The 57,671-nt window shown below is 63.4% G+C and carries 55 protein-coding genes and 1 tRNA gene (1 of these 56 running past the window's edge); 16 read left to right on the top strand and 40 right to left on the bottom strand.

All coding sequences use genetic code 11. The features are described 5' to 3' along the window. Together casA and ACFVAV_RS30955 are read right to left on the bottom strand one after the other, a co-directional pair. Positions 1–198, bottom strand: partial view of a type I-E CRISPR-associated protein Cse1/CasA gene (gene casA, locus ACFVAV_RS30960; protein WP_379039120.1) — the 5' end (the start) only. Its footprint begins 2,088 nt before the window's first position; 198 of the gene's 2,286 nt are visible here — the first part of the coding sequence; it begins with the start codon at positions 196–198; the stop codon falls past the left edge of the window. Between the two features lie 562 nt (positions 199–760). Further along, complete coding sequence (locus ACFVAV_RS30955; protein ID WP_379039119.1) at positions 761–910, bottom strand: hypothetical protein; 150 nt, start codon at positions 908–910, stop codon at positions 761–763. 1,563 nt (positions 911–2,473) lie between these two features. Here ACFVAV_RS30955 and ACFVAV_RS30950 point away from each other — a divergent pair. From ACFVAV_RS30950 to ACFVAV_RS30940, 3 genes are all read left to right on the top strand, one after another. Further along, positions 2,474–3,337 (top strand): SMP-30/gluconolactonase/LRE family protein, encoded by an 864-nt coding sequence (locus ACFVAV_RS30950; protein ID WP_379039118.1) that lies wholly within the window; start codon positions 2,474–2,476, stop codon positions 3,335–3,337. Between the two features lie 71 nt (positions 3,338–3,408). Continuing rightward, positions 3,409–3,654 carry a hypothetical protein gene (locus ACFVAV_RS30945; RefSeq protein ID WP_379039117.1) on the top strand — a complete coding sequence of 82 codons (246 nt, stop codon included), beginning with the start codon at positions 3,409–3,411 and terminating at the stop codon, positions 3,652–3,654. A 213-nt stretch (positions 3,655–3,867) separates the two neighbouring features. Beyond that, positions 3,868–4,053, top strand: coding sequence for a YegP family protein (locus ACFVAV_RS30940; RefSeq protein WP_379039151.1), 186 nt, complete (start codon positions 3,868–3,870; stop codon positions 4,051–4,053). A gap of 434 nt (positions 4,054–4,487) precedes the next feature. Here the strand turns inward: ACFVAV_RS30940 and ACFVAV_RS30935 are convergent, their stop codons facing one another. Next, positions 4,488–5,213, bottom strand: a complete 726-nt coding sequence (locus tag ACFVAV_RS30935) for a hypothetical protein (protein ID WP_379039116.1) — start codon at positions 5,211–5,213, stop codon at positions 4,488–4,490. 95 nt (positions 5,214–5,308) lie between these two features. Then, the gene (locus ACFVAV_RS30930) at positions 5,309–6,118 is read right to left on the bottom strand and encodes an Asp/Glu racemase (RefSeq protein WP_379039115.1); all 810 of its coding nucleotides are present in this window, start codon (positions 6,116–6,118) and stop codon (positions 5,309–5,311) included. Between the two features lie 325 nt (positions 6,119–6,443). On the opposite strand from ACFVAV_RS30930, the gene ACFVAV_RS30925 reads away from it, so the two are divergent. Genes ACFVAV_RS30925 through ACFVAV_RS30910 form a run of 4 tightly spaced genes read left to right on the top strand, consistent with a single transcriptional unit; the run spans position 6,444 to position 9,823 of the window. Next, complete coding sequence (locus tag ACFVAV_RS30925) at positions 6,444–7,619, top strand: alpha/beta hydrolase (protein WP_379039114.1); 1,176 nt, start codon at positions 6,444–6,446, stop codon at positions 7,617–7,619. 22 nt (positions 7,620–7,641) lie between these two features. Beyond that, on the top strand, positions 7,642–8,841 hold the full coding sequence (locus ACFVAV_RS30920) for a homogentisate 1,2-dioxygenase (RefSeq protein ID WP_379039113.1): 1,200 nt from the start codon (positions 7,642–7,644) through the stop codon (positions 8,839–8,841). Next, the gene (locus tag ACFVAV_RS30915) at positions 8,838–9,587 is read left to right on the top strand and encodes an acetoacetate decarboxylase (protein WP_379039112.1); all 750 of its coding nucleotides are present in this window, start codon (positions 8,838–8,840) and stop codon (positions 9,585–9,587) included. Before ACFVAV_RS30920 ends, ACFVAV_RS30915 begins: the two co-directional genes overlap by 4 nt. 14 nt (positions 9,588–9,601) lie before the next feature. Beyond that, positions 9,602–9,823, top strand: coding sequence for a hypothetical protein (locus ACFVAV_RS30910; protein ID WP_379039111.1), 222 nt, complete (start codon positions 9,602–9,604; stop codon positions 9,821–9,823). 112 nt (positions 9,824–9,935) lie between these two features. On the opposite strand, the gene ACFVAV_RS30905 is transcribed toward ACFVAV_RS30910, so the two are convergent. The 5 genes from ACFVAV_RS30905 to ACFVAV_RS30885 form a co-directional block, all read right to left on the bottom strand. Continuing rightward, entirely contained in the window at positions 9,936–10,703 is a 768-nt protein-coding gene (locus ACFVAV_RS30905) for a GntR family transcriptional regulator (RefSeq protein WP_379039110.1), read from the bottom strand. Between the two features lie 354 nt (positions 10,704–11,057). Next, positions 11,058–12,047 (bottom strand): hypothetical protein, encoded by a 990-nt coding sequence (locus ACFVAV_RS30900; protein ID WP_379039109.1) that lies wholly within the window; start codon positions 12,045–12,047, stop codon positions 11,058–11,060. Positions 12,048–12,092: 45 nt separating this feature from the next. After that, positions 12,093–13,010 (bottom strand): hypothetical protein, encoded by a 918-nt coding sequence (locus ACFVAV_RS30895; RefSeq protein ID WP_379039108.1) that lies wholly within the window; start codon positions 13,008–13,010, stop codon positions 12,093–12,095. Positions 13,011–13,186: 176 nt separating this feature from the next. Next, positions 13,187–16,636, bottom strand: a complete 3,450-nt coding sequence (locus tag ACFVAV_RS30890) for a protein kinase (RefSeq protein WP_379039107.1) — start codon at positions 16,634–16,636, stop codon at positions 13,187–13,189. A gap of 247 nt (positions 16,637–16,883) precedes the next feature. Beyond that, positions 16,884–17,735 carry a lysophospholipid acyltransferase family protein gene (locus tag ACFVAV_RS30885; protein WP_379039106.1) on the bottom strand — a complete coding sequence of 284 codons (852 nt, stop codon included), beginning with the start codon at positions 17,733–17,735 and terminating at the stop codon, positions 16,884–16,886. Between the two features lie 203 nt (positions 17,736–17,938). On the opposite strand from ACFVAV_RS30885, the gene ACFVAV_RS30880 reads away from it, so the two are divergent. Then, positions 17,939–18,166 (top strand): hypothetical protein, encoded by a 228-nt coding sequence (locus ACFVAV_RS30880; protein WP_379039105.1) that lies wholly within the window; start codon positions 17,939–17,941, stop codon positions 18,164–18,166. A gap of 795 nt (positions 18,167–18,961) precedes the next feature. Here the strand turns inward: ACFVAV_RS30880 and ACFVAV_RS30875 are convergent. From ACFVAV_RS30875 to ACFVAV_RS30795, 17 genes are all read right to left on the bottom strand, one after another. Continuing rightward, positions 18,962–19,123 carry a hypothetical protein gene (locus tag ACFVAV_RS30875; protein WP_379039104.1) on the bottom strand — a complete coding sequence of 54 codons (162 nt, stop codon included), beginning with the start codon at positions 19,121–19,123 and terminating at the stop codon, positions 18,962–18,964. Positions 19,124–19,720: 597 nt separating this feature from the next. Beyond that, a complete protein-coding gene (locus ACFVAV_RS30870; protein ID WP_379039103.1) occupies positions 19,721–20,341 on the bottom strand; it encodes a hypothetical protein in 621 nt (206 codons plus the stop codon). Positions 20,342–20,370: 29 nt separating this feature from the next. Next, positions 20,371–21,210, bottom strand: a complete 840-nt coding sequence (locus ACFVAV_RS30865) for an MlaD family protein (RefSeq protein WP_379039102.1) — start codon at positions 21,208–21,210, stop codon at positions 20,371–20,373. 116 nt (positions 21,211–21,326) lie between these two features. Next, positions 21,327–22,523, bottom strand: coding sequence for an MlaD family protein (locus tag ACFVAV_RS30860; protein ID WP_379039101.1), 1,197 nt, complete (start codon positions 22,521–22,523; stop codon positions 21,327–21,329). After that, on the bottom strand, positions 22,415–23,521 hold the full coding sequence (locus ACFVAV_RS30855; protein WP_379039100.1) for an MlaD family protein: 1,107 nt from the start codon (positions 23,519–23,521) through the stop codon (positions 22,415–22,417). The genes ACFVAV_RS30860 and ACFVAV_RS30855 overlap by 109 nt, the downstream gene beginning before the upstream one ends. Next, positions 23,521–24,555: an MlaD family protein gene (locus ACFVAV_RS30850; RefSeq protein WP_379039099.1), complete on the bottom strand. Its 1,035-nt coding sequence runs from the start codon at positions 24,553–24,555 to the stop codon at positions 23,521–23,523. The genes ACFVAV_RS30855 and ACFVAV_RS30850 overlap by 1 nt, the downstream gene beginning before the upstream one ends. After that, positions 24,543–25,553: an MlaD family protein gene (locus tag ACFVAV_RS30845; RefSeq protein WP_379039098.1), complete on the bottom strand. Its 1,011-nt coding sequence runs from the start codon at positions 25,551–25,553 to the stop codon at positions 24,543–24,545. Before ACFVAV_RS30845 ends, ACFVAV_RS30850 begins: the two co-directional genes overlap by 13 nt. Continuing rightward, positions 25,550–26,596, bottom strand: a complete 1,047-nt coding sequence (locus ACFVAV_RS30840) for an MlaD family protein (protein WP_379039097.1) — start codon at positions 26,594–26,596, stop codon at positions 25,550–25,552. Before ACFVAV_RS30840 ends, ACFVAV_RS30845 begins: the two co-directional genes overlap by 4 nt. Before the next feature lie 3 nt (positions 26,597–26,599). After that, on the bottom strand, positions 26,600–27,466 hold the full coding sequence (locus ACFVAV_RS30835; protein ID WP_379039150.1) for an MlaE family ABC transporter permease: 867 nt from the start codon (positions 27,464–27,466) through the stop codon (positions 26,600–26,602). After that, complete coding sequence (locus tag ACFVAV_RS30830; protein WP_379039096.1) at positions 27,466–28,317, bottom strand: MlaE family ABC transporter permease; 852 nt, start codon at positions 28,315–28,317, stop codon at positions 27,466–27,468. Before ACFVAV_RS30830 ends, ACFVAV_RS30835 begins: the two co-directional genes overlap by 1 nt. 116 nt (positions 28,318–28,433) lie before the next feature. Beyond that, a complete protein-coding gene (locus tag ACFVAV_RS30825) occupies positions 28,434–29,483 on the bottom strand; it encodes a fumarylacetoacetate hydrolase family protein (protein ID WP_379039095.1) in 1,050 nt (349 codons plus the stop codon). Next, positions 29,416–29,925, bottom strand: coding sequence for a DUF2505 domain-containing protein (locus ACFVAV_RS30820; protein WP_379039094.1), 510 nt, complete (start codon positions 29,923–29,925; stop codon positions 29,416–29,418). Before ACFVAV_RS30820 ends, ACFVAV_RS30825 begins: the two co-directional genes overlap by 68 nt. Before the next feature lie 76 nt (positions 29,926–30,001). Next, positions 30,002–31,507 carry a hypothetical protein gene (locus ACFVAV_RS30815; RefSeq protein WP_379039093.1) on the bottom strand — a complete coding sequence of 502 codons (1,506 nt, stop codon included), beginning with the start codon at positions 31,505–31,507 and terminating at the stop codon, positions 30,002–30,004. Between the two features lie 60 nt (positions 31,508–31,567). Further along, the gene (locus ACFVAV_RS30810) at positions 31,568–31,921 is read right to left on the bottom strand and encodes a DoxX family protein (RefSeq protein WP_379039092.1); all 354 of its coding nucleotides are present in this window, start codon (positions 31,919–31,921) and stop codon (positions 31,568–31,570) included. A 55-nt stretch (positions 31,922–31,976) separates the two neighbouring features. Continuing rightward, positions 31,977–33,782, bottom strand: a complete 1,806-nt coding sequence (locus ACFVAV_RS30805; protein WP_379039091.1) for an AMP-dependent synthetase/ligase — start codon at positions 33,780–33,782, stop codon at positions 31,977–31,979. Next, positions 33,779–35,440: an FAD-dependent monooxygenase gene (locus ACFVAV_RS30800; protein ID WP_379039090.1), complete on the bottom strand. Its 1,662-nt coding sequence runs from the start codon at positions 35,438–35,440 to the stop codon at positions 33,779–33,781. The genes ACFVAV_RS30805 and ACFVAV_RS30800 overlap by 4 nt, the downstream gene beginning before the upstream one ends. Positions 35,441–35,504: 64 nt before the next feature. Next, complete coding sequence (locus ACFVAV_RS30795) at positions 35,505–36,155, bottom strand: TetR/AcrR family transcriptional regulator (protein ID WP_379039089.1); 651 nt, start codon at positions 36,153–36,155, stop codon at positions 35,505–35,507. A gap of 159 nt (positions 36,156–36,314) precedes the next feature. On the opposite strand from ACFVAV_RS30795, the gene ACFVAV_RS30790 reads away from it, so the two are divergent. Beyond that, a complete protein-coding gene (locus tag ACFVAV_RS30790) occupies positions 36,315–37,436 on the top strand; it encodes a VOC family protein (protein ID WP_379039088.1) in 1,122 nt (373 codons plus the stop codon). 338 nt (positions 37,437–37,774) lie between these two features. Then, positions 37,775–39,142: an MFS transporter gene (locus tag ACFVAV_RS30785; RefSeq protein ID WP_379039087.1), complete on the top strand. Its 1,368-nt coding sequence runs from the start codon at positions 37,775–37,777 to the stop codon at positions 39,140–39,142. Positions 39,143–39,271: 129 nt separating this feature from the next. Here ACFVAV_RS30785 and ACFVAV_RS30780 read toward each other — a convergent pair whose 3' ends face one another. After that, entirely contained in the window at positions 39,272–40,120 is an 849-nt protein-coding gene (locus ACFVAV_RS30780) for an IS3 family transposase (protein WP_379039149.1), read from the bottom strand. Between the two features lie 5 nt (positions 40,121–40,125). Next, complete coding sequence (locus ACFVAV_RS30775) at positions 40,126–40,437, bottom strand: transposase (protein WP_379039086.1); 312 nt, start codon at positions 40,435–40,437, stop codon at positions 40,126–40,128. Positions 40,438–40,590: 153 nt separating this feature from the next. On the opposite strand from ACFVAV_RS30775, the gene ACFVAV_RS30770 reads away from it, so the two are divergent. Then, positions 40,591–40,899, top strand: coding sequence for a hypothetical protein (locus ACFVAV_RS30770; RefSeq protein ID WP_379039085.1), 309 nt, complete (start codon positions 40,591–40,593; stop codon positions 40,897–40,899). 186 nt (positions 40,900–41,085) lie between these two features. Here ACFVAV_RS30770 and ACFVAV_RS30765 read toward each other — a convergent pair whose 3' ends face one another. The 3 genes from ACFVAV_RS30765 to ACFVAV_RS30755 form a co-directional block, all read right to left on the bottom strand. Then, positions 41,086–42,792, bottom strand: coding sequence for a M12 family metallopeptidase (locus ACFVAV_RS30765; RefSeq protein WP_379039084.1), 1,707 nt, complete (start codon positions 42,790–42,792; stop codon positions 41,086–41,088). Positions 42,793–43,481: 689 nt separating this feature from the next. Continuing rightward, positions 43,482–44,180 (bottom strand): hypothetical protein, encoded by a 699-nt coding sequence (locus tag ACFVAV_RS30760; protein ID WP_379039083.1) that lies wholly within the window; start codon positions 44,178–44,180, stop codon positions 43,482–43,484. Positions 44,181–44,685: 505 nt separating this feature from the next. Continuing rightward, on the bottom strand, positions 44,686–44,958 hold the full coding sequence (locus ACFVAV_RS30755) for a hypothetical protein (RefSeq protein ID WP_379039082.1): 273 nt from the start codon (positions 44,956–44,958) through the stop codon (positions 44,686–44,688). A gap of 240 nt (positions 44,959–45,198) precedes the next feature. Between ACFVAV_RS30755 and ACFVAV_RS30750 the strand changes: the two genes are divergently transcribed. The 5 genes from ACFVAV_RS30750 to ACFVAV_RS30730 all read left to right on the top strand — a co-directional run bounded on the left by ACFVAV_RS30750 (position 45,199) and on the right by ACFVAV_RS30730 (position 51,243). After that, positions 45,199–45,897 (top strand): hypothetical protein, encoded by a 699-nt coding sequence (locus ACFVAV_RS30750; protein WP_379039081.1) that lies wholly within the window; start codon positions 45,199–45,201, stop codon positions 45,895–45,897. Between the two features lie 440 nt (positions 45,898–46,337). Further along, positions 46,338–46,601, top strand: coding sequence for a helix-turn-helix domain-containing protein (locus tag ACFVAV_RS30745; protein WP_379039148.1), 264 nt, complete (start codon positions 46,338–46,340; stop codon positions 46,599–46,601). 161 nt (positions 46,602–46,762) lie between these two features. Next, positions 46,763–48,043, top strand: coding sequence for a tyrosine recombinase XerC (xerC, locus tag ACFVAV_RS30740; RefSeq protein ID WP_379039080.1), 1,281 nt, complete (start codon positions 46,763–46,765; stop codon positions 48,041–48,043). Positions 48,044–48,430: 387 nt separating this feature from the next. Beyond that, a complete protein-coding gene (locus ACFVAV_RS30735) occupies positions 48,431–49,315 on the top strand; it encodes a hypothetical protein (protein WP_379039079.1) in 885 nt (294 codons plus the stop codon). A gap of 431 nt (positions 49,316–49,746) precedes the next feature. Continuing rightward, positions 49,747–51,243, top strand: a complete 1,497-nt coding sequence (locus tag ACFVAV_RS30730) for a tyrosine-type recombinase/integrase (RefSeq protein WP_379039078.1) — start codon at positions 49,747–49,749, stop codon at positions 51,241–51,243. A 332-nt stretch (positions 51,244–51,575) separates the two neighbouring features. Here the strand turns inward: ACFVAV_RS30730 and ACFVAV_RS30725 are convergent, their stop codons facing one another. From ACFVAV_RS30725 to ACFVAV_RS30685, 9 genes are all read right to left on the bottom strand, one after another. Further along, entirely contained in the window at positions 51,576–52,022 is a 447-nt protein-coding gene (locus tag ACFVAV_RS30725; RefSeq protein ID WP_379039147.1) for a hypothetical protein, read from the bottom strand. Beyond that, positions 51,923–52,537 carry a thermonuclease family protein gene (locus ACFVAV_RS30720; RefSeq protein ID WP_379039077.1) on the bottom strand — a complete coding sequence of 205 codons (615 nt, stop codon included), beginning with the start codon at positions 52,535–52,537 and terminating at the stop codon, positions 51,923–51,925. The genes ACFVAV_RS30725 and ACFVAV_RS30720 overlap by 100 nt, the downstream gene beginning before the upstream one ends. Beyond that, on the bottom strand, positions 52,534–53,403 hold the full coding sequence (locus ACFVAV_RS30715) for a DUF2510 domain-containing protein (protein WP_379039076.1): 870 nt from the start codon (positions 53,401–53,403) through the stop codon (positions 52,534–52,536). Before ACFVAV_RS30715 ends, ACFVAV_RS30720 begins: the two co-directional genes overlap by 4 nt. A 916-nt stretch (positions 53,404–54,319) precedes the next feature. After that, positions 54,320–54,393, bottom strand: a tRNA-Pro gene (locus ACFVAV_RS30710). A 122-nt stretch (positions 54,394–54,515) separates the two neighbouring features. Further along, a complete protein-coding gene (locus ACFVAV_RS30705; RefSeq protein ID WP_379039146.1) occupies positions 54,516–54,716 on the bottom strand; it encodes a methyltransferase family protein in 201 nt (66 codons plus the stop codon). A gap of 5 nt (positions 54,717–54,721) precedes the next feature. Further along, positions 54,722–55,117, bottom strand: a complete 396-nt coding sequence (locus tag ACFVAV_RS30700; protein WP_379039075.1) for a hypothetical protein — start codon at positions 55,115–55,117, stop codon at positions 54,722–54,724. Positions 55,118–55,659: 542 nt separating this feature from the next. Continuing rightward, complete coding sequence (locus tag ACFVAV_RS30695; protein WP_379039074.1) at positions 55,660–56,238, bottom strand: hypothetical protein; 579 nt, start codon at positions 56,236–56,238, stop codon at positions 55,660–55,662. Positions 56,239–56,305: 67 nt separating this feature from the next. Then, positions 56,306–57,292: a methylenetetrahydrofolate reductase gene (locus ACFVAV_RS30690; protein WP_379039073.1), complete on the bottom strand. Its 987-nt coding sequence runs from the start codon at positions 57,290–57,292 to the stop codon at positions 56,306–56,308. After that, positions 57,289–57,671: biotin/lipoyl-containing protein (locus ACFVAV_RS30685; RefSeq protein ID WP_379039072.1), on the bottom strand; the 383-nt coding region annotated here is incomplete at its 5' end. The genes ACFVAV_RS30685 and ACFVAV_RS30690, both read right to left, overlap by 4 nt.

Here is a 57,671-nt window from a genome sequence, read left to right as displayed (position 1 = left end):
GATGCTGCGACGCAAGATGGCAGTCAGCAGCCGCAGGATCGCAAACGACTGCGTCGGTATCTCGCCGACGATGCTGGAAAGGTCCGCCGCTCGACGTAGGAGCTCACGCACAGAGAGCAGTTCGACTTTCGCAGTCCGGTCGACCACCTGGATCCAGTGGTCATCGACGAGGTTCAGCCCTGCTGTTGCCGTCGTCATCGCTGGGTTCCTACCTCCTTTGTTCGGTGTCACGGCCAGCCCGAGGGCCAGGTCGTTGGTCAGAAGATGTTGCGCCGACTCGACGCCACGCCGAACGACTAGATCGCTGACACGTGTACCGAGCGAAAGCGCGAGCGACTGCAGACTGCAGCTTGCAGTGACCAATACTCTCGCGTGAAGTGTCCCAGATCACACTTTGTCTCAGCGTGGAGGCTCACCCGCCCATGATGAGCACTCGCGTTCCAGGTATTCGAGACACGGGAACGTGGGTCATCCCCACCCCACAGATAGATTCCGTAGGTGCAGCTGGTGATGCCGCCGTTAGCGGCTCATCCCCGCTCGCGCGGGGAGCACCATGTCGTATCACTCGACGAGCTCGTGGCTCATCCCCGCCCGCGCGAGGAGCACACTGCGTCACCCGTAGGCTTGCGCGCCAAACACCGAATTTACATCCACTTTTCGACCGACCTAAACCAGACTCCAACACAGTTCGGCCACTTCGGCCACACCTCGCGGGACCCGCAGCCACTTCTATCATGACTCACCGCAGAAGCAGCGTTCATCAGGGTGTCGAACGCTGCGCTCTTTCGATCGCGCGATACTCCGCCGGGCTGCGCACACCGCGACCACCGAGGACGCCGGACACTTCCCGCATGTCGAGCCACCACAGACCGTCGTCGACCCGTTGCGGGAATCCCCGACCTGGCGACATCGATCGATCACCGTGCCACGCCGCAACAGATCAACCCTCGCCAAACCTCGCCATCCGACGCCACAGTGCCATACTGTAATAGATACAGCATGGCTGATCGCAGTGTTGTTGACAGCCTGCCACGAGGACTCTACGGCGGTATTCGCAACGAAGGGATAGGGAATGACAACGCTGGACTATCTGACCGTTGACGTCGACAACGCCGTACCACTTCACGGAGGATTCTTCTCCGCCAGCAGCTTGACGTCGCCATAGTAGGGCGCGATTCGGCAGGGACTTCACCTCCACCACCACCTCGCACACGCTGCGGTTCCGCCACCCGATGCCCACCGAGGGCCGGCTACCGCTACGCCCTCGCCGGACACGGCCGCCGCTACGACCAGGGGGACGTCTTCGGCGACAAACGGGACCCTGGTCGCACCCTTCGCCCAGGAATCGCTGAAGTTCCCCGTCGGCACAACTCCCCGATCCCGCACTTGTTCCATATACTATATGGGTTACCGTAAATAAAACAATTACCCGTGGGTGATCCAGAACCACCGGGCCGTCCCGCCTCCGCCAGACGCGCAGCGTGGCCCGGAGCGAACGACCCAGCTCGAGGAGGGCGACCGTGAGCAGCACCGACGAACAATTCGGTGCCGCACCGATTTTCGATGCCGACCAGCACATCGACGAGAACCCCGACGCGCCGACGCCTCGGGAGCAGACTCGACGACCCCATGCAGTTTGCGGAACTGGCTGCCGCGCTCCAGGCCCTGCGTATCTTCCTGAACTCGCGGCAAGCAGCGGATATCGAGATGGTCTTCTATCCAGGTCCTGACGATCCGTCGACATCGCATCTCGCGTCGTGTCGAATTGCAGCACACGGCGCTTGATCGCGATCGGCTAAAAGCCTTGTGAGGCGAGTCTGTCCGACCGGTGGCCGGGACCCTCCGTCGGCACAGCGATGTCGACCTCCTCGAAGTTGTCGACGGAGCCGTAGTCGTTGAGCTGAACCGCCTTCATGGCACGACCTTTCATGGCTGGTCGTCGGTGTGACGCGCATCTCACGGTAGCGGCCGCGCCATCACAAGGCGGTAGTGAAATTTCACTGCCAACTTAGTGGGATGGCGCAGACCACGGTGATCTGAGTCACTCGCCGCCTCGGAGGGAAGACGTCATGATCGGAATGCTGGGTAGCCGCGGCTCAACGCCGTCGTCGAATCATGGACCGGCCATGCGCCGCTGTCCTTCGACGATTTCGTCGAGTCGGACGATTTCAGCCGAGCATTCGCCTAGACAGCCGAAGGACTTGCACATGGATGACATCTACATCGTCGGAACGTCAATGACGGGTCGTTCGCCGACGCCACCGCCAAGACCCTCACGGCGGACGCGCTCGACGATGTCCTGAAGGACAGCGGCCTCGAGCGTCAGGCCATCGACGTCGCGTTCTTCTCCAACGAGATCCAGGGACCCGTCGAAGGCCAGATCTCGACGCCCGGCGAGTTCGCGCTACACGCGGCCGGACTGCACTGACACCGAATCACCAAGGGAGACATCATGACCTTCACCGCTCATAAGGTGGCCGACGGCTTCACCTTCCCCGAATCGCCCCGATGGCACGCGGGCCGGAATGCCTTCTACCACGTCGATGTCGACGAGGGGGAGGTCTGGGAGCGCAAGGACGAGGCGGGGCGCCTGCTGCACCGGTTCGACGGGTTCATCTCCGGTCTGGTCTTCGACGACGCCGACGGCTTCTTCGTCTCGTCGCTCGCGGACCGGACGGTTCAGCACCTGAAGCACGCGATCGACGGAGACCCTGTCGTGTCGACCTTCGCCGACGTCTCGGCGTACTTCGCCAACGGGATCAACGACATGACCCGCGGGCCGCGTGGCGATCTGTACCTCGGCGGCTTCAACTTCGACGCGCTCGCGCGGTTCAAGAACCCCGACATCCCACTCGCCGACGGCACCTTCGTCCAGATCGGACCGGACGGCACTGTCGCGCCTGCCTCAGGTGCCGTGACGTTCCCCAACGGCATCATCATCGACCCCACGCAGGACCGGGTACTGATGGCGGACACGTACCGCCAGCGGATCAGCAGCTGGCCCATCCTCGCCGACGGCACGCTGGGAGAGCAGGGAGTCTGGGCCGATCTGGGCGACGGGCGGCCGGACGGCATGTGCCTCGACGCAGAGGGGGCCATCTGGTACGCGACCGACAACCGCGTCGTCCGCGTCCGAGAGGGCGGCCAGGTCACAGACACCGTCGAGTTCGCCGACGGCCGCGTCACGGCCTGCATGCTGGGAGGCACGGACGGGCGCACTCTACTGGTCACGGCCGCCGCCTCGATCAACCGGGACGTCCTGCACGCGAGCCGCACTGGCGTCCTGTACGAGGTCCACGTCGACGTACCGGGTGCCGGGCTCCCGTCGGTGTACTGAAACAGGAACGGACCGACGATGAGTGTACGGATGGTCAAATTCGAACTGTTTTCCCGCCGTGTCAGGTCAGCGTGATCGCCGAGCACGCGATGGCCGCCACCGAGCATTCCTGGCCCGACTGGACCAGCGACAAACCCGACCCGGTCCCACCGGCGTTGGTGTGGGCCAAGGACGAGGGCACCGACCTGCGGTCCAACGGCGTGCCGCGCTTGGTGGCCGACCCCGATAATCCCAACGGTTCCTCGCAGCTCGATGTCCCCGGTCCCGTCCTTCACGCCGGACCATCCCCGCGGGTGCGGGCCGACATGCCGAAATAGAAGGGGTCGCCGACGGGGCGGGATCACACTTGTCGGTGCGGCGGGCTGGCCAGCGTCGGTGCAAGCACCGAGACCCACAAGATCAGCCTATCCCCGCCCGGGCGTTGTCCCGGCCGGGCGATGGATCCTCGGCGCGGCACCGTCGGTCTGACCGTTTGCGGGCATATTCTGCGCCTGTCGGCGCGTTTTCCCTTCGAACGAAGTGAGGCGACCATGGCGGGCAAGTTCGAGATCTTCGCCGACGCGGTGGGTAAGTTCCGATGGCGACTAAAGGCCGGCAACGGCGAGATCATCGCCCAGTCCCAGGCCTATGAGTCCAAGGAGTCGGCGAAGAAGGGCATAGCCTCGGTGCAAACCAACGCCGCCGGCGCGGCGATCGTCGAGACCACAACTACGTAGCGCCCCTCGGAACTCGACCGGTTGTCGCACCACACGCCCGGCACCATGTCTGGCCATGGCTTGTTGGGATGTGGAGACTCATGATCATGCACCTGAGATATCAGGTGCCGTGGGAAAATTGAGCGAAGTGAGGGGGCGAAGCCAGAGGCTGACGGCATTGAGGTCTTCGAGCGTAAGTGCTCCGGTCCGATTCTCGCACTCACGGTGGCGACCTCGTTTGTAGTCTTCTCGTGTGTACATGCGGGTGTGGCAAACTTTGCAATCCCATGCGGTCACAGCTGTATCCTCCTTTCTCATGGTATGGCTGCATGGCGACCATTCACAGCCACGTGGTCCAGACCGACACCAGCCCGAGCGGCAAGCCTGGTTTACATCGCCAAAACGCATCGTGGTGTGGCGTGTCGATCCGCGTTCACAGCAGGTCTCGATTGGCCCTACACCTGTAACGGCCTCATGAATGTTGGTATCAGACGGTGCATCTCGAAATATGAGATGCGAAACTTTCTGATCAACATCGCCGGAATGGTCCCGTCTGTTGGAAGCGCGCGCAGAAACAATGCGTCACGACGGCGATGCGCCGCGGCGAACTCGGCCGTCGCAGCGGCCATGGCCGACAACGATTCGGGTTGGCGCACGGATAGTGCAGCCTTGACCGCCTCCAGCACCCATCGAGTCCCCTGATAGTCCGCGACTGCGGCGGCGATATCCTGGTCCGGCACCCGACATTGCGGCGGCGGGCACCGATACCGATTCGGCGCGAACGCCTGAAGCCCACGCAGTTTGAGTCGGCACCGTTCCTGAGCACACTGTCGGTGCCGCAACAGGATCCGTGCTTGTTCGCGGTCGAGGTGCCCCGGATCCAGGCGGCAGAACGCATGATCCACGGAAGCCTCCCACGCGGCCCTCGCGGTCACGCGGTCGTAGATTCGTTGGGAGTACTTTTCGTCCAGCCCGGCGTCACAAATCCGCGGCAACCCATCTCCTGAGCTCGGCTGCTTCAAAGCCTGTTCAGCACGGGCCCGCACTTTGCAGTGCTCGGCTCTGCATTCCTCTGCGATCACAAGGAAAGCCATTGCCGCGAAGTAGGAGTGGATGAGACCCGGGTCGTCGTTGCAGTCATGGACCATGCGTTCTGGGTCGAGGGGATCTGGCGTGGTCATCAGGGGATTACCCAGTTTCGCCCAGAACGTCGTCGTAACGGAGCTTAGGCGCGGAACCCCTCGAATTCGAGCCGCCGTCACGGCCGAGATCAACATCATGACCGGCCGGGCATCGAGCCACCGGAGGTCGGCGCGCCGACCGGACCGCTACCGTCAATCACCAGCCGCGACTGAAGGAGTGCACCCGCATCGGCAGCTATGGCGGGCTGGCCGAGGCGCTGCAGGATCTGCCACGCGGTCGCTGTCGCAGCGGTGATGACCGGAAGCCCTAGACTCGTTTGAACTTCCGGGATAGCTGCCAGGGACGGCATCTGCACACACGCCGACAGCACCACGACATCGACGCCACGCAGATCCAGCCTCGAGGCAATCTCGTTGAGGCCGGCCGGATCGAGTCTGCCGACGTCGAGATTGTCCTCAACCTCGAGGCTGATCGCATCGTGGACTTCAACCCCCTCAGCCTCGATGTAGTCGACTACTTTTCTGGTCAGAGACTTGACGTAAGGCGTGACAATCGCCACCTTCTTCGCACCGAGATGGTGCAGACCTTCGATCAGCGCACCCGCACTGGAAACAACACCTCCGGCTCCGTGCTGTTCGGCGACCTCGGTGAGGCGGCGTTCGATGCCGCGATGCACGCCGGGCCCCTGGGACATGATCGCGACCAAGCACGCGTACGCCATGACATCCACCTCGGCGTCGGCCAGCTCTACAGTCGCACGCTCCGCTTCCGTGTTCATGGCGGCGAGCTCTTCCGGCGACACGGTCTTCATTCGCATGCGGCTGGAGTGAAAGCTGAACTGTTGACCCGTCAACCGGGACGTCCGGCGAAGGACCTCCGGCACTTCTGTCTCCATGGTGGTGTTCGAGCTGGGAACCAGCAGGCCGATTCGATGATTGGGCATCTTTTCTCCACAGCAGTTCTAGGTGGCAGGTGGCAGCCGCGGGTTGCGTTGCCAGTCGGTCAGAGCCTATTCGCGAATTCGTTGACAATCAATAGTTCACATGTGATTATGTGATTTAAGAGAGTCGAGGCCAGGTCAGATGCGCCACCAAGCAGGTTTCGGCCAATAGACACGGAGGTCTTCCATGGTCATTGCGGCGAAACTCCCTGCGACACCCGTGCCCCCCTTCCTGCAGCCACCGATGTTCGTGGCGTCGGAGCGGATGGTGCGGGGCAACATCAATGCCTACGACGTCAACACTCTCCCGCCGGGCACCCAGCGGGAGATGGTCGACATCCTGGCGTCCGACCGCGCGTTCTCCTTCGGAATCCTGCATCTGCCGCCCGGTCCGCAGCCGAAAGCGGTTGCGGTGTTCATGCATCCGCGGGAGAACCAGACCCGGCAGTACCTCACTCCATACCTGCTCGCCGCCGGGTACGCGGTGTGGGGCCAGACCAGCCGTGCCCTGAACAACGATTCCGACATGGTCCACGAAGAGATCGTCCGCGACACTGCGGCCGGCATCCGCTTCTTGAAGAGCCGGGGTTTCGAGACGATCATCCTGATCGGCAGCAGCGGCGGCACGTCACTGCTGTCCTACTACCAGTGGCAGGCGACCCTGGCGCCGGGCGACCGGATGAGGTTCGCACCCCACGGCGAGGTGACGAAGTTCGCCGAAGAGGACATGCCGGCTGCGGATCTGTTCATCGCGGTCGCGCCGCATGCCGGCGAGGGCATGATCATGCTGAACATGCTGGACCCAGCCGTGGTCGACGAGTCCAACCCGCTGGCGATCGATCCGGAGCTGGACATGTTCAACTCAGCGAACGGATACCGGCCCTATCCGGAACCCAGTAGCTACGATCCCGCTTGGCTGGCGCAGTATCGGCGAGCGCAGCGGGCTCGCGCGCGACGGCTGGATGTGCTCGCACGCACCTCGATTGCGGACTACGAGGAGGCCCGGGCAGCGGTCGACCCACAGCGGATCAGCAGTCCGACCGCACGTCGTGCCCTGATGAGCCCGTACATGAGCATCTACGGCACGGTGGCCAATCCCTCGCACCTGGATCCAAGCATCGATCCGAACCACCGAATGCTGGGATCGATCTTCGCGTTCGGCCACCCACTGCGTGGTTCGTACGGCCCTCTAGCGCTGGGCCGCATTCTCACCCCACGTGCGTGGTTGTCGACGTGGAGCGGATTGTCCGCACAGGCCGAGTGGACCCATGCCGCCGAACACTTGACCGTCCCGAGCCTCGTCATTGCCCCGCTAGGCGACACCGACGCGCTTCCTCAGGAACAGCGCGAGATCTTCTCTCGCATCCGGATCGAGGACAAGACGATGGTCGAGCTCGACTACGCCCATCACTATCTGATGCTGCTGCCCGAAGCCCCCGTTTCCTACAATCCGCGCGAGAAGGCCGGCGAAGTAATCGTCGACTGGCTGAAAAGCAGGGTGTAACAACATATCCGGAGTATCACCAATGCCTTATTACCGTTCCGTTGGCGAAGTCCCCCGCAAGCGCCACACCCAGTTCAAGCAGCCCGACGGCACCCTCTACCGCGAGGAACTGATGGGCACAGAGGGCTTCTCCGCCGATTCTGCCCTGCTCTACCATCGCCACTCCCCTTCCGATGTACTGACCGCGGAGGCGTGGGAGATCGACGGTGACCACGGCAGGCCGAATCATCCGCTGGTTCCTCGGCTGCTGCAGACGCATGAGCTCGACGTCGGTGGAGATGCGGTAACCGGACGGCGGTTGCTCGCCGACAATGCCGATGTCCGGATTTCGTATGTCGCGGCTGATCAGCCGAGTCCGCTGTACCGCAACGCGATCGGCGACGAGCTCTACTTCGTCGAATCCGGTATCGCACGGTGCGAATCAGTCTTCGGCGTCCTCGAGGTAGGCCCCGGTGACTACGTCGTGATGCCTACATCGACGACGCACCGGTGGGTTCCGACCGCGGAGGGCGAACCGACACGGCTGCTGATCGTCGAGTCGAGGGGAACGATCCGCGCCCCTCGTCGATACGTCTCCGATCGCGGCCAGTTTCTCGAACACTCCCCCTACTGCGAACGCGACCTGCGCTCCCCCGAGGCACCGCTGCTCGACGAGGGCGACAGCGTGGAAGTGCTTGTACGTCATCACACCGGCGGAACACGCTACGTGTGCGCCAAACACCCCTTCGACGTAGTCGGATGGGACGGGTGCCTCTACCCATACGCCTTCAACGTGGCCGACTTCGAGCCGATCAGCGGCCGCATCCACCAGCCACCGCCGACCTTCCAGACATTCGAGGGCCCCAACTTCGTGATCTGCTCGTTCGTGCCGCACAAGGCCGAATACCATCCCGACGCCGTCATCGTCCCGTACCACCACGCCAACGTCGACTCCGACGAGCTGATGTTCTACGGCGATGGCGGGCGCGGCGGCCACGGCATCACCGAAGGGTCGATCACCTGGCACCCGGCCGGATTCGTCCACGGCCCCCACATAGATGAACTCGAGATGTCGACCGCCATGTACAACGACGGTCTCGTCGACATCAAACCCCTCAACGCCGTCATGATCGACACCTTCCGCCCCCTTAACGTCGCCCCCGACGCGCTCGCCGTCGATGACCCCGGGTACCTGTCCACCTGGCGAACCGCCATTACTTCGCCGACTCGAGGAGCGCGATGAAGCGCGATCAAGTTCTCCACCACCTGTCCACCCCGCTGGGTTCGCCGCCCTATCCACTGGCTGCCAACCGGTTCTACGACCGCGAGTACCTGAATATCGTCTACCGCACCGACTTCGACGTGCTACGCGCGATCGTTCCGGAGCCACTCGAGATCGACGAGCCACTCGTGCGGTTCGAGGTCATGCACATGGGTGACATCGGTGGACTGGGCCCATACACCGAGGCTGGTGTCGCGGTGAAGGTCCGCCTCGGTGACGAGGAAGGTGAATACCTGCACGCGATGTACCTCGACAACTTTCCGGCGACCGTCGGTGGTCGAGAGCTGTCGGCCTATCCCAAGGCCATCGGCACCCCGCGCCTCTACGTCGAACACGGAGCCCTGATCGGGACGCTCGACATCGGTACAGTGCGAGTGGCCACGGCCACCATGGGCTACAAACATTTTCCGCTCGACCTCGACGAGGCCAAGGCGCAGATCACCGTCCCGACCTACATGATCAAACTCGTTCCGGGCTACGATCTGCGGCCGCGGGTGGCAGATCTGGTACGTACGCAGATCACCGACATCACGGTCAAGGAAGCATGGACTGCCCCCGGTCGACTGCAACTATTCGAACACGCGCTGGTACCTGTGGCCGACCTTCCGGTGCGAAGCATCGTATCGGTCAGCCACATCGTCACCGATCTCAATCTCGCTCCGGCCGTTCCGGTCCACGACTACCTCAGCGACGACCAAGCGGGCTGAAGGCGCGGAATGCCATGACCACCGAAGCATGGATCGCACCCGAAGGTGATGTGCACCTTCGGATCTGGTTGGGGGGCATGGCGTTCGACTACACAGCGTCCGCAACGGTGGTCGGCAATCTGATCCAGGATTGCAGGCAAAGACATTGGTGCACTGTCGAACTGGTCTCCGACTCCGACGAAGACAATGGACCGTTCCCACGGCTACCGTGTGAACAGTTGTTCCTGGGGCCGTGATCAGCAATATCAAGAAAAGCCGACGGCCCACGCAGTTGATTCAGCGTGGGCCCGGTCTATTTGCGAAGAACCGTCCGCGGCAGGATCCGGGAGACGGATAACCGTCCCTCGCCTACCGACTCTCGGAGAGATCGATAACTTCTTCAGCGATAGGACGGTCCGGGGGGCCGTATGCCCTCATCCACTCGATGGTTTCACCCTCGGCATCAACGAGCCTCAAAACAACCATCAACGCTGGGCTGTTGGCGGGCAGGCCGAGGTAGTGCGCGGTTATCGGCGGCGCAGCGGCTGCCTGGATCTGACGATAGAGTTTGGCAGTCACGACGCCCTCCGATTCCAGGAGGGGAATCATGTGCATCGTCTGGAGATCGCGTTTGCGGTGCCGCTCACCGATCTCAGGAAGCTGCACATGGTGTGTGACTACCTTTGCTTTGCCACGATGTGTGATCACCCGCAGCGCCTGCCAGAGACGAGATCCCGGTTCGCGACCGAACGCTCGACACGCCGCCGCCGGGGCGACATCCACCGACGAAGCAATGAGTTCGTAGCGCAGCGGCGAATCCCGCGCCGGAGGAAAGAAATGCGGAACGGACTCAAAAGGCGGCTCGGGTGGGACGAACGTAACTCGGCTTCGACGGCCGCGACCACGGTCGATGAGCCCCTCGCGTCCGAGCCTTTCCAGGGCGTTTCGAGACGTGATGACACTCACACCGAAGCGGGCTGCAAGATCCCGCTCACCTGGAAAGTCTTCGCGGCCGATCCAGAGCCCGTCGAGGATTTCTGCTCGCAACTGCCGGTAGATCTGGACCTGCGCGGGCACGTCGGAGGCGAGTATTTCGACGTTGTTGCCGACGTGCGAGGCGACTGGACGCGTGGACATGACTCCATACTTGCATTCGCCGGCTCCATACGCGCGCTCCGTCCACGCGCCTCGCCCGCAGCCAGCCTGTGCATCTTCGATCCGAACTGAACCCACAGATAGTCCGACACAACCTGCCAGTCAAGGACCGGTCCGGCCAGCGGGATTCGAGCAGATCGAAATGAGTTCCGCAGGTACGGGCTGTACCCGCGGACAGGCTGCCCGCATGTGCGGGGCCCCGATACGCGTCCGAGTGGAACAGCGCACCTTCCTCTATCACGCGATCCACGGCACATCTGCGGTAGTCAGGTGCGCGAGGAGTCCTTCGACGACTCATGGTTAGCCACCTGCGGCAACGCACTCATGCCAGGCACATCAGGGCCGCGGTGCGGACACGGGCGTGAGGTCGACGCCGGACGGCGGGCGCAGTCTGCGCAGTGCGCCGTCCGCGCAGGTGACATATAATGCCCACCCATCGACATCACGGGCGATGCGGACCGAGGTCGGACCACGCGGCGGTATCGGCAGCGAGTCGGGAACGAGCCACCCTTCGGCCACGGTGCAACTGGCACCGGTGATCGGATCGAACTGGTAGACGCTGCCGGAGTTGTCGCCAGCGACGAAGACCAGCCCGGAACTCGTTGCTTCGAGGTCATCGAGTCCCGGGAACAGCCCGTCGCGGATTTCGCCCACCGCCGATGCGGTGTCCGGTGCGTTCAGCGAAACCCGAACGATCTTGGAGGCGAGCATGTCGTCGATGTAGATGGTCTGGAGATCCGGGGCGAGCGCAAGCCCGTTGGGCGTCTGGGCCTTGGCCCAGCCCGGTGTGAATTCACCCGAAGCAGTCCGGTATCGACTGATGCCGATCGGTTGCGTAGGAAACGTCAGGTGGGTGATGAGCAGATCGCCATCGGGCAACAAAAGCAGGCCATTCGGTTGCACGAGTCCCGTGAGCACGGTTGTGGCCGTGCGGTCGGTCACGTCGAATCGCTGCAATGTGCCCTCCCCGTTCGGAGAGGACTGGTCGCCTGTCAGGAAGTATAGGTGGTCTCCCACGAGGCGTATTCCGGCTGGATTGTCGAGATTCGTCAGCAGCGTTGTGACGGCCGATTCGGCGTCGATGTGGTACAGAATGCCGGGAGTCAGCGCGGTGACGTAGAGCCCGCCTGCCCCGTCCGGCTCGAGGTTTTCCAGCTCACCCAATCCTGACGCCAGCGTCTCGGCCTGCCAGCCGACTGAGCATGGGCCCACGGCGGCGCTGGCAGGCGGCGTTGGGAAAGCCAGCACTATCGCGGTGGTTGCGGCAGTAACCGCCGCCGCGACGATCCGAGGTGCGAAGACGAGCATCCCGATGCGTGTCATCACAGTTCACACCGTAGCGACCAGCTGGATGCAGCAACGGCGCGGCTATCAGATATGGACATGTTCACCTACCTGCCCAGCCAGCTGAATACCGACAACGGTCGCGAGCATGATCACAAACGCCAAGTGGTATTGCCCGAGTTTCCTGCCGACGTACATCTCCTTCTCGACAGGCTCCGAACCACTACCCAGCCGCACTGCCGTCGGCCAGGTTCGAATACCCGCCAGCACGAGGAACACGACGAAGATCCCGAATGACATCGATGTCGCCCACCGGGGCGCACCATTGCCGAGCAACTGCGCGACCAGAGCCGCGAGCGTAGTACTCACCGCAATAGAAACCGCAGCGAGATTCGGCCGAACCAAAGTCGCCGTCATCACCTTGTAGTACCCGATCAGTGTCGACCGGTCGCGCTCCGAAGGCATGTCCGCGAGCGGTGTAGCCGGCCTGTCGATCATCACTTCGTTCCAGAGCGTGGCAGCCAGGAAACTGGCACCGCCCACCGCGAACGCCTCACTGCCTGCCCCCTCCTCCACGGCCGCCAGTTGGATCGCCACAATGACCACCAGCAGTGTCATGTAGGCAATGTGATGCCGGAGAAGGCGCGTGGTCACTGCCTGAATGTCGAGGCACTCCGTTCCGACCGCAAGAAGCCGGGCAGTCACCCGGGTTCGCAACAAGCTGAGAACGACAAACACAGTCAGGAGGCCGACACATGACAATCCCGCCCATACGGGCCTATCAGATCTGGTCAGCTGCACCGCAAGACCCGCGATCATCAGCACGATGACCATGCCCACGACGCCACAGCTGCAGGTGGCCTCGGTCATCCGGGCGTAGTAGCCGGAGAGCAATGACGATCCGAGTCGCTCGGTCGGCCGCAGCGTCGACCAGCCGATCAGGAACTCACGCCACAGAAGAGCGACAAGGAACGCAGAACCACCGACGACGAGGGCGGTACTCATCGTACGAGCGCGGTCCAGCGCCCCGAGGGGAGCTGTTCGCGAATCGCGGTAACCATGTATGCACTTTATCCATTAAATGGCCAGTTGGCAAGATAATTCTTGTCATATATCAATTTGCTGAGCCGGTCGATCCGACAATCCCTCGCGGAATCAGCTGAGACAGTCACCTTGCAACTTCACCCTCGGACAAGGCGGCTGCGATTCGGCAGCACATTCTCGAACTCTGCCAGCACTTGCCGCAAGAACTGCTGCGACGGTTGGTTCGGAAATGCTGTTGCGCCGTACAGCGTGTCGATAACCGGCCGGAGTTGCCGGCCACCGTCGACGACGGGCCGTACCAGCCGCTGATCGGCGCAGCGGCTCACCACCGGGGCCAGTAGCTCGGCAGCCTCTGATGTCCGGCCCGTCGCCGACAGGCAACATCCTCGGAGCAACTCTGCGTTCAACAGCGCTCGCGGCCTGTTCTGCCGGACTAGCTCACTCACCAGCCGCTCGGCTCGACGGTAGGCCAGTTCAGCTGCCGGGCGGGTGGATTCGGCCAGCAACAGCCGGATCGCCGAGTCATGAGCGAGTTCGGAAGCAATCGCCAGCGGTGCGTTCGGCTGGACGGTGTACGGGCCGAGTTGTTCCAGCGTCCGACGATCAGCGGCGTCTATCGGCAGCCCGGAACGAATGCGCTCATTGAGTATTCTGGCAGCCAACCGCGGCAGTGACAGGTTCGCCGCGATCTTGGCGCCCTCGCCCAAACGCTCGTGCACCGTATCGAGATCGCCGCGTACCGCGGCCAGGCGCGCACCGGTGCCGTAGGTGGCCAGCAAGAACTCCATGGCACCGCCCTCCGGACTCGATCCGGCGGCCAGCAACTCCTCGGCCTCGATGAATTGACCCTTCTCATAGAGCAATTCGCCGAGCAACGCGCCGGCCAGCCGGGCGTCGTGTGATTGCCTGCCGGTCTGCAGTGCCAGGTTCAGCGCGGTCCGATAGCTGGACTCGGCCGCGGCGATATCGAGTTGCTCGGACGAGGCCATCCCGTCGGCGCAGTCGCAGTACACGACGCCGAACGGACCGCGGGCCCGGTTCCGATAGGACTCGACCCAACGATGCCAACGGTGCACCTCGTCGAAGTCGAATCGGTACAGCGCCGATCCCATGGCCGTCACGGCGGTCGCATGCGCCAGGAAAGGCCTCATAGGATCTCGGACCTGCGACAACACCGATTGCGGCACGACCGCCGACCGGTCCGCGACCAAAGATACGGCGGTGCGCGCCAGCGCCGCCTCGAAACGGGTTTCCACGGTCCGCTCATCGTCGAGGGACGCTGCCGCCAGAGCCGCATCGGCGTGATCGAGCGCGGCGAGTGCGGCGGCGGGCCGTTGCACGGCGATGTTCGCCCAGGCGACTTTCGCCTGCAGCCCGGGGTCGAGCACGGTCAGCGAGTGGGGCAACTTGGCCACGAGCCCGAGGAATGTCGCATTCTGCGCACGTTCCATCAGTTCTTCGGCATGTACTTCTACCAGTTCGACGGCGTGGCCGGGTCGGTCGGCCGCGAGTGCGTGATCGACGGCCTCGGTGAACATGCCGTGGTCGGTGAACCACTTCGATGCCGTCAGGTCCAGGTGCTCGAGCAGGCCGGGATGCTGCTGGACCAACCGGCGTCGCAAGAAATCGGCGAACAGTCCGTCATAGCGGAACCATCGCAATTCGTCATCAACGTTACGCAGGAACAGATCTCGCTGCCGGACCTCCTCCAGGAACGCTTGCCCGGATCCCACGCCCGACAGTGCTTCGGCGAGTTCACCGCATACTCGCTCGGGCACCGAGGTCCGCATCACGAAGTCGAGCATGCTGGGTTCGAGCGCTTCGATGACGTTCTCCATCAGATATTCGCCGATGGCGTAATGCCGTCCAGAAATCTGGCTGATGTACGCGCCGGGGTCGTCGCGCCCGCGCAGCGACAGCGACACCAATTGCAGAGCGGCTACCCAGCCTTCGGTCGATTCACGCAGATTCTCGATCTCGATCGCTCCCAGCGACAACTCGGTCGTTCCCGCGATGAACGCCGCGGTCTCCTCGGTGTCGAACCGCAGGTCCGTCTCATCGATCTCGACGAGTTCGTCGTGTACTCGCATCCGCCCCAGCGGCAGGCCTTTACGACTGCGGCTGGTCACGATCATCCGCAGATGATGACACCCACGATCGAGCAGGAACTCCATCGCCGCGACAGTGGCCGGACCGGTCACCCGATGCCAGTCATCGATGACAACCGCCACCGGCTCGCCGCTGTCGTGGACCTCGTCGATCAGTGCGGTCATCACGTGCCCTACGGCATCACCGGAGCGTTCCTCGAGGATTTGCGCCAGGTCTTTCGCCACGCCGGGATGTGCGCGGCGAATCGCATCGACGAGATGCGACAGGAACCACACGACGTTGTTGTCGTCGAGATCCACACTCAGCCACGCGACGCGGATGCCTTCGGACTCGAGGACGTCGATCCACTGCGCGGCCAGTGAGCTCTTTCCGAAGCCGGCCGGTCCGTGGATCAGTACCAGCCGCCTGGTCCGTCCCTCCCGCAGGATGTCGAGCAGGCGCGGCCGCTGGACCGAGTGATGTTGCGGCTGCGGCGGGCGATAGCGGGTCGACGGTATCGCCGACACCGGCTGCGCGGACCACGGGGCAGCTGCCGTGGTCGCCACGACTTCCGCGTCGAGCCCGCTGGTCTCTGAACCCGGAGGCAACACCATCGAATCCACCGCCAGACCAGACGAGAACTCCACGTTCCGGAGCCGTTCACCGAATTCGTGGGCGGTCACCGGCCGGTCCTCGAGATCACCGGCCATGGCCGATTCGATGGCCACGCACAGCAGCGCAGGCACACCGCTGCGCCGCAGATCCGGGACCGGCTCGGACGTGATCCGCACGAACTGCGCGACCATCGACTCACCCTGGCGGCGTTCGAAGGCCGCGTGACCGGTCAACAGGCAGAACAGAGTTGCTCCCAGGCCGTATATGTCCGCGGCGGCCGTGGGATCCTCACCCCGGAGCACTTCCGGTGCCGTGTATGCCGGGGTGCCAGCCACCACACCGGCCGCAGTCTCGAATGCACCACCGATGCGCGCGATGCCGAAATCGCTCAGTTGCGGCTCGCCATAGTCGGTGAGCAGGATATTGGCGGGGTTCACATCGCGGTGCAGAACACCGGAGGCATGCGCCGTCGCCAGCGCACCGGCGATCTTCACCCCGACCGAGAGCACCTGCTGCCACGGCATCGGACCGTCGGCCCGGATCCGCGACTGCAACGATCCCTGTGCGTGAAACGGCATCACGAGATAGGGCTTGCCGGTCACGGTGATGTCCGCGTGCAGGATCTGCACGATGTGCGGATGCGCGGCGAACCGCCCCATGGCCCGCTGCTCCCGCAGGAAACGCGCCCGGTCTTCTTCGGTCACCTCGGTGTCGAGGACCTTCACCGCCACCAGGCGGTCGAGCGAATGCTCGACACACCTATACACCACGCCGAAGCCACCGCGGCCGATCTCCTGCGCATCATCGAATCCGGCCACGGCTAACTCCGCGGCGATACCGAAGCTCAGGTCGCGCTGTGTTCCCTCGACGTCGCGGTCGCCCACCGTCGGCTCATCCGCTCGGTGAAATCCGCGCGGCGGCCGCGCCGAGAGAATCCGGTACCGACCGAGTCGGCCATCCGTTGTCGCAGCCGGTCATCTGCCCACCCTCTCGACGTGGAATCAGTGCCCCGACCGTCTCGATCATAGTCGCGGCGTTGACCCGCCGTGGACGACCAGGCCGAGTTCCTGGTCGGATGCGCGCACCCGCGTGGTTTCACGGACGTCCCGGGGCCGCTACACCTCGTCGGATTCACATCGCCGAGTTGAGCCAGCGACGCAGCGGGCTGAGACACGGAGATTGCTCACGCCGACGTTCGAGTCCATAGGCGATGGCGGATTCGAGCGAATCGGCCACGATCGCCCGCGCCTGCAGCAGGGCCTCGGGATCGTCAGTCCGATCTCGATACTCGGACAGGTCGATCGGCGCACCGTAGGTGACGTGGAAAGGCTGGGGTTTGGGTATCGGTGACCACCCGATACCGCGCACGATCGGCGGCAATTCGTCGGCGTTGCGAAACACGCCTGCCGCGACACCCGCGCGGACAATCGTTCTTCCCACCGGGCCGACGCGGTAATCATCGGCGTCGAGGATGTGGTCGAACACGTCATCGGCACCGGCCACCCCGACCGGGGTGATCGTGTACCCCTCTTCCACTGCCAAACGCACGAATCCGGTGCGATGCTTCCACACCAGCCGGTATCGCTCGCTGCGGGTCTTGAAGACCTCACGCTGCCCTCCCGGCAGCACGAGGACGTCGTGACCATTGCGCATCAGCGTGCGAGTGATTTCGCGATCTCCTACGACGGATCCCAGCGTGGTGAGCAGGTCCCGCCAGCCCGGTATCCGCATATGCAGACGATCCGCCAACGACCGAGGCATGCTACCGCTGGTCTGGTAAACGCCATGCAGGCTGAGCAGCACTTCCGCGGTTCCCCACACGGCGTGGTTTGCCACGTAGAGCGTCGGGCGGTCCTGCCGCAAGTTCTCGGTTCCGTGGTATGTCGGGGAGAACCACCGCACCCAGGGTGCGAATGCGAGATCCAGCAGGCTGTCCGCCGGCTGGGACCATGCGAGAGCACGCTGCACCGGGTCGGCCACCATCGTGGTCGCACATCCCGGATTCGGTGCGACGGACGAGCGAGATTCCTCGTGATTCATGTGACGGCTCCAGGCTTGTTCCGTTGTTCCTTTTCCCCTGGACTCGAGCCGCCGTCATTGCCGGGAGTCGGAGGCCGACGCGGATCGATACTCTCCTGCGTCGCACCAGCAATCTAGCACATATGTTGTCAGTTGTCCATATATCGGTGTCCAACACCGAGCAACTGAACGCGGCGACAAAGGACTCGTGCACCCGGGAGATCGAGATCCAAGGTCAGGCGACCAGCACCTCCACCATCGCCCTCCAGCCCGGCCAGCGACTGGTCGGGACGACCGGTGACGCAGCGCTGATTTTCCCGCAAGGGATCGACGGCGTCTTCGTCTCCACCGACAACACCATCTCTCGACCTGCTGGCCACCGATCAGGTTCGTAGCGGCGACGTCCAGGTCGATGGGCTCGATATCATCGCCGCCGATACCACTACCTGGGAGAGGCCCGCAGTACCCGTTCTACGGCAATAGTCTGCAAGCACTGCAGGGCGCGTTCACCCTGTGGAATCGCCGACCCGACCCCGCCGCAGCGATCACCGCTGACTTGCGAGGCATCACCGTCGGCTGTCCCGATGTCCCCGTAACCGGCAGTGGTGTCGAAATCTTCGGCGCGATGTCGGTCACCGCGCCGAGCCCCGATGGCACACCAATCGGCGACGTCTTACACCAGCACAGCCTGAATCCGACCTCGGATAGCATCAAGGTCTCCACTCTCGCCACCGGCGCTCTCTACACCGATGGCGGAGCGCTGCCGGTTACCGCCCGCCCAGTGCGATCGTCGGTTCTGCAGCGGTCTTCGTGGGCGCGGAGCCCCCATCAATACCCTCCACGTCGGCGGCCCCCTCGTCACCACCGCCTCAACGCCGGGGGCACCGATATCTTCTCCGACATCGGGCAGGTGACCTTCGACGGACCGGTCGAGACGTTCGGCCCAACCGGAATCGCCATCGTGACCTGGCCCCACATCGGCACGTTGAGCGTCAACGCTCCCCTGACCACCCACAGCACAGGCGCCCGAGCCCCCAACGCCTATGCAGGACATCGACCGCGTGAATCTGGGGCGATGTGCACTCCGACGGCCCGGGAAGCCCCGCCATCGACGTGTTCGCCTCGATCGGAAATCTGAACGTCGAGGGCGCGGTCGAGGCAAAAGGCACACCCGGCCTGGTACTGGGTAGCTACACGACCTTGCCCTCCAATGCGATTCGAGTCGATGAGGGTGGCGACAGCAACAGCGCCACGGTGACCGGACCAATCCGCACGACCGCACCCGCGACGGCCGCTGTCGTCGTCGGACGCGACAGACGCATCGGAATGCACTGCGCCGCGACGACATCCACCGACGAAGTCAATGAGTTCGTAGCGCAGCGGCGAATCCCGCTCCGGAGAAAGAAATGCGGAACGGATTCTTCAGGCGGCTCGGGTTGGGCGATGAATGTGGCTCGGCTTCGACGGCCGCGACCACGGTCGAGGAGCCCTTCCCGCCCGAGCCTTTCCAGAGCTTTCGAGACAGGACGACACTCACACCGAAACGGTCTGCAAGATCCCGTACGCCCGGGAAGTCGTCACGGCCGATCCAGAGCCCGTCGAGGATTTTCTGCCCGCAACTGCCGGTAGATCTGGACCTGCGCCGACTCCATACGCGCGCTCCGTCTGTGCGCCTCGCCCGCAGCCGGCGGGTGCATCTTCGATCAGAACCGAACCCACGCATACGTCATCATGCGCACCGCGGACCGTTCTGCACAGACGCTAGAACAGTATCCCGAAGCAGGATCGACCGCACGAAACAAGGCCAGACCGCAGAATCGGCAGAACAGCGACCGTGTACGGATTCTCGACTGAACGCACCAGATCGTGCGCTGGAATACTCGCCTCATTCGTCCATCACCACGTTGTTCTCTCCAGGCAAATCTGCGTGCGTGTCACGACCACCGGGGTCACTTGACAGGCAGTGCGGCGTCCATGCCTCCGACATCGGAGATCTGCCAGTTGTCATTTCGATCGACGGTCACGGTGTATGTGACGGTGGTTTGTCCGCCGTTCGGCGTCTGGGCGTTGGTCGAAGATACGTTCAGGAAGACGTCGACCTCGTAGGCCCCACCATTCTCCGAAGCCACCACGGCGGCAATGGGATTGGCGGTCGAGGTCCATTGCAGAGGAACCAGGATGTCTTGGAGTGCCGGTGCGGTGGCATCGAACTTGCTGGCCAGCGCCGGGATCGTCTGAGCCTTGAGCTTCGCCTGCCACGCCCTCAGGTCGCGATAATCGATCGTGGAGGCGCCAAGCGCGTAGTTGGTGGCGACCTGTTCTGCGTGCTTGCGATCGGCGGCGGCGCGGTCTCGGTCGGACAGATCCTGTCGAGCAGACAACAGCAGCCAGGTCAGCACCCCTGTCACGATAAGGGCGATGAGGGCCACCGCAACGGCGAGCACCGTCGACAGCGGCAGGGAAACAGTCGCGTGGCGCCCACCGGCCGCGGTGGGGTGCGAAGGTGGTGGGTCCGCGGTACCGTTCTGTTCGGTCGCATTCGGGTCTGTTTCGATGACGCTAGATGACATGTCAAACTCCAATTCTGGTGATGCGGCTGCTATTTGAGTCGGATTCGCAGTGGTATAGAGCCATCGGCGGTGGTCGCGTCGAGGGCTTGGGCAATGAGCGCGCTGATGTCTATCGGCGGCACGGCGTTCGTGGCCGTAGCCGCGAGCGGCGCGATAGCAGGTGCGAGCGTTTTCAGGTCCGGACCGATAGTGTCGAGGTAGGCCGAGACGTCATTGAGAAATGGGATCACTCCGTCGCCGCCGGTGTATTGGCCGGGAATCTCGCTGCGGCGGACGAATTCTGCGATCACCTCGGTGAGGCCGTCGATGCTGACGCCCAGTTCACCCCAGAGCGGGCCGGCGGCGGCCATCGAGGGGCCGGTCCAGTCCATGTCGCTGCCCATCGTCTGCAGGTCGGTGAGCAGGCTGCGGATCTGCGGGGTGCGACTGAGGATGGTCGCGGCCAGCAGATCGGTTGAACGGGCCAGCCGCGGAACAATCGCTTCGGTCCCCGCCAGGCTTTGATCGATGGTGTTGATCAGCGAGGCGATGGTAGCGGGATCGAGCTGGTTCAGCAGCGTGGTGACAGTACGGGCGAGCTGGGGGATCGACGTCGGCATGCGGATGGTCTGAGTGTCGACCATCTGCCCGTCGCGCAGGTAGGGCCCGCCGTCGGTGGTGGGTCTGAAGTCGATGTAGGGCTCGCCCAGGGTGGACAGGCTTTCGATGCGGGCGGTGCTGGTGGTGGGGATGCGGTAGGTGTCCTCGATCCGGATCTGAACCCGCACGCCGTCGATGGTGTTGGCTACGGTCATGACCCGGCCGACCGGAATGCCGGTGAGCAGGACGGGCGAGCCGTCGGCAAGGCCGCCGGAGTCGGTGAGGATCATGGTCGCCGTGGTGTATTCACGGAACCAGTCGACGCGGGCGATGCCGAAGGTCAGGTAGGAGGCGCCGAGGATGAATACCGAGGCGATGGCGCCGACCGAGGCGATCGTGGCAGTCTTCATCGCACGGCTCCGATCATCCGAAGCGTCGCGATGATCTGATCCACCTGATCTGTCGCTGCGACCGGAGCGGTTTCCGCTGGTGCGATGTCCACGCCGGTGATATTGATCTTCGGACTGGAGGCGAAGGGAATGATCTTGTCGCGCAGGAGTGCGACGAGTTTGTTCAAGTTCGAAGGGGCACTCAGATCCAATGGTCGATCGGTGAACGCGATAGGCATGAAAGCGCTGGCCGCCGCGTCGCCGGAGGCCACGAGCGGTGCGAGCCACACCCAATCGTGGGCGACGCCACCGAGATCGCTGAGGATGCGGAACACTTCGACAATCGAGGTGATGGCGCTGGTGACATGGGTCGCGCCCGTGTCTGTGAGCAACTCGTCCAGCGCCTGGCCGTTGTCGTGGACGGCGGCGGTGTCGGCGGAGACCGCGTCCAGGAATCGGTCGACCTGATCGAGGTTCGCGGCCACGTCGGTGAGATCGGAACCGATAACGTCGAAGGTGCGGGCGGTACTCGCCGGATCGGGCGGCAAGATGCCGTTCATCCGGTCGATGATGTTCTGAAACTGATTGACCGCACCGGTGTTGAAGAAGGTTGCCATGCCTGCCATGAGGTCTTCGATCTGGAGGGCCGGGCTGGTGTGCGACAGCGGGATCGTCCCGCCCGGTTCGATGGTTGTCACGGCGCTGCCCGGTGGGGTCGTCAGCGCGATGAAGACGTCGCCGAGCACCGTGTTCTGCCGCAGTTGCGCGGTGGTGTCGACCGATAGTTTCACCGAGTCTGTGATGCGGATCTGTGCGGTGACATAGCCGGGCCGGGCGGCAGAGGCGTCGACGATGTCTACCCGGGAAAGGTCGCCGATTTGTGCGCCGGCGGCGACGACCTTGGCGCGCGGCGGCAGGTTGAGCGCGCTCGGGAACTCGATCATCACCGGGTATGTCTGCCCCGAAACGGTGGTTCCGGGCAGGGGAATCGACGAGGGATCGAAACTGCAGGCGCTACCACCCACGATCACCCCGACGGCCAGTGCGACGACGCGAGTTGTGCGAACGCGACGGCGACGCGACGGCGTATCGCGGTTTTTCGGAGTCATCGCGCACCCGCCATTCCGAGAACGAGCTGAACCAATTCGACATCCACCAGTCCATTCGCGGCCTGGGTGCAGTGGCCCGGTGCGACAGCATTGATCGCGGCGCATACTTGTTGCGAATCTTGCGTGGGTACAGCGACTTTCGGTGGCGCGTAGTCGATCGCGACAGCACCGGTCGCCGGGTCGATCGATTCGGTCAAAGCGGTGGTGATCGAAGGGATCATAGAGATGATCTCGTGTAGGGTGCCGACATTAACGGCAAGGAGTCGCACCAGCGGAACCGTCGCGTCGAGGCCGCGGTGGATGACGCTCCCGTACATCGTGGTGATCTCGTTGAAGATCGGCAGGAATCGAAACAGCGAATCGAGGATGTCGATGACCGGTGCGACGAGTTCGTTGTTGACCTGATCCAGCACCGGCGCGAAGCGGGTCAGCATCGACTTGATATCACCCCATCCGCCCGCTGCGCTGGCGGACAGACTGGTCAGGGCATCGACGATGGCGCCGATATGCCCGATCGCAGCGTCGGGGGCGGCCAGCGCGACACCCAGTTTGTGAATGATGCCGTTGATGCGGGGACCGAGGTCGGTCGTGGAATTGTCCAGGGCGGCCAACCCGCCTCCGATCTGATTCTGCTGAGCGGAGTCGCGACCACCGTTGAGCTCGTCGGCGAGATTGCTCAACGCGTCGAGGGTTTCGCTGATGCTCTTGGGCGTGAGGGTGTTGGAGATGCAGGTGTGGGGGTCCCACTGACCTTCGGCGCCACGATTGCCCAGCACCGCGAGATCACGGTCGGCGACCAAGGTCTGTGACACCGTGGCGGCCGCGGCGTCGACGGGGAGCGAATAGCGCGAGTCGACGGTGAAATCGACCCGTACCTGTGTCCCCTGTGGGGCGATAGCGGTGACAGAGCCGACCGGGATCCCGAGCAGCGTGACGTGGTTTCCGACGTAGAGTCCGATCGCGTCGGGCATCAGCGCGCAGTAGGACATCGTCTTGTGGATGGGTTGCACGACAGTGAGATACGCGGTCGTCACCAGCACGGCGAGCGCCGCGACACCCGTGACGGATACGAAACCCCTGGAGGCGAGGATCCGGTGCAACATCAGCAGGTCCTCCCGGGCACTGGGATACACAATCCCGAACCGTGAACGATGGTCGACGACTGGTCTACGGTGATGCCGTCGGGGGAAATATGGCTGCGCAATTCGTTTCCCAGAGCGTGGATACCGTCGATCACCGCGCCGAGCCGTTCGAGGAGACGTTCGAGGTCCGGGATCGCTTCGGCCAGTCGTTGTGCCATCGGCCGCAGAGTGCTCTCCCAGGAGGTCTCGATGGCGGCGATCCGGGAGAACAACATACTGGTGTGATCGACAGCCAGTTTTATTTCGGCGCGCTTATCTATGAGCACGGTTTCGATCAGATCGATGTTGTGGATCAGACGACCGAAGACGGATTTGGCGTCGCTCATCGCCGTGAGGTATTCATCGGCGACCGTCAGCGTGCGGGAAATGTCGGAATTCTGCCGCACCATGACATCGACGAGAGAGTCGATGGCCGAACCCATCTCGCGCAGACCTTCCGGACTCGTGGACAGTGCGGTGTCGAGCGCGGCGAAGTTTCTGCGAACGGTGTCCCCGTTCACATCGCGTATCGGCTGAGCCGCATCCTGGAAGACCTGCATCAGGCTGTAGGGCAGCCGGACGCGATCGGCGGGGATCACTCCGTCACCGAGCGGACGGGTTCCAGCCGGGGTGAGCGCGATGTAGTGGCCACCCACGAAGGTCAGGATGCGCACATCAAGGGTGCTCTGATCGCCCACGAAAATCTTGCCCTCGACCGTGAACGCCATGTCGACATGGCCGGGCCGCAGGATCAACTCGGTAACACTGCCGACTGGGACACCGGCGACGCGGATGTCGTCTCCCACCTCGACCGCACCCGCCTCGGAGAGCTGGGCATGGTAAGTCGTTTTGCCAAGGGGCAGCATGTAGAGCACAGCGGCGGCAACGAGTACCACGACGATTCCGACCACCCCGATGACACCGAGGTGCAAATCCGACCGCGGGCGCCCCGTCGCGCCTCGACGCCGGAAGAAACTCGCCTGCTTGCGAATCCAGTTGCGGATCAACGATTGCATATCGAGATCCTTTGCTCGCGAATAAGAATTTGTGCAATGCCCGGTACGGGTGCGTCCCCGTGGGAGCAGACCGGGTTTACATCCGGTCCGGGTGCGCCGCCGAGCATGGCGTTGAGCGACTGCAGCAGTCCAGGCAACCGCCCGAGGACGTCGAGCGCCTCTTGCGGATCAGGAAAAGCATTGTGTATCAACGCGTTCAGATCGGGGTTGGGGTCCGGGGTGAGTCCCAGGGTTGCCGCGAGATGGTCCAGTGGCAGCAGCAGGGGCGGCACGGTCAGGGCGTAGTCGATCATTCCGTCGATCCGCTGGTCGAGGGCGGTGAAGACCTCGGCGAGACCAGCTATCAGCGTGATCAGCTGTGGCGAGCGGCCGCCGATTCGATCGGAAATGGTCTGCAGGTTGTGCACCAGCGCGGAGATGACCTGCTGGCGGTCGGTGACGTAGCGACTGAGGTTCTCGACCGCGTCCATGGCCGGGCCGAGGCCGTGTCCGGTGCCTTCGATCACCGCGAGCATGCTTTCGGCGAACTGGTTCAGTGCGCCCGGGGAGAATTCTGAGAACACTGGCTGTAGTCCGTTGAACAGCGTGGTGATGTCGAACGAGGGCAGGGTGTGATTGGTGTCGATAGTTGCTCCCGGAGCAACGGGGCCGTCGGCTTGGTCCGGTTGCTGGATATCGATGTAGCGTTGACCCGTCAGATTCTGGTAGCGGATTGCCAGCATGGTGTTGTCGAAGATCGGATGCCCGCTGTGCACGGTGAGCCGCACCTCGGCGATATTGCTGTCGAGGGTGATGGCACGGACCTTGCCGACCGCGACACCGTACATGCGAACGTCGTCGCCGGCTTTCAGCCCGCTGGCATCGGTGAATTCGGCCACGTAGGTATCTGCTTCACCACCGATCGGACGGGTGATCGCCGCGATGATGGCGAAGAGCATCACGCTGATCACCACGGTGAAGGCCACCATACGTATCGAAATACGGATAGTCGGTGTCATCGCGGTGCCACCTCGATCGGCGCCGGGCCGAGCAGTGGACCAGCCACCGCAGGCACGCCACTCAGGATGATTCGCAGGTTCATGGCCGGGTTGCCCTGCGCATCGGTGAAGTCCCGATCGATGCGATCGAGGAGTTCCGCTAGTTGCGCACCCGATCGCTGCGGGGTCGGCACCGTCTGAGCGATCGCGCTCAGCAATGGCGTCAGCATGTCGGCGTAGTCACCGAGGTTCTGGTTCAGCGACGCGCCGAGCGAGCTCAGCGCAGGCCACAGATCGTTGACGATCATCGCGACACCGGCGTCGAACAGAGGCTGATCGGTACGCAGGACCTCGATCTGGTTGATGCGATCGAGCAGTGCGATCGTTCCGTCGATCATCGGTGCCGCCCCGGCGAGGGTCGAGCTGTACTGCTGAATGAGAAAGGACGGCGCATACTTTTGTGTTTCGGCGATATTCTGCGCGGTGACGACGATCATTTGCAGGATCGGCGTGAAGGCGCGCAGATCGGTGGCGACCTCGCGGAGGATCTCGGCGAACCGTGGGGTCAGTACCTGGGTGGCGGTCTGGGTCAGGGATCGGATCAGGTAGCCCATGGTCGCGTCGTCCACCCGCCCTGCCTTGCGGCCGGTCAGGTCGATGGTGCCGTCCTCGGTCAGCGGCGCACCTCCCGGCCCATAACGGAGTTCGATGACGCTGATGCCGAACGTATTGGCGGGGACATAGTCGACGGCGAGACTGTCATCGAGCCCATGTAGCCCAGTCCGGTCCAGTGCCAAGGTGACACGCTGCCGGTCACCACCGAGAGCCTCGATGGCCTCGACCTCCCCGATATCGACGCCACGCACCCGTACTCGTGTTCCGTCGCTGACGCCGTCGCCGATCCGCTCTGTCTGCAACATGATCCGCATTCGATCGTCACCGCCCAGGCGGTCCACCACGACCCCGCCGATCGCGACTATCGCAGCGGTGACGATCGCAGCGGTCCCGATGCGCAGTGATCGACGTTGGTCGGCGGTCACCCCGGGCAATCCGTAGTTTCTCATCGGTTACCCCGTGAATTCGATCGGTGAATTGAATCCCCACAGCGCCAGCGTCAGCATCATGTCGACGGCGATGATGGCCACGAAACTGGCCCGCACTGCCCGGCCGGATGCGATACCGACCCCTTCGGGACCGCCACTGGCGAAAAACCCTTGGTAGCAATGGATCAGGATCACGACGACGGCGAGGACGAGGATCTTGACTGCGGCCGCGATAATGTCTGTGCCGCTGACGAACTGGAAGAAGTAGTGGTCATATACGCCGCGGGCTTCCCCGTGAAAGGTCACGATCACGGTGGCGCAGGAGAGGTAGCTCAGGATCAGCGCGATGAGGAAGGTCGGGACGATGGCGACAGCGCCGGCGATGACCCTGGTGGTGACGACAAACGGAATCGACCGCAGTCCGAGCGATTCCAGCGCGTCGATCTCTTCGGAGATTCGCATCGATCCGATCTCCGCGGTCATCCGGCACCCAGCCTGCGAAGCGAACCCGATCGCTGCTGCGATCGGCGCCAGTTCCCTGGTGGTGGCGAAGGCCGACACGATGCCGGTCAGCGGGCCGAGCCCGATCATGTCCAGGGTGGCGAACGACTCGATCCCCACCAACGCTCCCATTGCCGCGCCGAGGACGATCAACATCGGAACGGTGCCGCCGCCGACGATCAACGACCCCCTCCCCCAGGTCATATCCGTGATCCGTCGCATTGTTTCGGCTCGGTACCGGTGGATCGTCTCGGGGATCGAAGACAGCACCTGCCATATGAAGGCCAGGACGAATCCGATCGCCTCGACCGGCACGGTGGCCTGGCGACGCGCACGGACGAGTTTGAACAGCCAACGGAGTCCGTGGGGAGCATAGGCAGAAGGAGTCATCAGGCGATCCTCACCGGCAGGAACATCGCGACCAGTTGCGAGATCACGAGGTTGACCAGCACGATCAACACAACCGACAGCACCACCGCGGCATTGACACCATCCGCAACGCCCCGGGGCCCGCCACGCGCTTCCATTCCGCGCTGGCACGCGACGATCACCACGAGGAAGCCGAACAGCGCCGACTTCGCCAGCGAAACCCCGATATCGGCGACCACGGTGAACGAACCGAAGGTGGCCCAATAGCTTCCGGGTGTCACGCCCTGCGAGAGGACGGCGACGATGTACCCGGCGATCACTCCGGCGAACATGATCAGAACGTTCAGTAGCGGGGCCACGATGACCATGGCCACCATGCGGGGCACGACCAAGCGGTGAATCGGGTCGACCCCCATCACCCGCAGGGCGTCGATCTCCTCGCGAATCGTGCGGGCGCCCAGATCCGCGGCAATGGCGGCGGCACCGGCCCCACCCAGCAGCAGACCGGTCGCGATCGGTGCTCCCTGTTTGATGACACCCAGCCCGCTCGCCGCGCCGAGCAGCGCATCGGCGCCCAGGTTCTTGATCAGGTTGCCGACCTGCACGGAGACGATCACACCGAACGGCACGGCCATCAAGACTGCGGGCAACGCGGTCACGGCGATGAGGAACCAGCAGGTTTGCAGCATCTCCCGCCACTGGAACCGCATCCGGACGGTATCGGTCACGAGCCCGGTCACCGCATCGAGCCCCAGTCGAACAACCCGCCCGAATGTTTCCAGGCCCGATACGGCAGTGTCGGTGAGATTGGTTCTGACGATCCGGATCGCCGATTGCCTCGGCGCATCGAGGTTCACGATCATTTCGGGCATTCGGCCTCCGCGTAGTGCTTCGGCCTATGGGGCAACCGGGTTCGCGGTTCCCGGGTGCCGGGTGTGCTGGGGTTCGAGCTTCTGTTCACCGTTGAACAGCTTTCGGTAGTGAACGGTCAGGGGGCGCGCACGAGGTTGCGCTGGGTACCGAGGTCGATCTCGCCGTCCGCGGTCGAGATACCGGCAGTAACAATGTCTCCGGGCTTCAAATATCCGCTGGTGCGCAGCTGGCTCTTGACGAACAGCGGCCACCGGCGCGCTTCCGGCAACAGGCCCGCCACCCGCTGCGCCATCGCGCTGGGCAGCTTCAACGCGACACCACCCGGGGTGCCGGTGATCAGCAGGTCCCCGACGTCGAGGTCCTCGATCTGGGACAGCTCGGTCAGTGTCGCGGCGGGGCCGAACACCATATCCGACGCCAGTTCGTTCTGCCGCAGCTCTCCGTTGACCTCGAGGTGTAGCCGCAGCTCCGACCAGCGCGCCGCCTCCTGCGGATCCGGCACCGTCAGATACGGGCCGACGGGGCAGAACGTGCGATAGCTCTTACCCTTGTACCACTGGTTCTCGCTGAGCTGGACGTCACGAGCGCTCACATCGTTGGCGATGACGAACGCTCCGATGTACTCCCCGAGTTCCTCCGGGGTCACCGTGACCGGTCCGGTGATCGGTTTGCCGAGCACGATGCCCAGTTCGACCTCGTAGTCGAGCAACTGGACGTTCGCCGGGCGGACGATGTCGTCGGTCGGCCCGCAGACCGAGGCACTCGACTTAGTGAAGAACACGTTGAACGGCCGGTTCGGGTCCATCTTGTTTTCGATCAGATGAGTCTTGAAATTGGCGCCCTGGGCCAGAACTTTGCATGGACGAGTCACCGGGCTCAGCAATTGCAGTGACTCCAGCGGTACGGGTACCGCCTTCTTCTGGCCGGCGAGCAGGTGGCGCGCCACCTTGACTCCCTCGCCCAGAATCTCTGCGGTGCTGCTGTATTCGGCTGGCAGTGGCAGTACGGTGTTGCCGGAAACCACACCCCAGGCGGCTTCCTCTGACTGTTGCTGGTAGCGGATCAGATTGATGCTCACGAGTTGTTCTCCTTCGGTCCTAGGCAGGAACTGGGTCTGTACCCAGCCGTGCGCTGATGAATTCGCCCTCGGCGATGAGCCGTTCACGAGCCTGGTCGACCATCATCTTCTCGATCTTGGGACCGACGAACGGGATCTTGACCTCGGCTGTTCCGACGATCGACAGGTCGGCGCCGGCTTCGGTGACCTTCAGCGTGGCCTCGGCGACAACCGAGGCAGGAGCCCCGGTGACAGCAATCTCGATCGCCGCACGGTAACCGTCGGGCGTAACATTCCACGTCTCTGACTTGGTGCCACGGGCGTTGGAGGGCAGCATGTTTCGCATCGGCCCGGGCAGAATCGAAGCGGGGACAGGGCTTTCGGAGGTTACTGTCAGCCGGGAATCGACGACCTCGTGGCTTAGCACTACGGCTTCGGGTCCATTCACCGATTGCACGCAGGCGGTGACGAAATCGCGGTCGCGGAGCAGGTCGAGCACTGCTTCCGGTGAAGCCGGAAACGACTGTGTGAGGGTCAGTTGTGTTGCCATCGGGTCTTTCCTTGCGAGTTCGGTGCCGCCCGGCACGTATGCCGGGCGGCACCATCGAACTACTCCGTCAGTGGGGTTACGCGGGGCATTGCAGAGTGAGGGTTCCCTGGTTGTCGACCGGCTGGGAGCCGGCTCCGGTCGCCTCGATTCCTCCGACTGCGCAGAGCGTTCCGATTCGACTGTTCGGCCCGACGAGAACCGCTGCGGTTTCAGGGGCAGTCGTGCGCAGCACACCGCTGACATTGGCCTTGTCGACATTGCCGCCTTCGGCGACGTGCAGGGCGTCCGACGGCAGTATCACGAAGGATCCGAGCACCAAGCTCGGACCGGGCGCGCCGTTGGCCTGGACGGTGCCGTCGATACCGAGGTCGTCGATATCGGCAAAGACATCGATCGCCGGGCTGCCGGGCCCATTGGTCGTGATGTCGCGCATACGAACGGTGTCGATGTGGCCTGCGTAAACATTCAATCCGCGGGCGCCGAGACCGTGCGTCGTCACCGACGAGTTAGCGCTCAATGTTCCGACATGCGGCCAATTGACGATGGCGATACCGGTCGGGCCGAAGGTTTCGATCGGTCCATCGAACGTGACGGACTTGATATCGGAGAAGAGGTCGACGCCACCGGCATTCAGCCCGCGTGTGGTGATCGCGCCACCGACACGCATGGTTTCGATAGGCGCCTGCGCCCCGACGAAAACGGCACCCGAGCCGACCTGTGCGCCGGCCGAGCCGAGCGGATTCGATCCACCGTCGGTGTGCAGAGCACCGGTTTCGAGGGTGGAGATACGGAGACTGCCGGACACCGGGTGCTCGCTGAGCTGGTGCAGGACATCACCGATCGGGGTTCCATCCGCACTGGGAACAGAGATCGGTGCCGCTCCGAAAACCGATACCCCGCTGCCGATCACGGGCGCTTCGGGGCGTCCGACGGAGATACCACGCAGATCTGCCTTGACAACCGATTCCGCGTCGGGCTGCTGGTTCCACAGCTGGAACGCTCCCTGAATGGACTCCAGGGCGTTGCCAAAGAAGACATAGCGCGGCTTCTCGCGTTGCGTTGTGTCGGCAGCAACGATATCCAGTCCGTCCACGATCACGTGTCCGGTCCGGACCTGGTCTTTCACCAGCAATTGCACCTGACCGGTGGTGGTGAGGTTCGCCAGCTTCACTTTGCCGAGACCGGCCACCGCGGTGTCGTTGAAGATCGCACGTTGCGTGGGAGCAGCTTGGATCCGCAGTTTCGAGACGGTGTTATCGGTTGTGAGCTGGATACCGTCGACCGCGGCCGGGAACGTGATCGCGGCGTCGTCACTCTTGCCCTTGAGTTCCTGACCGGGCGCGAGGTGAATTGTCGCGGGGCTGGAAATGACTCCGCGGACGGCGATCTCCTGCGAGCAGGTATTGGCGACAGCTGCCGACAGTTCATCGGCAGTGGAGACTTCGACGGTGCGACAACCGCCGGTCCCTGGTTCGGCGTAGGCCTGGGCAGTGGAGCACGCGGCGGCCAACACTGCGGCGGCGAGTACGACCTGCGCCCGCGTCCTCGTTGACGGCGCAGTTGTCGCCTTGGAGCCTTGCATGTGGTTCCTTCCTGGTCAGAGCACCAACCACCCGTGCGGTGGCACTCGAGAGTGAAATCGTCAGAGACTGAGCACGCGAGTTGCGATGAATGCAGCGGCGATCAGCCCGAGGCCGAGTGCCGGCACCATCGCTTTGACGGGATCGTTGACCCGAGCGTGGCTGGCAATCGCGCCGAGCATGAGTGCGAGCAACCCGATTCCCGCCGCCACACCGAGCCAGCCCCAGGCGAGGCCGACCAGTACGCCGATGGCACCGAGCGTTTCAAGTCCGCCGATCGCCCGATACTGGCTACGCGGCACACGCAGATGATCGGCCGTGGCAAGAGCTTTCTCGGCGCCCACGACCTTCGTGACTCCCGCAGCGAGAAATGCCGACGCAAGCAAGATTGCGAGAATAACGGCAGCGATAAACATGTGATGTGCTCTCTTTCTATCCTCGTGTCCTATTGTTGACCGCAGCCCGTGCGATCTATTCCGCGTAGAGCGCTTCGATTTCTACGGAGTATTTCTTTGCGATCGGGCGGCGTTTCAGCTTCGAACTCGGAGTCAGCTCATCACTGTCCGTCTGCCATTCAACTGGCAGAATTACGAATCGTTTGATCTGTTCCACTCTGGCCAGCCCCGCATTGGCGCGATCGATGGCCGTTCGAACTGCAACATGCACAGCCGATTCTGCAGACCATTGTCGGACGGTACTGCTTGACAGGCCGTTTGCGTGGGCGAACACACCGACGGCATCGGCCTCGAGTACGATCAACGCAACGTTGTATGGCCTACCGTCACCGATAACGCAGGCCTGCCCGATCAGCGGGCTGCTCTCCTTGATGCAAGCCTCGATATTCGCTGGGGACATGTTCTTCCCAGCGGCGTTGATGATAAGTTCCTTCTTTCGATCGATCACGTAGAGGTGCCCATCGGGCTCCAGCCGCCCGACATCACCGGTGTGCAGCCACCCCTCCGGATCGATCATTTCCGCGGTAGCCTCCGGTCGGTTCCGGTAGCCCGCCATGATCAGCGGTCCGCGAGAGAGAATCTCCCCGTCGTCAGCTAGCCGAACCTCCATACCAGGCAAGGCTCTCCCGACCGACCCAAGTTTCGCTTCATCGGCGCGGGTCATGGTGATCAAGCCGGTGGTTTCGGACAATCCGTAGATTTCCTGCAGGGGAATGCCGAGGGCCCAGAAAAACTCGATCACCTGCGGTGGACACGGCGCGGCACCGGTGATGGCGACTACGATCGCGTCCAGGCCGAGGCGGGTGCGCAGGGCAGCCCTCAGCGGTTCGGTCCGCTCCAGTTCAGCCTCGAGTGAATCACCCACACGGCGACCGGCCTGTCGTTCATGCACCGCCTCGATGCCGACCTCGATGGCGCGGGTGAGCTGGCCCCGCAACTCGGGATTCCCGTTGGCTGCGATCGACGCCTGGACAGCCGCACGCATCTTTTCCCACAACCTGGGCGGAGAGAAGAACATGTGCGGGCGGAATTTCGGTAGGGCGGCAGCGATCTGGTTCAACACCGGGATGCTGGTAATCGAGTAGCCGACCACCATCGGCATGTAGTGGCTGCAGACGCGTTCGGCGACGTGAGCCAGCGGCAGGTACGACAGCAGGTGATAATCGGCATCAACAGCCATGACCTGTAAGACCGAATCGGCCATCGCCAGCAGATTGCGGTGGGTGAGCTGCACGCCCTTGGGCGCGCCCGTTGTTCCCGAGGTGTAGCTGATGACCGCGACGTCCTCGGGCTCGACCTCACCCATCAATGTATCGAGATCTATTGCGGTGGAATCGGATTCGATCACTCGCGACCATGGAGTCGTGCCTTCGCAGGGTTCACCGACGAGGACGATCGTTTCGACGGCGGTGCCGTCGAAGTCTCGGGCTGCCAGCAACCCCGACAGCAAGGCGGGCTCGGTAACAACGACCCGCGCGCCGGTATCAGCCAGCAGGTGAGCCAGCTGCGCCGGGGGATAGGTGTTGTACATCGAGAAGGGCGTCGCCCCGATCAGCAGTGCACCGGCGTCTGCCAGGTGGAACTCTGGCCGGTTGCTCAACAGCAGTCCAACCGTGTCGCCACGCCGTACTCCGAGTCCGACCAGGCCAGCCGCGGCGCGGCGCGCCAACTCGCCGTATTCGCGCCAAGTAATTGCCAGCGTGCCGTCTTCGGTGGCCAGAGCCGGCTTGTCACCGCGCGCAGCTGCGGTGGCGAGAAATGCCTCGCCGAGCGTGCGCATCGACTGTGCGTTCACGACCATCTGAGGGGTGGGGATGCTCATCGAGTTGCCTCTTCCTGAGGTGCAGCGGTGAAAACAGCGACTTGCCCGGTAACAATGGCCAAGATCGCGGCAGGATCGTCGTCCACTGACTCCCCGCGCCATGCGACATGGCCATCCGGGCGAACCAGAACTAGCGCACGCTCATAGACGGCCGCGCTCGCCGCTGACGCTCCGATGACGTGCTGGATGGGGATTCCGGCGGCCCGTGCTGCCTCGACCAGCTTCTCGCCATCGATTCCACCGTGATCGACCAGGGTGAACGCGCGCGAGTACTGACTCAGAATCGAGCGGCCGTCCACGAGTACGACATGCGGGGCTCGCGCGCCTGGACGCGTGGTCGGCTTATAGCGCAACGGATCCAACGGCGGCACCTCACCCGGCTCCTGAACGATAACCGGGGAGTTGTCGTAGCAGTAGCCGTACTCGACTCCGGGACTACATGCCTCTCCACGTCGTGTGGCAATGAACGCCGCCATCTCTTGACGATGCCGCCGCGCTTCGTCTGACTCGGCGCCGATGAGGTCGAGATCGACCTCGGATTGAATCTCGAGCTGCACCCCGACATGCCGGAACGACCAGTCGCGGTTGCGTTCAGCGACCGGGCGACGTTCCATCTCGTAGCTGTCGAGCAGGACCTCGCCACCCCAGCCATTGAGTACCGCGCCCAGCTTCCAGCCGAGATCCACGGCATCGCCGATACCGGTGTTCATTCCATAGCCACCATTCGGAATCACCTGGTGACAAGCATCGCCAGCCAAGAAGACACGGCCTTTGCGGAAACGGTCGGCCAGCAACACGTTCGGCCGCCAAAGGGACTGAGCCAAAATTTCGTCTACTTCAATCGGCGCCCCGCAGATACGGCGGACGAATGCAACTGGATCAATGTCGTCCGGATCGGTATCCGGCGGCACGAGACCGTGCAACGTCCAGGTGTCGCCCTCGTCTTGAGCAATGAGAATGCCTCCGGAGGCGAAGTACAGATGCCAGAACTGGCCATGCGCGTGTAGGCGGCGCCGATCACGGGACCGGAAATGGACAAGGGCCAGCGTGAGGATGTTCTCCATCCCGTCCTGCTCGACACCGAGACACGCGCGGACCTGCGAGCGGGCGCCGTCACAACCCACGACGTACTGCGCCGATACCGTGCGCCGCGCTGCGGTCTCGACATGGACCGTCTCTATCGTGACGACCTCGCCACACTCAGTGATCGAATTTGCTCGCCACGGCCGATGAACGCTGATACGAGGGTTGTCGAGACATCGTCGCATCAGTACCGCCTCGGCATACTCCTGCGATATCCGTTGCCAGGGTTCGGCCGGCATGGTGCCATCGGTGGCGCGCGCGATCCGCTCGCGCATCTGCTCGACCGAGGGGTCGGACCACCGTGCGTACTCATACCCGGCCAGCGACGAACAGAATGCGGTGTCGAAGCTGAAATGCGGCGCAACCCCTGCGGCGCGAATCTCGTCCGCGATGCCCAATCTCGCGAGCAACTCCATGCTGCGCGGGTTGGTCTCGTCCATCTTCGGGAACTTCGTGGTACTCGCATGAGCTTCGATCAAGATCGAGTCGATCTCGTGATGCGCCAGCTCGAGCGCGAGCACCATGCCGACTGGACCGGCTCCGACGATGGCGACCGGTGCGTGGTTTTCAACCATGCACACACCGTAGGAGTAATATTGTCAGGTGTCAACAACTATTTTGACAGCTGACACATCTAAGTCATCGGACGCGCAGCCCCTCGATAATGAGGTCCGCGACCAGCTGCGCATGGTTTCGGACCTGGGTTCGCAGCAGCGGGTCGACTGGATCGAAGCGGCGCGCCAACGGCGCAAGACTGAACGGTGCGGCGCCGCCGTGCGCAATCAGGAAATGCAGGGTGCGCAGCGGAATAGGCCGGATCCGGCCGGTTGACACAAGATGATCGGTCAACTGACCGATCGGACGAAAGACCTTGGTGACATAGGTGTCATAGATGTAGTCGAGACGCTCGGTGTCAGACGCGCCCTCGATGTTCATCAGCGCCAGCAACTCAGGGTGTGCCGCACTGAACTCGACGAACCTGCTGATCACGTGATGCAGTTGATCGAGCGGATCCTCCAGAGTTGGATCCAGCAGCGCCCCCAGCTCGGCGACCAGGTTGCCGAACGCCCAGTCGACCACCGCCCGCCACAGCCCCTGCTTAGACCCGAAACGCTGATTGATCAGGTTGTGGCTGACTCCGAGCTCACGCTGCAACGTCCGCACCGACACGCCCTCATAGCCATGGCGCGCGAACGCATGCAACGCCGCCGCCAGGATCTCCTCCCGCGCAGCAGGCGACTCGCCCGCCTTCGGGCGTCCGGGAACCTTGGGTTGAACAATCTCGCTCACGCAAGCATGTTACCTGAGGTAGCGACAACAATTTAATTGTCAGTTGACAAGATTGTTGCGCGTGTTCGATGATGAGGATCTGACATGTTGGGAGACTCGGCCGGAGCAGAACACCCCCGCCCGGCCCGGTCATGGAGACGACGGGCCGGTATACCCACGATGACGAAGACGGCACATCAAGATCTGCACAGCGACGAGGGAGCATTGCGAGGCGAGCGGCCCGGACGAGTCAGCAACCCGGTCGTCAAGGTCGCAGATCTCGCGTGGCTGGAATTCGAGAAACCCGACCTCGACCAGGCCGAACGATTTGCTCACGCCTTCGGACTCGCCACCGTCGAGCGCACCACGCAGTCCCTGTACCTGCGTGGCACGTTTCCTGGCACCCACAGTCTGGTCATCCGCAAAGGACCCGCGTCTCGTTTCGTCGGCCCCGCCTTCCACGCGGCCGACGCGGGCGACTTCGAACGGCTCGCCCGGCGGACTGGGACTCTACCGACTCCCCTGCGCCAGCCCGGCGGTGGTCGCGTCGTCTCGCTACGAGACCCGAACGGCGTCCCGGTTCGAATCGTGCACGGTGTCGAACAGTTGCCCGCCCTGCCCGATCAGCAACCACTCGCATTGAACTTCGGGACCCATCCCACCCGCATCAACGCCACCCAGCGCCCGCTGCGTGAACCAGCTCGCGTTCAGCGGCTGGGCCACCTCGTATTGGAGACCCGCACCTTCAACAAATCGCTCGACTGGTACCTCGACACCCTCGGCATGATCGTCAGCGACTTCCTATTCCTCGACAGCCAACGCGATCGTGGACCAATCATGGCGTTCCTCCGTTGTGACCGCGGCAGCGACCCGGCCGACCATCACACCCTGGCGATGTTCCTCGGCCCCTCCGGTGGCTACGTGCATTCCGCCTACCAGGTCAGCGATCTCGACGCCATGGCGGCCGGCGGCCAATACCTCGCAGACCACGGCTACCAGCGAGCGTGGGGGATTGGCAGGCACATTCAGGGCAGCCAATTGTTCGACTACTGGCGAGACCCGGACCATCTAATGGTCGAGCACTTCTCCGATGGCGACCTGTTCGACGCCACCGTGCCCACCGGATGGGCGCCGATGTCGGCGACCGGACTGGCACAGTGGGGACCTCCGGCCACACGAGATTTCCTCGGCGCCAAGCCTTCTCCCGAACTTCTCCGCAATATCATTGCCGCGCTCCGCGAGGACAACGAGATCAGCGCGTCCCGTCTGGTCGCCATGATGAAGGCAATGCTCCCCCGATGAGGCACACCCAGCACTCCCAGCTCGACACGACCGAACAGCAGTCGCCGATCCTGGATCCGATCGAACCCTAGCCAGTGCGATGTATTCCCGTATGCGGTGTCGCGCCGCAGCCGAGCCCAGAACCTCGACGGCGAGGCGAGCTTTCATCCTCGAGTCGATCGAGTAGCCCACGATCCGGTTCGAGAACACGTCCTTCACCGCGCAAACGTACGCATCGAGAACGCCGCAACCGAGCATCAATCTGATGGCTGCACGAGCGGCGTTCCCGCCATCGCCTACCACGACAAATTCGGACCGATGCCTGCTCCGTTGGACGGGCGCCCCTAGGAGGGCAGACTGTGACGCTGACCGCCGATAGCCCCCGGCAGGGGTTCGCGCTCTCGACGCACGCTCGTCTGGCTTACGGCCTCGGATCCCTGGCAACTGCAACTTATGCCATGGTGCCTGGCCTGGTCCTCTTGTACTACCTGACCAACATTCTTGGCGTCACTGCCGCGCTGGCAGGATTCGTCGTCTTCCTACCCAAGTTGCTCGACCTGGTCTACAACCCCATCATCGGGAGATTATCCGACTCGACTGTGTCACGCCTGGGGCCTCGTAGACCTTGGATGATCGCGGGACTGGTGGTGCTCCCCCTGGGTTTCGTATCCATCTTCCACTCCCCTGTCAGCGGCAATGGCGCTGCGTGGTGGGTAGGCGCTGCACTGGCGGTGACGGGACTCGGTTTTTCTGCCTTCGTGATCCCCTACAGCGTTCTGCCCGCCGAACTCGGGGCGAGTTCCGAGGAACGCACGTCGATGATGGCGTGGCGCACGGCCTGGCTGGGTGTGGCGATGATTGTGGTCGCGGGGATGGCCTCGTCGTTCGCTGCGGCAGATGGTGGCGAACGTGACGAATACCAAGTGATGGCCTTCGCCATGAGCGGCTTGATCTTTACAGGCGCGTGCGGCGCGATCTACAGCGCTCGTCAATCCACCCACGCAGCGGCGGTGACCCCGTCGCTACAGGCTGGATCGCTACGCGAGTCGCTGAGCACGGTCCGTCGGAACCGACCGTTTCGCACCCTGCTGGGGGTGTTCGTGCTTATCGAGGTGGTCATGTCCGTCACGCTGGCCGGTCTGCCATACCTGTCCGAGCAGATACTTGGATCGGACAGCGCGCTCGCGCCGCTGTTCCTCTGTGCGATAGGGCCGATGTTGCTGACAATGCCAGCATGGCGTCGCGCTGCGGCGGTGTACGGCAAGGAATCCTGCCTGACCGTGGCACTTTCGATCTTCGGCGCAGGCGCACTCGTAGTGGCCGCGCTACCTAACGTGGAACACTCGGTCAGGTTTGAGGTCACCTGCGCGGCCGTCCTGGTCGCCGGTGTCGGCTTCGCCGGGGCACAGATCCTGCCGCAAGCCATGCTCGCCGACACGTTGGCCGCCGACGCGAATGAGTCCGGTCATCGCCGTGCGGGGGTTCTTGGAGGGATGTGGTCGGCTGGCGAGACCATCGGAAGCGCTGCTGGTGCCGGCATCTACAGCTTCGTTCTTGCTGCCAGTGGATTCGTATCATCGACCGCAGGCGACACGGTCAGTCAGCCACGAAGCGCACAGTGGGGCATCGCGCTCGGTTACTCAGCCATCTCCTTGGTCAGCGTTATCACGGCCCTAAGCTTGCTGAGGCGCTATGCACCAGCCGAGGATGGGCAGACCTTAGGTTGACGCCGGGCCGTCTGCACAGCACCCAGCCTGCGGAAGTCATCTAACACAGCGGCCTGGATAGACCACAACGGCTGACCTGACCCCATGACCTCGGTCCGGCTGATCTGGCCCCCGGTGGTTGGTCCGCTCTTACGAGAGTTGAGGGGTTGGCTGGGTGTCGAGCCACAGCGTCTCATACTCGCTGGGGCTGAGGTGGCCGAGGTAGGAGTGGCGGCGTTCGTTGTTGTAGAAGTTGTCGATCCAGTCGGCCATCGCAATGGTCAACTCGAGGGTTGTCGACCATTTCCTGGTGTTGAGGAGTTCGGTTTGCATCCGGCCCCAGAACGACTCCATCGCTGCGTTATCGAAGCAGTCGCCGACAGTTCCGAACGACGGCAGTACCCGATGCCGCGGGAGGTTTTCACCGAACGACCATGAGGTGAATTGCGTTCCGTGATCGGCATGCAGGATCAAGCCTGTGGTGGTGGCGCGTTCTGCCATAGCCATGTTCACCGCGTTGTTGACCAGGACGGTGTCAGCGATAGTGGAGAAGGCTCGTCCGACGATCTTCTTGCTGTAGCAGTCCAGCACAGCGCAGCAATAGACCTTTCCGTTCCTGGCGGGATGTTCGGTGATGTCTGTACACCACAGCTCGTTGGGGCGGGCGGCGGTGAAGGCTCGGTTCACCAGGTCCGCGGGGGTGCTCACTTCGAGCATCGGGTGACCGTGACGTTTTCGTTTCGGCAGGCCGAAGAGCCCGCGTTCGGACATGATCGAGGCCACTAGTTTGTGGTTGACGATCATCTCGCACTCGGCCAGCAACGCGGCCTTGATCCGGCGTTTGCCGTAGGTTCCGCGCGACTGGGCATGAATCCGGGATATCTCAGCGACGACGATCCTGCGAATTCTCCTGGTAGACAATGGCTGCCGCCGGTGTCGCAAGAAGGTGGATCTGTTGACACCGGCAACCCGGCAGGCCGACCGCCCCGAATATCCCAGCGCGATCAGCCCTTCGACGACCGCGATCCGCCTTTTGGGGAGACCACCGCCTGCGCATCGAACAGTTCGCAGGCGTCGCGGGTGAGTTTCAATTCGGCTTCCAGCGCGGCGATTCGCTTCTTCGCTGAGGCCAACTCGTCGGCCTCCACACTTGGAACGCCTTCTCGGACTCCTGCATCGACGAGAACCTGCGCCTTCCAACGGAACAACGTGGCAGGCGAAATCCCTGTCTCAGCTGCCACCTCAGCGACAGGCTCGCCGGCTCGCAGCCGAGCACACACCTTCCGGCGCACCGACGGTGGAAAGAATTTCGGCATCGTGACCTCCTGCGGGTCAGTCTGCCTCAACTCTCAAACCCGCGGCTCCCTGTGCGGGGGCCAGATCAGGTGGACCGACCCACGGGGTCCCGTCAGCCGACGTTCGCCACGTCCGTGCATTGCGGGGCTGATGCAGATCTCATCGTCGACGGTGTGCTGATCGAGCTGAAAACCCGGCTGGGCACGGCCAACGCGCGCACCGGTATACGCTCGGATGCGCTGTCGCTGGCCGACATCCGCCAGACCATCGGCTACACCTTGTTCGACACCACCGACCAGTTCGCCATCCACACCGTCGCGCTGTACTCCGCCCGCTACGGAACCCTGCACCGATGGTCGACGCAGGCGCTGTTCGACAGCCTCGCCGGTGAACCTGTCGACATCGCGGCCGAGCGAGCCGCGGTGTGGGAGTTGCTGGCCGCCGACAGCATGGGCCGACACCAGATCCACGCGGTGAGGTAGCCGAGCCGGTCTCGGGTCCGGCGAAGAGGGTGAGGTCGCGACCCGATCGTTGCCGGTCGCGACCTCACCCCTCTGCCGTGTATCCACGCCAGGGGCGCTTTTCGGCTTCGTCGAGCCCGCAATGCCTGTTTAACAGCAGGCTCACGGCCCCCGATAGTACGCACAAGATGACCGTGATCAGGGGAGTCAAAACCCCCAGCTCGCGATGCTGGGACGGCTGTGCCGGCGGCCCGGGATGCCAGCAACGTGTCGGGTAGCGAATCTTTCCGCTCCCTTTAGATCAAGGCCCCGCACAAGAATGTCCGTGCTACCGTCGCTTTCGGGATCGTCGGTCCAGGCAACCGTGATGTTTCTTGTCTGATCGATCCCGATTCGCGGGCGGCGCTGCTGGCCAGTTGAATCGGTATTCACCGTAGTTTCGGCAAGACGTTCGACGCCGGTCCAATTGAAACCGCGCATCATGATCTCAAATTTGCCGTTCCGGTCAGCATCGTCGGCCCAGACCACAACAACCCTTGAGTCGTTAACCGCTATGTCGGGCTCGATCTGCTGACCAGCCGCATTCAGGTTAACCGCCGTTTCGGGGAACTGCTGTGATCCGTCGGCTTTGAAGCCGCGCATGTGGATCTGGTAGTGGCCGTTTCCATCTGTGTCGTCTGCCCAGACTACGGCAAAGTCGCCGGTCGGACGCATCGCGATCTGCGCTTGCCGGTGTTGTCCGCCAGCACCGCCCTTGTGTACGGTCTTTTCGCCCCAGCGTGTGGTTCCATCCGAGCCAAAGCCGGCCATTCTGAGGTCGGCGTTGCCGTTTCCGTCAGGATCTGACTCCCATACGACGACGAACGACCCGTCAGCGGCTGCGGCGACCCGTGGCTTCGTCTGACGTGTTATGAAGGTGCTCACCGTGCGCTGCGGAATGGTCTGGTTTCCCGAGCTATCGAAGCCGCGCACTTTGATCCGGTAACTACCTGCGCTGTCGCTGTCGTCTTGCCAAACGACCACAATAGATTTTCCGGCGACCGCGACATGCGGGTTGACCTGCTGGCCGGTGGAGTCGACATTGACTGTCCGCTCGGAGATGGTCTGACGGCCGTGACCGAAGGCTTTCATCACAATCTGGTAAAAGCCGTTGCCGTCCGTGTCGTCTGCCCAGACGAACACCATCTCCCCAAACCCCCCCATGCCAACTTCGGGAGTCTTTTGTTGACCTCTGGCGCTCTGATTGACCGTGATCGGTCCGAAATATTGTCGGCCGTGGGGTGCAGCGGTGCCCGCTGCGTGAATTTCGAATAGACCGTTACCATCTGAATCGTCTTCCCATACGACCACCGCTTCCAAGGGGAAAATATAAAGGACGCTAGCGCCCCACACATCGCGGCCACTGAGCCGTTGCCGCGGCTTTAGGGTGCAGCCAGCCTTGGGAGTCATGCCGCCACAATCGGTCGGCAGTGGGTAGTGCATGACCGACTCGCAGTCATAGTCGGTCAGAAACCAGCCACCATTGGCGATGGTGCAGTTTCCATCGGTTGAAGCACCGACTGTCACGTGGCTACTGCGGTCTGGACGTTGGTGCTCGTGAATAAACCCGACCGCGTGACCCATCTCGTGGAGCAGTCCACCGATATTGCCGGCGGAGTTGTTGGCGGTACAACTGATGGACTGGCGACCACCAACACGGCCGATCTCCGAGAAACACGACCCGTGATCGTCGAACACGACGTAATCGGTCTCGTTCGCCCGAGGGACGAACCGCATCACTGTCCTGCTGTTCCAATGGTCGATCGCTTGGTCGATGACCACTCGCATCTGGGAACCCGGCGGAAAGTCATCGCTGTTGATCTCGTACGGTATAGTTGCGGTTTTCCAAAGTCGGTTCTTGACGCCATATGCCACGACACACCTCCATGCCGGTCACAGAAAGTATCCACACCGTTCCGTGACGAGTTGTCATCGCGGGAAGACCTCCCGCGCCTACCGTCCTGCAATTTCTCGCAGACCGCGGCTCCGTTCTTGAGCCACCATGTCCTGAAGTTGGAGTTTCACGGGTCGCCCTTGCGGCGGGATACCGGCTCGACCGCGATCTTGCCGACGCGGATATGGGTCGACGTCTCCGGCCGAACGCGGCACGGATGTAGCGGCCTCAATTGAGGAAGTAGGTCCTCGAACCGAAATCGGGGCCGCATCGATAGGCATTTCTATCTCCCTCGATAGACACTGAGCGAACTACCGACGATCAACGAACTTCGGCGTCATCGGGGCTTGTCCCGTAACCCAAGCCTGGCCGCGCGCCTCTTTGGTGTCTTGAGTAGTGGACTACTCGATTGTTTCACGGACGGTCCGGAGCCACCCCGAATCCGGCCTCGACAGCGTTGTAGCTTGCCCCTGTCATGCCCGCTGGTGGGGGGCCAGTGACACGAGCAACACGAGCAGAGATAGGTCGCGTCCCTGGCCAGATTTCGTAGGCAACCCAGCCGTTGACACGGTCGGCCCGAGACTGCCGGTAATAAGGCTGCGATGGTGCGTGGTGCGGCTGTGGGTGAGGCGGGCCAGCGCACGCCGCACTTACCAGAGTTCTGGATAGTTCAGCAGTTCGAGCGCGCATCTGCTCGGGCGATTTCCTTTCGCAAGGCTATGAAGTCGCGCCCTGTCTTCGTGACGCTGACCCAATCGGACAAGCTGTCTCCTTCTTCAGGTATCTGCGCCACCGACTGAACGTCGATGTATCCGATATCTCGCAGGTATCGGAGTTCCCTATCCAATCCTTTGCTCATCACATAGTGGCCGAAGTTCCCCTCGCCCAGTTTTGCCAGATTCTGCCACATCGGTTCCGACATCGACGACAAGAAAGCGCGGGCGACGCGCTCGTTCAAGTCGCTGACCTCGCTTTCGATCTGCTCGATCTTCTCGTCGGCCTGGGCTCTCGCTTCTTGCAGCTGATCCTTCGTTTCGGCCAGTCCGGTCGTCGTCGCCACGACTGTTTTCTTAATCGCCCTGAATTCAGACGGGTCGATTTCGTTCTCACCCAACTTCAGCCTGGGAAAGCGGCCGAGCAGGGTGGTGATCGCGAAGTATGCGCCGATCGCCAGCAATGCTGCTGTACCGGCCTGGTTCTCCGTCATGAATACCGCCGCCACTCCTGCACCAGCCGATATGGCGGCGATCATGCCGCTCAGCCAGCGCATCCGCGCCGTATACTCCGGGTTCTCTGTAGTCGCTTCGACTCTAGTTGGGTCGAAGGACGATGGGGAAACCATGCTCAGACCTCCCTGTGGTGCAGCCATGCGGCGATCCTCGCACCGCGCAGGCTAGTTCTGTCGGCGACCCCGGCCCCGGTTTCGACCGGACTAAGGTGTGTCCCGAATGTCGCCGTGGCGGCACTGCTCAAGTCGGCTTGTTTTTCGCCGATCGTCGCCGCAGGATCCAACCGACTGCTCCGGCCGCAACGACAGCAATCCCCAACAATGTCGCCCAGTGGGTAAAGATTTGTTCTGCGGTATAGATCGATCCCGGTGCGGTGCACACGGATCGTCAGCGGGATGTCTTCGCTGACGACATGTCTGTCACTAAGGGGAACTTCTAGGTGTGCGGTCAGCTGCAACGCTGATGTCGGGTGTTTGGGGGTAAAGAACCATGCCCACAACATCTTGAATTCGCTGCCGGTCGACGCGCTGACCGCGTCAGACGGCGTGGCTTCCGCCTGGACGGGTCCACTAGTAGCCTGACGCAAACGGCTGGTCCGACTTTGACGGTGCCACCACTGATTGGTGATGCGCCCGGTAGCAGTTCTCATATTTTGGCGCCGAGAGTGTGGCTGTCGCCAATTTCGAGTCCGATCCGCTGCGTGCTCTTTACATCCATCGACTGCGGTGCATGCCAGATCACCGCCGCGGCGACCAGCGCCCGCGCCTGATCGCCGATATTGGTGAATGGGGGGTTGGGCGGCCGTTCGGCATGGGACTCCCAGATTGGGGGTGGCTTCAGCGACTCGTCAGACGAACAAGACAGAAGGAATACGCCCGCGACAGAAACGGTCACGGTTACCGCGACAATGGCTGGCAAGAAGATTCTCCACGAGTGCCGTCCCCGCCTCGGTGGCACCGTGCTTCCCTGAGCTGAGTTCTCCCCAATCGGTCTGCCTGTCATGTGGATCAAGGCTACAAGCAAAATCCCTGGTCGCAGGTGAAATCCTGCGCGTTTCCACTTCCAACCTGCTGTCGGAGACCAAGTGTGAGGTACCAGAACAACTCCTCACGACCAAACTCTGGGAACCCCGCAAACGCTCCGACTCCAGTCGGCTCGGTGTTCCGTAAGCCGATCACCCGCAACCAACCGGGGTTCGGTACACCGGTCGATGTCAACGGCACCACCATCCGAGTCGCCGATGCCGGCGGCGAGTTCTGCAGCGCCCATCTGCAGTTCGATGATCAGCAGGCCGTCGCAATCCGGGTATTCACCGCCCCGCTCGCGCCCCGCGCCGACCTGTGTCCCGAAGCCATCGACATCGCCACAGCATCGATCCCGCTGCTCGGGGTCCGACCGTCGCGCGCCGGATCGACCAACGCACACGTCGACACCCGGCTGTCGCGACTCGACGCGTGTGATGTGCTGCAAACACTCGGCCAAGGCCATCCCGACCTCGACGCCGGCGGACTCAATCCCTGGGGATGCTGGTTCCGGCTCGACCGCAGCGACGAATCCACCCAGCAGCAGATCGCGTTCCTGCGCGCCACCGACTCCCACATCGGGAAGGGAATGAGCGGTGACGAGCTGACCGAGATCGACGGCTTCCCGGCCAAGTATCTGGCCGGGACCGGCCGGTACTCGGCGAGTTGCGAGCTGATGGTCGGTATCGATGCTCAACGACGGACCAAACGAGAGCGAATCACCGGCCCCGACATCGACATCGAGCTGATCCGGATCAACACCACCGGTGGCGGCTGCGACAACGCCAAGGCAACCGCCACCGAGCTGGTCCGCCTGTACAAACTCCTCGGCTGACACCACGCACACCGCGCCTCCGATGGCGTCGATTAGACGCGATGCCAATCTGGCCTCCGGAGTACTTATCGGCGGCCAGGCCTCCCGTCGGGCCCGGCATGTGTACCCGATTCGCTGATCCCCTCCCTGGTCCAGCCCTCCAGCCGCGCAACGCCGAACGCCCCGAGCTCGCAGCAATGAGCTCGGGGCGTTCGTGATTGGGTAATCGGCCGCACACAGGCTTGATGCAAGCTAATGGTTGGCGTTTCACAGTGTAGACGTGGCGGGCGGGTATCGGACGGTCACGGGTCAGTTCCCGACGACGATGCTCGTCACCCGTGGCCGACTGACACAAAACTGTCGCGTCGACCAGTTCCACGCCAACCCGACATACGTCCTTCCCTTCGCCGTCTATACTGAGGTAGGAAGAGCCATTGATCACCGACGAAAATTGGTGTGTCATGTCTTCTTCCGGTTCCTCACCGTCGGCTCGACGCGACGGTTCGAGCAGCTCTCGTCCTTTCACGGCTCCTGGCGACGAAACATGGCTCAGCACTGCTGAACTCGCCGCCCGCCTCAAAATCCCCGTCAAGACCCTCGCGGCATGGGCCGGCTCCGGTCGCGGGCCTCGCTATGCCCGCATGGGGCGCTACCGGCGCTACCGACTCGGTGACGTCCGCGCCTGGGAGGACCAACGTTTCGCCGACGGCGGCGGCAGTCAATAGCCCCGGCCGGTTGCGGCGAATTCCGTGCATCCCTCAGCTGTGCAACCGCCTCATCACCGTGTCCGCGGACCTGTCACGCACGTAGCACGTCCATCGAGACGGTGCTGCGCGTGCGGCTCGTGCTGGCCCGATCACTGCGTCCGAGTTCAAGGAAGGTAATCATGGCCGGGCGAGTCCCCCATCCGGTTGGCACCTTCGGCCGACCCACGCCGCCACGCAAACAACGTAACGGCACCTGGCGCACCACCGCCCGCTACTACGGCGCCTGGGGTATCCAGTACATCGAACGCACCGGCCCCACGGCTGGCGAGGCACGAAACCGCCTCGCTGAAGCGATACGCGACTTCCGCGAGGACACCGGCGAACAGCGAATCACACGCACCACTACCCTGCTCACCCTGGCCGAGGAACTACTCGCCGAGATGGAAGCCGACGAAGCCTGTAGCCCTGGCTTGGTCGAGGACTACCGCCGCGAGATCTTCGTTTCCCGTGACAGACGAGCGAACCCGAAAACCATCAAGATCGAGAACACCCTGGGCCGTCTACAGATCTGGCAGGCAACCGCCGGCGAGCTCGATCGCCACCTCAAACGGCTACTGGCCCACGGGTTTCGCCGTAAGGCCAAACAGCACAAAATCATCCTGCGGGCGATGATGCAGATCGCCGTCCGCCACGGTGCCGCGACGAACAACCCCGTCGCGGGCGTCTCCTCGTTCCGCAAAACCAAACGGGCAGCGCGCGGAAAAGTCGCAGATATGACAGCGCTGCCCGCTTTTCGCGCCCAAGTGCGCGCATGGGCACGAGGCGAGGAGATCCCTGGCACCCCCGCCTATGTCAGCGGACCACCCCGGGATTGGACCATGGTGTGGGTCGTCGACGTCATCACCGGCACCGGAATCCGCCCCCACGAAGTCTTCGCCCTACTTCTCGAGGACATCGACCTCGAAGCAGACGAACCCTATCTCGATATCACCGGGACGCTCATCGAAGTCAAAGGAGAAGGCACCGGCGGCTGGGTCCGCAAGCCCGTACCGAAATCCGAAAACGGCTGGCGCAGGATACTTCTGCCCGCGCACACCGTCGAAGCGATCGAAGAAGCGATCCTGGACCTGAAGGTCAGCGACCGTCCCAACCCGCTCGGCATGCTGTTTCCCGCGCGCAACGGGTCAGTCCGAAACCCCAACAACTTCGGCAGGATTTGGCGCGCCGCACGCGGTTCCGACTACGACTGGGTCACCCCACGAACCTTCCGAAAAGGCGTCGCGACCGCAGTCGATCACGCGTACGAAAGTCCTGAACGGGCGGCCCGTCAACTCGGCAACACGACCATCGTGGCCAAGACGCACTACATCGACCGACCCGAAACCGTGCCGGACAACCGTGACGTCCTCGAACGCTGGGCCCGCGGCGACCAGAACCCCCAGAACGAACCCGTGGAGTAGGAACTCAGCTTCCGGAGCAGGCCTTTGGCTGGATGAGGCTGGCGATGTGAGTGACGCCGAATTCGCTGCGTGCAGGACCTGCGCACACACATGTTTTCATTCGCATGTCTACATTACTTGATGCTATCTGCGGCGCGTGGACGTAGACCCCTCCGCACCGACCTTGCTGAATTCGCTCCCCCATCAATCCTTGCCTCTCCCAAACTCTCAGAGGGAGTATGCAATCCCGTGCTACCGTGGAATCACCCACTACGGGACCGGCGGACGAACCGCGGTAACCAGTGCGGATCCACCTTCAAGGCATGCGACGCCAACGACAGGCACAAACCATTGGGCCCGAGTCGTTCGACGGCCGCGCATACGCCGAATTCGACAGGAGTATCCGCAATGACCGATCAACACAACCCCTACCGACTGTTCCTGCCACAGTCGATACCATCGAAACATCGCGTTTTCGCAATCAATCAAAGACGAGGCAGCTGGGATGACCTGCATGCCATCGCTACATTCGAAACGCGTTGGCAGGCAGTCCGGTTGGCCGATGCACTCAACGAGCTCTTGACCGGTACGGAGCTTGCACCGCAGTTCGTGGACGAGGCTCTCGTGACAGCCCCCGCGCCGGTGCGCTCTCAAGTGAACAAGATCGCCGAAGCGATCACCACCAGCATCTACGCCGATCAGGGCCGTTACCTCCACGCGCTGTCCCGGCCGTCTATCTGCGGTGTGATGAGGTTCCCCATCGGCCCAACTGGCGGAGTCGACCAGTCCGCCGACTACAACAGCGACCATCCTGACTACGACTTGGCGTTTCATTCGCGTCCGATTACGCCTCGGACAGCCGAGGCACTACGCACGGAAGGCGCCGTCCTCTCGGACGGAATCGACGAACTCGGCGACGAATGCTTGCCACCCAGGCTGCGGGGGCACGGTAAGCCATTTCGGGACAAGTTCATCGAGTGCGTCGACGCATTGGTTGATGACCTTGAGCACGGTGAGGTACCGGAGCCGCGCTGCAACGCCGAAGAGATCGCGTTGTGGATGATGCTGCAATTCGCCCAGGAGACCATGACCGAGGAAGGGGTGATGTCGCCGAGCATCAACGATCTGCCGCCGAGCGACTACGACTACCAGTTCAACCAGCTCAGAGACGACCTGTACGAGGACCACGACTTCCGAGACTTCTTCACCGACGTCGGTAAGACGACGATGTTTGCCGAGAGCGTCGACGGCCTGTTCGAGCCGTTTCCCCACCCCGGTCCACGCCAGCGATGACGCCATGACAGCCTCACCTTCTTGACAGCCCAGATGGTGGCGCAGTCCGGTGAATTGCGGTTTCCTGGAAGTGTCAACGCGATTGATCGTCCAAGCACAAATGTGCGATGCCACGTCGCGACACCACCACGCCGCTGCGACAACTCGCTCAGCGCCGTCAGCGGTCGTCCTCGATGGCTTCGCCAACCAGCAGGATCTGCGCGCCGAGCCATCCATCGGAAACCAGTACGTGCGTGGTCCCCCTCTCCGATCCCGCCGACCATCATCGCCCCCAAGGTTGAAACCGGATCTCGGCGCAACAACCGAAAGGGGATTCCGTTGAGACGGATACGCACTCGGCACCACGGTTGCCTCACTCGACTACTACCGTCCGGTCCGCCCCGATGAGGCGCGGGCGACCACCGCGTCCCCTCGGGGTGCCGGGCAAGGCCATGCTCACCGAGCTGGCAACGGGTCATTGGAAGGCACGCGTGTCCGTGCGCGATCCCTCGGGCAGACGGCGCGAGGTCGCACGAACCTCCCCGCTCAAACTCGACTCCCGCGGCCACCTCATCCCCGACCGCACCGGCCAGCGAGCCCTCGACGCCGTCCTGGCAGCTGCCATCGCCATCACCGCCGACCACGACGGAGAACTGTCCGCCACGACGACGGTCGCGCAACTGTGGGCACGTTACCGCGATTACCTCATCACCCAGGGCCGCACGCAAGGCACCATCGCCCGCTACGACCACGTCGCCAAACTGTTCGACGCTGTGTTCGGTGGCCGACAACTACTGGAAGTCACCACCGCGGCCATCGAGAGTTTCCTGACCGAGGTCGGCCACGCCAGAGGCCCCTCGAACATACGAACTGGGCGCACCGTGCTGTCCGGGATGTTCCGCTACGCCGTCCGCACAGGCCCACTCGAGGTCAACCCGGTCCGCGAAGCACAAACACCGAAGAACATCGAGCCCAAAGGCCGTACCGGCGGAGCAGCCAACCTGACCATCGACGAACTGCGCTTCATCCTCTCGGCCGTGCGGACCTCGCAGGCTCCGTGCCCACGCACACCATCGAAGGCCGAACGCGAACGCGGCACCCCGGGCACCTCGGACCCGCCGACGGTGGCCGAGTACTGCGAACGAACCGACCTCGCCGACATGATGGCCCTGTACGCCGCCACCGGACTGCGCCGATCCCAGATGCTCGGGTTGGTATGGACCGACATCGACGTTACTGCTCAGACGCTGCACCCCACCGGAAAGCTGGTCCGCATCCCAGGCAAAGGACTCCTCCGTATCGCCAAGACGGACGACCCGAAGAACCACACCGGCACGATCGCGCTGCCCGAGTTCGCCATGGAAATCCTCGAACGCCGCAAAGCGGCCTTGGCGGCCCGACGCCTGACATCGCCTCCAGATCCCGAAATCGAGCAACCAGACCTGGTGTTCCCGTCAACGTCATGGACTTTGCGCGACCCGCAGAACGTCGGCCACAGTTGGCAGCGCGTCCGGGAAGCTCTCGGCCTCCCTGACACCATCACCCCGCACAGCTTCCGGCACGCCGTGGCCACAATCCTCGACGACGCCGGCATATCAGCCCGCGTCACCGCAGACGTCCTCGGCCATGCCGATCCCACGATGGCCCAACGCTTCTATATGGCGCGGGGGCACCCGCACAGGGCGGCGGCCGACGTTCTCAACCGCGCAGTGACCGGCCGAAGCCAGACTGCATCAGCGAGTGGCATGCTTCGGCTCGGAATTTCTGCGACCGCAAGGCGGAAACGACGATCCTCCGCCTGCTCAACCGGAAAGACTCGACCGCAACTTGTCGGCAACGCCCACCGTCACTCGTCAGCATCGCCTGATCGCGACGCTTTCGAACCCCGCCCGGTGAACCGGGGTCGCCAAAGAGCAGCAGAAACTCGGACTGACCTGCACAGACTGTGAAGCTAAGGGGAATTGAACCCCTGACCTTCTCGGTGCGAGGTTCGAGTTCGACCACGACAAGCCAACGCCGAGCAGCACGGCCGGCGGCCAGCAGGCTGCGGCGGCCCCGAAGTCATCAGGGCCGCGGGTCGACGCAAACTCACCGCGATCGCTACCAAACACTCACCCCGCACGGGCGCCCGCCTGGTCGAGGAAATCCATGCCGCGTTGCCTGCGCAAATAGTTCCCCGGCTGCGCCTGCCGAGTGCATCACCTGGTGGAAACACTCGGCCGAGTGGTCGGCACGATCCAGGAGTCGTCCTCCATTCGGCGACCTGGTCACGGCCGATTTTCTAGCCGTTGGCGTCGCATCCGATGCCATCGCCATCCCTGTCGAGCCGATGCGGATCTCCGGGCTCAACAACGACAGGCCCGGGATAGTCGCTGCAGTCGGTATCGGGGCCCATTCGCTGATTCTGAAGACCAGTCTGCGCAGGTGGCTGCGAAGAAGGCTTCGGTGGCGGTAGCGGCTGTGGCAGCGGCGTCGTCGGTGGCGGTGGCGGTGGCGGTGGCGGCGCATTCTGCGGGGCGGGTGTCGGCGGCTGAGTGGTCACCATCTCCTGTGCACGCTCTCCGAAACCCGGGCATGTCCCCCACCCTCCGGCGTTCGTTGCTCGCGCGGTCGGCTCCGCAGCGCTGATCATCGACCAGTGTTTGTCGTTGGGTTGGTACAGGACAGCCTCGGCATGACCGGACTGCACCAGAGACAGGTTGACGAACTCGCCTCGGGGATCCCACATGTACAGCAAGTAGCGGCCGTACCATCACGCAACTCCTGATCGCGTTGAACCCACACCGTTGACCCGACCGGTGCGAGGCGAGTGAGTTCCGCGGTCGCTTCCGAGCCGAAACACTGGACCGGCGTGTTCGGATCCTTTGTCTCCGGCGCGTTGATCTCGAGCAGCCGAACGTCGACCGTGCTGGTGGAGGCCAATGCCACGCCCGCTGTCACTCCGGCTACCGCAAGTGTGTCGCCATCGACAATGCGCCGGACCACGGCCTGCTGCGCGTCGGCCGGCACCCCCGTCGGTGCGATGGCAATACCTTCGTTCGGCTGTCCGACGGTGGTGCTCACATCGTCGGATTCGACTGTGGGTGAGGTGAACGGTGCCGCTGGGGTGACGGTCGTGACCTGCGCTGAGCTGGTTCTGTCGGAAACCGAGGAACGCTCCTGGTCCGGGACTAGCCCGATGCCGATACCTGCCAGCGCGGCCACACCCGCGACAGCGACGACCGTCTTCGCGGTGCTCGTCATCGGACTTTCCTCGGCCTGTTCGGAAGTGGTTGCCGACCGTGTCGATCGGCTGGCGCCCCGATGGATTCCTGCTGGGCTCGGTCTTGGTCGCGATCGCGACGGATGAGCCACCAGCCGCACCACCCAGCCAAGACACCGAACAGCACGAAAATCCCGATCTCGGCGTCGACGGCGGCGGCGGATGCGAACAAGGTTCCCAGGGCCAGACCGGCCCACGCGAACCTAGTCAGGTGCCGACGAGGCACATGCTCGACACGTCTACCGGTCCCCGCACGCTCAGTACCGCGGACTTTCTCGGTGCCGGGTCTGTCGCTCGCGGTGGCAGTGATGTGTTCGGTCCACGCCCGACCATCCCACCAGCGCAGGACCTCCGGGTTAGCGGGGTCCGGGTACCAGCTCGCCAGTGCAGCAACAGATACTGAGACCGCCTTCGCGGACTCGTGCGAGGTGTGCCGAACCGGTGCGGCCCCGATGGTGCGGCTGTCGGCGAGCGCTTCCAACAGTGCAGCATACAACGGCTCGAAACCTTTGGCCATCTGCTTTGTCGCCAGAACAGCGTAGGGATTGGCCCCGGCCGCCGTGATCTTGCCGTGGAAACGTTCGCCACCGACCACGAATTCCAGATACCCATTGACCAGCATCGACGGGCGCTTCCACACGACTTGCTCGACACGGCTGATCGGGAAACACTTCGACTCTAAGGCGTTGATCTTCGCCGCGATCCTTGCAAGGCCACCGGTGCGTTGTATTTCGATCCACCAGCCATCAAAGGTGACGGTGCCGTTGTGGCCTTTGACGGTGATCGGCCGCTCGAGCGGTGTCCGCGAGCTCTGTCCGGGTCGGCCCGGGCTCGGTTGCACCTCCACCGGGTTTGCCCTCGAGGTCGGGGGCCCAGCGGCACCAGTCTGCCCGCCGCCTTCGTTTCCTGGTCGTCCACCGGTCGCTCACCTCGCTCGGTATACAACTGCAAAATCGCAGTACAAAGCCAATTTGTTACTCAGGCTTTGGTCGGCTTGCGCCCAACTGATCGAAGAACTGGCTCGAATCCCGGGTCTTTCCTGACGAGGTGGGTGCGGTCGCCAGGACGTACCCTCCGGTAAGAAGGCGACCTAGGTTGACGGTGTCGATCTGGAGGTCATTTAGCTTGTCGATGCATGCTGCCCAAGCGTCGAGCACCACCGCTGGGAGTCCGTGACAGCGCAGGCTAGAGAGCTCACGGCTGACCGGAGCAAGAACGGATGACGGAAACTGAGTCGACTCAAGGGCCGAGTGCCGGTGAAGACAGGCCACGCCAGCGCCCCGTCTACCTGCCCTCGCAGCCTTATCCTGTTCGGCAGCAACGGGTCCCGGACGCCTTCGCCTTGACATCCCGGGTGACGAATGCCAGAAGGTCATACAAGCGAACCTGCTCGCGGCCCCCTGCCGCTGCGCCCATAGGTGCCCGCAGCAGGTGATAACTGAGCAGTCCATATCCTAGGTGTGGGTCCCCCACGCCTCTTGCTCGCCGGTTGCCGCCGCGAGAATCAGCCGTCCGGTTCCCGCCATACGCTCCAACATCGGGGCGGGCCGACCGAGGCGGTGGACTCATGGAACCCCTCCGCGTGAGGGTGAAAGCGAGTCCCGCTGAACTCGCCGACGGGCGCCGCGAGGGTGGCTTACTCCCGCGTCTTGGCAGACCGTGAAGTTCAAAAACGTGGGGTTTCTGTGGGATTTGGCCGAAAAACGTCAAATCTCCGAAAAAGCGAAACCCCCTCCGACCCAGGTCAGAGGGGGTTTTCACTGTCGGGCTGACAGGATTTGAACCTGCGACCACCTGACCCCCAGTCAGGTGCGCTACCAAGCTGCGCCACAGCCCGTTCTTGCCCCCGTTGCCGGGTGCTCGAAAAGATTACCGCACCATTCCGCGAAGGTACTAATCGGCTGGTAGATGGCTATTTCTGTGGGTCTGATGGGCGTCGAAGACGGTGGCAACGACCGCTTACGAGTGTCGTCCGCGCACAGGGAGGAATCGTCCTGTGCGGGCGGCGTAGTCTGCGTACTGGTCGCCGTGGACGCGGTGCAGGTAGGGCTCTTCGACGCATCGGACCTGAATCTCGATGGCAGCCAACGAGGTTGCCAGCCCGCCGAGTGCGAGCGGGTTGGGGACCAGTAGGGCCAGACCCAGGAAGGTGGCCGCCACCCCACTCAGCACGGGATTTCGGACCCACCGGAGCGGGCCGGCAGTGACCAGCGCGCCGTGCGCACGTCCGGATCGACATCCACTCGCCACGAGGCGCCCATGGCGAGCTGAGCGAGGAAGGTGGCGGTGATACCGGCGACGGCCAGTACCGCACCCGCGACGCGCAGCGGGATCGAATCGAGCATCGGAAATGGTTCGAGCCCAGCGAGTTCAGCGATCGGTGCGGCGAGGAACGCGAGAAATCCGACGGTGGACACCGCCTTGGCCCACCACTGGGCGGTCCCGGACCGGTCACGAACCCGCAGCCCGGCCTCGCTCGTGCGGCGGATCTGGAGGACCGTGCGCACACCGACGACCGTCAGCAACCACATGCCGATCAGGATCAGTGCGACTACCGCCATCCCCGCACCTGCACTCTCTTCCGGCTGGACGGCTTACTCGGCGACGGTGGTCGCCGGCGCTGAAGTCGCAGACGGTGAGATGGTCGTGATCGCGGGCACCGACGGCAGCTGCCGGCCGTGATCGCCCGGTCGGTGGACACGGGATGGGGCTCGAGCTGCTCGCTTGCGATCCACTTCAGCGGGTGGACCGCGCCAGGCGGCGACAAGCAGACCGTCACCGGCCGGGAACTGGTCCACCCGGGCAGGCGAGACGACCCGTGGCGGTACTTCGCACATGACAACCGACCCTGATGTGGGCGCCGGATGGGTCGAACACGGTGACGCGAGGGGGTGCCGGAACGGTCACGGTGTGCTGCTGACCGTGGTACCGGTTCTGGTGGGGTGATCGTTGCGAGCTCGCCATGACAGTTCCTCCATGCCACAACAATCACGATCGGGCCTGAATCCGCTGATCAAGTGTCGGCGGCGCGCAGACATTCCGAGAAGGCTTCTGCGGGTGGAGTTCACCCGGGCGGATCAGGGCTGGGCCCGCACCATCCGAATTACTGGATGGCGCGCAAGTAGGCCGCGCCGCGCGGTGAGATCTCGTAGCCGATCTCCAGGCTGCGGGTCAGTCCGAGGTTCTCGAGCTTTCGCACATCGAGCTTCAACGAATCCTTGTCTCTGCCGAGAAGCTCCGCCAGTTCGGCCGCGCGACGACCGGGATGCCCCGCCACGGCAACGAGGACCGCATCCGTCCATGGACCTCGGCGACTCGCCTTGTCCAGCCGTGCCAGTGCCGCGGCGATCTCGGCGATGCCCTCCGGGGACAGGTCCGCATCGCTGCGCAACGCCACCCGTTCGTCGGGTCCGGCGTAGCGGACCTCGATCCGGAAGACCGGGTCTCGCGCGGCGCCACGCAGCGCCGCTTTCACGGCTTCGGCATCAGGCTGTCCTGCGCGGTGCGCATCGTCGTCCGAGATATCGTGCGGTTCGATCCGGTCGACGCGGACTATCTCGACGATCCCGGCGCTGGTGCGCAGTGTGCTGCCGACACGAACTCTGGGTGCGGTCCAGCGCCGGAACACCGTCGAAACCTCGCCGGTGGCGATACCGCGTGCGATGCGGTCGGTCAGAATCACTGCGCGTCCTCCCCGACACGGCCCGATGACCTACCGTCCCGATCGTAGCGGTGCCGAGCCGCGTGCTTCACGCGCTGATCGGCGCCGCCGTCACTCCGTAGCCGAGGTTGCCGAGGACTTCGCTGGTCGCCTTCGCGAAGTTCAGGGTGATGAAGTGCAGGCAGGGAGCTCCCTCGTCGATCAGGCGTCGGGTCATCTCCGTCGCGATGTCGATCCCCTCGGCACGCACCGCGGCGCGGTTCTCCTCCGGCCCGTCCCCCGCGGCGCGGCGCAGGCGTTCCATTATCCGATTCGGCAGCGACCGGCCGCTCAGTTCTTCCGCGCGCTGCACGGTGCGCAGCGAGGTGATCGGCATGAGCTCGGGGATGATCGGCTTCGCGCCTTCGATCGGGTCGAGCGCGATGGCTCGGTCTCGCAGCCGCAGATAGTGCTCGACGTCGAAGAACATCTGCGTGATCGAATACTCGGCGCCCGCACGCAGTTTCGCGACGAGGTGGCGGGTGTCGTGGTCGAGGTCGGGCGAGCGGTGATGGCCCTGCGGGAACGAGGCCACGCCGACATGGAAGTCGCCGAGGTCACGCACGATGCGCACCAGTTCCTCGGCGTACTCGACGCCCTCGGGATGCTTGCGCCACTCACCGAGCGGATCACCCGGCGGGTCGCCGCGCAGCACGAGCACGTTGCGGATGCCGGAATCGGCGTAGGAGCCGATCAGTGCACGCAACTCCGCGACGCTGTGCCCGACGGCGGTGAGGTGCGCCACCGGCAGCAGGGTCGTCTCCTGCGCCAGCGCGCCGGTGATCCGTACGGTGCGGTCCTTGGTCGACCCGCCCGCGCCGTAGGTCATCGACACGAAAGCCGGGTGCATGCGCTCGAATTCGCGCACCGTCCGCCACAGCCTCGCCTCGCCGGCGGCATCACGCGGCGGATTGAACTCGACCGAGAACGGCACACCCCGACCCGCGTGGGTCCGCAGACTCTGCGCGACCGACGGAGTTCGGGAGATCAATGGGGTCGGCTGCCCGTTCGTCGCGGGTCGTCCAGCACCTGTCATCGACTCTCCCCCAGTTCCACTAGTAGGTCGCCGCCCTCGACCTGCTGCACCTTCGCCACGGCGATTCGCCCCACGATACCGCCATGAGACGCGGTGATGGCCGCTTCCATCTTCATCGCCTCGATCGTGCCTATCGTGTCACCCATCGCAACCGAATCTCCTTCGGAGACAAGCAGAGTCACGACGCCGGCGAAGGGTGCAGCGATGTGGCCCGGGTTGTTCTTGTCCGCCTTCTCCGCAGCCGGAACCTCCGAAGCGATCGACCGGTCACGCACCGCGATCGGGCGCAGCTGCCCGTTCATGATGCACATCACCGTCCGCATACCCTTCTCGTCCGGCTCGGAGATCGCTTCCAGCCCGATGAGCAGGGTCACACCCT

Source organism: Nocardia sp. NPDC057663, from assembly GCF_042799895.1.
GTDB lineage: Bacteria > Actinomycetota > Actinomycetes > Mycobacteriales > Mycobacteriaceae > Nocardia.
Note: the sequence above shows the minus strand (reverse complement) of the source record. Positions and strands in the feature narration are given on the sequence as shown.

What these genes read in the sequence shown, in the direction of transcription:
- xerC (WP_379039080.1), top strand. Translation starts at nt 46,763, where the DNA reads ATGGCCGGGCGAGTCCCCCATCCGGTTGGCACCTTCGGCCGACCCACG.
- ACFVAV_RS30895 (WP_379039108.1), bottom strand. Translation starts at nt 13,010, where the DNA reads ATGAGTACCGCCCTCGTCGTCGGTGGTTCTGCGTTCCTTGTCGCTCTT.
- ACFVAV_RS30735 (WP_379039079.1), top strand. Translation starts at nt 48,431, where the DNA reads ATGACCGATCAACACAACCCCTACCGACTGTTCCTGCCACAGTCGATA.
- ACFVAV_RS30910 (WP_379039111.1), top strand. Translation starts at nt 9,602, where the DNA reads ATGACCACCGAAGCATGGATCGCACCCGAAGGTGATGTGCACCTTCGG.
- ACFVAV_RS30800 (WP_379039090.1), bottom strand. Translation starts at nt 35,440, where the DNA reads ATGGTTGAAAACCACGCACCGGTCGCCATCGTCGGAGCCGGTCCAGTC.
- ACFVAV_RS30905 (WP_379039110.1), bottom strand. Translation starts at nt 10,703, where the DNA reads ATGTCCACGCGTCCAGTCGCCTCGCACGTCGGCAACAACGTCGAAATA.
- ACFVAV_RS30930 (WP_379039115.1), bottom strand. Translation starts at nt 6,118, where the DNA reads ATGCCCAATCATCGAATCGGCCTGCTGGTTCCCAGCTCGAACACCACC.
- ACFVAV_RS30935 (WP_379039116.1), bottom strand. Translation starts at nt 5,213, where the DNA reads ATGACCACGCCAGATCCCCTCGACCCAGAACGCATGGTCCATGACTGC.
- ACFVAV_RS30845 (WP_379039098.1), bottom strand. Translation starts at nt 25,553, where the DNA reads ATGACACCGACTATCCGTATTTCGATACGTATGGTGGCCTTCACCGTG.
- ACFVAV_RS30915 (WP_379039112.1), top strand. Translation starts at nt 8,838, where the DNA reads ATGAAGCGCGATCAAGTTCTCCACCACCTGTCCACCCCGCTGGGTTCG.
- ACFVAV_RS30720 (WP_379039077.1), bottom strand. Translation starts at nt 52,537, where the DNA reads ATGACGAGCACCGCGAAGACGGTCGTCGCTGTCGCGGGTGTGGCCGCG.
- ACFVAV_RS30840 (WP_379039097.1), bottom strand. Translation starts at nt 26,596, where the DNA reads ATGAGAAACTACGGATTGCCCGGGGTGACCGCCGACCAACGTCGATCA.
- ACFVAV_RS30850 (WP_379039099.1), bottom strand. Translation starts at nt 24,555, where the DNA reads ATGCAATCGTTGATCCGCAACTGGATTCGCAAGCAGGCGAGTTTCTTC.
- ACFVAV_RS30955 (WP_379039119.1), bottom strand. Translation starts at nt 910, where the DNA reads ATGTCGCCAGGTCGGGGATTCCCGCAACGGGTCGACGACGGTCTGTGG.
- ACFVAV_RS30760 (WP_379039083.1), bottom strand. Translation starts at nt 44,180, where the DNA reads ATGGCTGCACCACAGGGAGGTCTGAGCATGGTTTCCCCATCGTCCTTC.
- ACFVAV_RS30940 (WP_379039151.1), top strand. Translation starts at nt 3,868, where the DNA reads ATGGCGGGCAAGTTCGAGATCTTCGCCGACGCGGTGGGTAAGTTCCGA.
- ACFVAV_RS30920 (WP_379039113.1), top strand. Translation starts at nt 7,642, where the DNA reads ATGCCTTATTACCGTTCCGTTGGCGAAGTCCCCCGCAAGCGCCACACC.
- ACFVAV_RS30725 (WP_379039147.1), bottom strand. Translation starts at nt 52,022, where the DNA reads ATGTGGGATCCCCGAGGCGAGTTCGTCAACCTGTCTCTGGTGCAGTCC.
- ACFVAV_RS30820 (WP_379039094.1), bottom strand. Translation starts at nt 29,925, where the DNA reads ATGGCAACACAACTGACCCTCACACAGTCGTTTCCGGCTTCACCGGAA.
- ACFVAV_RS30855 (WP_379039100.1), bottom strand. Translation starts at nt 23,521, where the DNA reads ATGTTGCACCGGATCCTCGCCTCCAGGGGTTTCGTATCCGTCACGGGT.
- ACFVAV_RS30830 (WP_379039096.1), bottom strand. Translation starts at nt 28,317, where the DNA reads ATGCCCGAAATGATCGTGAACCTCGATGCGCCGAGGCAATCGGCGATC.
- ACFVAV_RS30690 (WP_379039073.1), bottom strand. Translation starts at nt 57,292, where the DNA reads ATGACAGGTGCTGGACGACCCGCGACGAACGGGCAGCCGACCCCATTG.
- ACFVAV_RS30885 (WP_379039106.1), bottom strand. Translation starts at nt 17,735, where the DNA reads ATGGTGGCCGACCCGGTGCAGCGTGCTCTCGCATGGTCCCAGCCGGCG.
- ACFVAV_RS30925 (WP_379039114.1), top strand. Translation starts at nt 6,444, where the DNA reads ATGGTCGACATCCTGGCGTCCGACCGCGCGTTCTCCTTCGGAATCCTG.
- ACFVAV_RS30860 (WP_379039101.1), bottom strand. Translation starts at nt 22,523, where the DNA reads ATGCGCCGCGATCAATGCTGTCGCACCGGGCCACTGCACCCAGGCCGC.
- ACFVAV_RS30810 (WP_379039092.1), bottom strand. Translation starts at nt 31,921, where the DNA reads ATGTTTATCGCTGCCGTTATTCTCGCAATCTTGCTTGCGTCGGCATTT.
- ACFVAV_RS30745 (WP_379039148.1), top strand. Translation starts at nt 46,338, where the DNA reads ATGTCTTCTTCCGGTTCCTCACCGTCGGCTCGACGCGACGGTTCGAGC.
- ACFVAV_RS30835 (WP_379039150.1), bottom strand. Translation starts at nt 27,466, where the DNA reads ATGACTCCTTCTGCCTATGCTCCCCACGGACTCCGTTGGCTGTTCAAA.
- ACFVAV_RS30730 (WP_379039078.1), top strand. Translation starts at nt 49,747, where the DNA reads ATGCTCACCGAGCTGGCAACGGGTCATTGGAAGGCACGCGTGTCCGTG.
- ACFVAV_RS30790 (WP_379039088.1), top strand. Translation starts at nt 36,315, where the DNA reads ATGACGAAGACGGCACATCAAGATCTGCACAGCGACGAGGGAGCATTG.
- ACFVAV_RS30815 (WP_379039093.1), bottom strand. Translation starts at nt 31,507, where the DNA reads ATGCAAGGCTCCAAGGCGACAACTGCGCCGTCAACGAGGACGCGGGCG.
- ACFVAV_RS30865 (WP_379039102.1), bottom strand. Translation starts at nt 21,210, where the DNA reads ATGATCCTCACCGACTCCGGCGGCCTTGCCGACGGCTCGCCCGTCCTG.
- ACFVAV_RS30805 (WP_379039091.1), bottom strand. Translation starts at nt 33,782, where the DNA reads ATGAGCATCCCCACCCCTCAGATGGTCGTGAACGCACAGTCGATGCGC.
- ACFVAV_RS30775 (WP_379039086.1), bottom strand. Translation starts at nt 40,437, where the DNA reads ATGCCGAAATTCTTTCCACCGTCGGTGCGCCGGAAGGTGTGTGCTCGG.
- ACFVAV_RS30700 (WP_379039075.1), bottom strand. Translation starts at nt 55,117, where the DNA reads ATGGCGGTAGTCGCACTGATCCTGATCGGCATGTGGTTGCTGACGGTC.
- ACFVAV_RS30870 (WP_379039103.1), bottom strand. Translation starts at nt 20,341, where the DNA reads ATGTCATCTAGCGTCATCGAAACAGACCCGAATGCGACCGAACAGAAC.